The organism is Mycobacterium sp. NGS66, from assembly GCF_059812225.1.
The window spans coordinates 115,344-172,728 of sequence record NZ_JCALCG010000009.1; the positions used below are offsets into that span (position 1 = coordinate 115,344).

Here is a 57,385-nt window from a genome sequence, read left to right on the forward strand (position 1 = left end):
CTGCTGAACGGATCCTGGCTGGCTGCTGCCGGCGACGGTTGGTGGTCGCGGGGTTGGGCGCCAGACGAAGGCCTGCGTGGCGCGACCGGGATCTCGGCACCGGTTGCCCGGCTGTCCGGCCAGCGCGCCACTAGGTCCTCGTCGCTATTTGGCGTGGCCGGTCGCGACTGGGTGCGCGCGGGCCGTGCCTCGCATTCGGGGTGCCGCGCCCTGCTGTGATGGTGAGCAGCGGCGACCGCCGCGGCTACGGGAAGCACGACCTCGGGGGCGACAACGGTGCCCACGCCTTCGGCCGCGACAACAGCCTCGCTGGCTTCGCTGGCCGCGCCCGCGCGCGCGGCCAGCGTGGCCGCCTCCGCGCCGCTGGGTGGCCCGGCTGCGGCGGCCTCGTCGGCGGCGATGGACTCCGCGCGGCGAGTGGGTCGCGGTTTGACCACGTCGAGCTGCGCGGGGCTTTCAGGCGGTGCGGAATCGTCGTCACCGTTCTGCTGGTCGGATTCGTTGCGCGAACGCGACTGCTGGAAGCGGTCGCGGCCGCGGCGGGCCCTGTCTGCCCCGGCGTTGAAGTCGTCGTATTCGGCTTTGGCCGCTCCCCTTGCGGATTGCCACGCGGCGTTGATGTGGTGGCCGATGGTGCCCAAACTATCGGTGTAGAAGTGTTTGTCGATGTAGTGGAACAAGAAGGTTGCCACGATCGAGCCGAGGCTGACCATCATCAGGCGCGGCACGACGGTGAGCCCGCCGTGTCCCAATACCGGTGTCGTTAGTGCCCACCCCATCCCGACACTGGCGACTGCGAGAAACGTGGTGAAAATGATCATTTCCGCGGCATGCAAAAACACCTGGGTACCGGCGCGGATCGCGAACGTTTTGGCGCGTCCCCAGCCGGTCATGCCTAACAGGATCGCCGGGCCAACGACGATGGCGTAATAGGTCGCTTTGGCGCCGACCAGCAGGGTGGTGATGCCGACATACCAAATGAATAGCCCTATCCAAAAGCCGAGCGCGAGCAGAAGCAGGCCGAGCACAAAATCGTTGGCCCCCAACTGCTGAGCGTGGGCCAGCGCCTGCGGAGCGCCGCAGGTCGCCATGGCGTGCGCGGGGCCTGGCCCGTGGCCGTGGCCCGCCATGATGGCCTGGTTCCAGGCTTGCCGGCAGGTGCCGACGTCGTCGACGACCATGCCGAAATTCTGTAGCTGCAATGCCGGGCGCACACTGGCCGAGGCCAACTGCCCCATGAGGGCGTCGAGTTGAGCTTGCAACGACTGGCCGGGCGCATAGGACCCGTTGCGGGCTGCCTGAGCGATCTGGAACCCCGTCGCGCGTCCCATTCCGAGCACGCCGTGGTCGCTGACCAGCTCGTCGATCGGGTCTTTGAACACCGTCCAAAGCACCAGCAGCAGAACCGCTGCCGTGCCGGCAAGGTTCCAGGCCCGCGCGGGGCGCCCATTCATGTAGTGAAACCCCGCAATCGTGACGCACACCGCCAGCGCCAAGGGACCCAACCACATTTGGTTGACCAGCGTGTTGACTGCGGCGAATACCGGGCGCCCAACTTGAGCGAGCGCCATCAGCCATGCACTTGACATCGCAAAGCGCAGGAACCACAACGCTATTCCGATCAGACACACTAGGGCGGCGGCCTCGTTGGTCAGCCACCACGCCTCGGTGGCATGGGTGAGCGCGGTTTGAGTTGCTTTGGCGGTCCATGACATCCACGTGGATGGATCAATTGCGCTGACATGCTGGCCGGTGTTGGTCATTGCTTCTGAGGTGTCCACCACCGACAAAAAGTAGTACTGAAGTGGAACACCGTCAGCGTCGCGCAGGCCCGTCCAACCGATCGCGGCGGAGCCGACGTCTGCGGCAGCATTGGGCGCGGTCATCACCGCCCACGAGCACAGCAGGTACACCGAGGCCATGATCTTCACAATGCGCCGCAGGTTGGGGCGGCCTGCCAGCCATGCCGCCACGGTTTCGGTGCCCGTCATGTCGCCACCAGGGCTGTGCTGTCGAGGTCACGCGCTAGGGCATCGGTTGGCGCACCGAAGAATTGCACCCGCGCCGCGCGGCCGAACTCGTCCACCAAAAAGCCCTCTCCGCGCCGCTGCGGATCAACAGCGCCGGCTTCGGTGAGACGTGGTCCACTGGCCACGTCATCGATAAGGTCTTCGTCGCGGGAGTTACCGGGGCTGGTGTCTTCGCTGAGTGTCACCACCAGCTCGGGGTACATGTCGGGGTCGATGTGCGCCCATTTCAGGGTGAGGTAGGCCAGTTCGGGATCTTGGACTCGGAAGATCCATTTTTGCGTCACGAACTTGTCCCCCATGCGGGCCAGGTCGCGAAAATCCTGGGTGATGAACCAGATGCCGGTGGCATGCTTGCGGCCGCGGCGGGTGATGAAATGGGCGGTGCGAGCTCCCGCGGGGTAGGCCAGCAGCTGTGCGCATTCTTCGAAGATCATCACATCGAAGCGGTCTAGGCGCTCAAACATGAACTGCTGCTCGATGTCGACCAATAGCCCGTAGATGGCCATTCCCGCGCGCTGCGGCCCGCTCAATTTCAGGTAGAGCTGTTCGTTACCGAGGTCCTCGGCGTCGGGTAAGGCGAGATTGCCCGTCAGATATACCGTTGCGGGTGCGTCGTGCGGACGATACGGCGCCAGGTCCGGGTTGAACAGCCCGGGAAAGTCCTCTTCGGCGGTCTCGAGCCGCAACAGCAGTTCGTCGTTGTCGCAGTTGGGTTGGGCCCGTAGGTATTCCAACAGATCGCGATGACTGCCGATGCCGTGTTTGAAACGGTTTTCTGGGCGCAGCAGACGCCGGTAGCGCTTTGCCACCAGGCTGTCGGCCGGTAGGCCGATCCAGGGAAGGATATGGGCTGCTGCCAGGCGCGCGGCCCCGTGGGCGTCGGGGCAGATGACCAGCGGGTCAAAGCACCACTGCCCCACGGTGGGATCGATAAAACGCACTCCGGGAACCGATTTGAGGGCTTTAGCCCATTCGGCGATCGTGTCGGGCTCGAACACCACCACGCGCCCGCCCCGCAAAATCAGCTCAACGGCGGACAGTTTGGTGCGGTTGGACTTGCCCCCGCCGGGATCGCCGACCACCGCCAGCCCGGTGTTCTTATTGCGCCGGGCGCTGCCCTCGGGGTCATGCAGGATCACCGCGGGCCGCATCGTGGTCTGATCCACCGCCAACGGGCTTCCGCGCAGGTTGCCGACCCGACCGGAGATCAGCGGCAAAAACAGTGACCACTGATGCGCGGTGGTCGGGTTGCGGAAATCATCTAAGGGGCTGCTCATTTCGCCTCCGGTGCGAAAGGCCTTCCATAACAGCAGCTGAGCTCCGCGCCGGCGTTTGACGGCGATACCGGCGGTGTCGAGCTCCTGGCGGATCTGCTTGACAGCTTCGTCGAGGGCCTCGGGGCTGTGGGCGCCGACTGCAATGATCACCGTGTGGTCGAGCTCGCGTTCGGCGGGATTGGCCCCCAACTGCGAGGTATAGCGGCGGGTTTTCGCCAGCTTTTTAGGAAGTTCGTCGTCCTCGTCGGCGCGCGGGCCGCGTTGGCGTCGTTGGTCTTTGATGTTTTTGGTGTAGCGATAGTTGATCGCTTGCGCATCGGACGGAGTCCTGATGTTTAGATGCTGGGTCCACTCGATGTCGGCGTCGGTGTGCACGTTGAGCAACGCGTGCAGGTAGTGGGCGCGCGGGAAACGTAGCCCGGTGTCCGGGAAGTGTTCGATGGTAAGAAAGGTTTGAAAGCTCTCGATGCCGCCCGGTGTGTCGGGGTCATAGACGCGCAGTAGCGGCTGGAAACTTGGTCTCCACCAGGGTCGCTGAGCGTTGGCGCCCTCATCGAAGGCTGCGCCGGGGAAGTCGGTGGCGCTCAGCGCCGCCGGGCCGCTGCCGGTTGGCGGTATCGGTTCGCGGATGACCCCTAAACGGAGGCGGTGTGTGTAATACCAGCGGATCTGGGCGGGGCTTGCGGGCCGGACGTTAAATTCGTTTGGCAATGCCCCGGTTATGGTGCGCGCCGTGGCCCGATAGTGGTCAAGGGACGTCGAGGACTCTTTGTCGCGTCCACTGATCCAGTCCCAGGCACGCTTGCCTTGGCCCAGCGGTGTGCGCCCCAGTGTTCCTGAATCAACCGGCACGGTGAGCCAAAATCGCGGACGTACCGATCCCCGGGATGCGGCGGTACCGCTGCCTGCGCCGGGGTTGGCGATGATGGGATCCCAGTGGCGGCACTGGGTTACCCACGCCGGCTTGTCGGCATGGGGGCCAACCATATTGCGCAAGGTGGCGTTCTTGTCGTCGGCTACCAAAACCATTCGCAGCATCGCTCCCGACGGCAAATACCGGCCCAAGTTGCGGGTCAGCTGGGCTGCCCGCATGTGGGCGTCGTAGGAACGCATGAGGGTGGGAAGCCCGTCGAGCAGGTATTCGGCATACACCCTGCCCTCGGTGAACACGATGTTGCCTTCCACCCGCTGAGGAGGGCCGCAGCTTTCATCGACCCGCAAGCCGCCCTGGTTCTTACGATGCCCACAACGCGATGAGGTTCGCACATGCGGCGGCACAAGGGTATTGCGGACAAACACCGCCCGCGTGGCCAGACGAGGGCGGCCTTTGGGGAGCAGCAGGCGCAGCGCCACTACAGCGATCACACACAGCGCAGCCCCGGTCAGCAGTGCCGGCAGCGTGGTGCCGGCCGGGTGCGCGTCGATCCACCACAGGGTGGGCCCGCCGATCGCCACGATCGCGATCCACTCCGCGGGCCGATACGGGCCTCCGGGCCAGCGCTGGCCGGGAGCCACTTCACCGATGTGCGTGTCGACGTCGCGGATCCCGGAGAAAACTTCAGCAGTCTCACCGCCCTTCGGTGAAACAGTCGCGGCGCTCACCAGCCGCGCGTGACCGAAACGCCTGTCCGGCCAACACCGCCGGGAAGCTTTTCGAATTCCTCGTTGCCGCGTTGGTATATCCCCACGACGTGGGCCACCACCACCGCCAGCGCCACCCCTCCGGCCAGCGCGGAGGCCGCCGCACCGGTGCCTCGTTTCCAATGTTCCTTCATCCCGCGGGCCACCCCCGACCCCAAGAAATAAGTCCCGGCAACGCCAAGCAAGATATAAAGGACCTGGTGGGCCATGCTGATGATGCCGCCTCCGGAGGCGAGCACCGCGGTGGGCGCGGCGACCTGAGCCGCCGCATGCAGGGAATGGATCATCGCTGACCTTCTCTCTGTGAGGTGGGTTGTGGTGAGGCTGGTGCGCTGGTGGGCACCGGGGTCGGAGTCATATCGCCCAGAACCGGAATCGCGTCGATCTGGGCGACGAACCAGGTGCCGCCCAGCGCGCGAAGCGTCAGTGAGTAAGACAGGTCCACCGGCGTGTAGTCGGGTCTTCGGGCCGAAACATCAACGTGGACAGCAAGTTCGGTGTTGTCCGGCGGGTTGGTCACCGGCTGGGTGTTGGCCTGCGCCACGGTGATGACCGTGCTGGAATAGCACGCCACCGCGATGATGCCCGAATCGGTGGTGGTGAAGCGTTCCAACCCACCTGAGGTGGTCAGCAGCGCGGCCGCAAACCCCGAAAGCATCGTGAACACAGGCGAGCCCGCCGACAGGGGCACCGAGTAACCCAGCGGCAGATAGGCACCCGGCGGGGGTGTATCGATGCGGGCGATGCGGTCTAGGGCCTGCATGCCCGTGTGCTGATACACCGCGACGGGAATCTGGTAGAACGCAGTTGTCTTCGGCGCCAACGGGTAGGGCTGCTCATCGACGGCCAGCATCACCGCATAGACCGTAATGTCACCGGTGCTGGGGCCACGCCGAGACGCCCACGCGACGGGATTAGACACCGTCATGGTGGTGGTCGTGGGCAGGGTGTACTTACGCCCTTCGGGATAGCAGCGCGCTAAATCCGCTGCCGCTGAGGCTGTCCCGGTCAGGATTTGGGTCAGGCAGATCGTAGCGAAGGCTTTCACGGAGTCGGTTTCGTTGATCACGGTGCGACTCACCGCGGCGATTGGCGGCGGTGCGGCGGGAAACGCGAACCGCCACAGCAGCGCTATGCCATTGATCGACGCGCTGAGCACTAAAACGACGCCCACGACACGGCCCAGCCCGCGCGTCGAGATTCGCAGACGTCGCTGCCATACCCGGTTGAGTGCCATCACTGCGCCCTGTGGCCGATGATCTTGATGCCGCCCACGGCAAAAGTTGTGTCGCTGGGATCGGCTTGCTGCGGATCGCCGACGGGCAGCGTTGGCCCTGGCGTGGCGTTGGCCGGCGTGGTGCCCCACAAATCGGTGAAGGGCGTCCCGTCCTGCGGTGTGGGGGTGGCGCTTACCGCTGTGGCGGGCGGCCTGCTGGTCTCCTGGATGATGACGGTGATCTTGGATGCGTTGATACGCGGTACCGGCAACACTGCTTCGCCGTGCACGTTGCCGGTGTTTTGCGTCAGTACCGTGCTCGCGGTGTCGTTGAATTGCCATTGCAGCCGGGTCACCACGCGATGGCGCAACCACGGCGGGGTCACGGACCCTTGAGCCGGCCCGATATCGCCGGGGATGATGGTTACGGCCGTGATGACATAGGAACGCTCCATACCCGATGGACCCAACGTGATCGAAAGCGGCTGGCCGTCGGTGTGGCGGACGCAGATCCACGGCGTGGGCTTATCTGGATCAGCGAGTGACTGAGCAGGGGTGGACCCCGGTGGACAATCAGCCGAGGCGATGAACGGCAACGGCTGATCACCCGAATCACCCGGCACCGAAGAGGGTTTGGCTGCAGTGGGATGGGCAGCAAGACTGGTCCGAGCCGGTGACGGCGGTGTGACGGGATCAGGTCGCCCGGCCACATTGGCGCCGACCGCGGTCACGACGGTAGCCAGCGCGACCGCACCACCGAACACCCCGGCGACCCATGGGCTGAATCGGCGCGGCCGTGTTGGCGCAGCTGCATTGTCATCGTCGTCGGCGGCGCCACCATCGTGATCGGCGTCTGCCGCGCCAGAAGCAGTCGGCTCGACACTCTCGTCATCGAGAGTCGGCTCCCCCGCGCGGGCACCCTGACCGCCCTCGGAGCCGCCTGCCGCGCTCGGGCAGGCCACGTCGTCTGAGGTGTCGAGGTTCACCGCGGCGCCCGAGTGCGCGCCTGCACCCAGATCATCATTCGGGGCGGGGATAGCCGCGCGAGCGGCGGCTGGCGCGCCAAGCCCGATGCCGTGCAACCACTGATCATTGACGCGTGCGTTCATCCGACTCGCGGCGTGTCGCTGTTGGCAGCAGCCGGGAACGCCGCTTTCCTCCTCTCGCGCGGTTGGTGTTGCCGTGATCCGACCTCGGTGCTCCTAATAGCCCTGCCAGCGGGTGAACTCGCCGAGCTCACGGGCGCGTCTTGGTCTGGCGGGAGCGGCGCGGAAAACGCACAACATGTCCGCCCTGGTGACGCCGATACGAGCCGATCGGCCGCGCGGGCGGCAACTGCGGCGCCGAGGCTTTCACGTACCCATCCGGGCGCACGGACTCCAACCCGGTCTGATTCCCGGCCACCACGTACACACGTTGGCGGTGTCGCATCATCGGTGGAAGGCCCACCGGTGCCGTCGAGGTCGCTGTCCCGCCCGGCAGGGCCGCGCCGGTCTCGCCGTGGCGCAGGCGTGCCGGACTGACACTGGGCACCTGGCTGCGGTGACGTCGCTGGCACACGATCACCGCTAGGGCAATTGCTCCGAGAACCAGCAGCGGAGCGATCCTCACCACCAGCTCAACAACGGTGATCATCAGCACCGCCAGCATCGAAATCGCCGTGGCCGCCAGCGCCGCCAACGCGACCAAACCCTTCATGACGATCCCCTTTCCTGCCGCACAATCCCGACGGAGCCTGGGTGCATATGTGTGCCTGTAGGGGTTACCGTAGGTGTGTTTAGCGCATTGTGTCCATGCTCATAGACGATTTAGCGCGACAATAGGTAGGTTGATGCGCGTGAACGCACCTTTGCCCGCGTCCGGGCCTGCGCGGCTGGATCATTACGTTTCCGAGCGACTGGCGCTACTGCGGATGACCCGCGCCGAACTTTCGCGCCGCGGTGGACCCGACCGCTCGACGTTGCGAAAAGCACACGCCGGTGATCGCCTCTTGTCGACGTCGACGCTGACTCGTCTCGACGAAGCCCTGGGATGGGCGCCCGGGTCCTCGGCGGCCATTCTCAACGGCGGCAAGCCGGTATGCACCCACCGCCAGGACCCCCATCTGCGGGTGGTTTTAGAAGCCGTCGAAACTCTGATCACCGAATGTCATGGCGTTCTTGGCGATGTGCGAACGCTCCTGAGCGAGCTGCTCGTACCCGAGGCGGCCCACCATGCCAGCTGACATCTTCGACCCCCAGCGCCGGGCATGGATCGCCGCTCATGCCTCGGTTTTCATGTTTCAAAAGCGCCGCGCCGAACTGCTGAACAAGACAATCCGCGCCCGTGACCGCGCCCGGGTCGGGGCCCGACCCGACCCGCATGACGACCAAGTCACCCCCCAACTGATATTTCGCACGCCTTCGACGAGCACCGGATCAGCCGAGTCCGCCCTGGTCATCGCCTGCGCATGTATCGCTCCGGTGGGCTGGGCATGCGGCAAAGCGTTTTACCACCTCCTGGTGAGGTTGATTCCGGAGCGCCTGCGTGCATACCCCATCGCGGCGCTGCTGTGGGCGGCAGCAGCATGCGGTCTGCCGCTCCTCGTGTTCTATGACCCTTCCCCCGACTTGGTCCACACCCTGGTGCTGCCGTGGGTCCTGGCGCAACTGCCGGCCACGTTCGTCGCGGCCGGCGTCTACGGAGTGCTCGAGGGCTGGCTGGCCGTGGATGGTTCCAGCGATTGGTGGCCGCTCACACCGCAAGCCGGCGACGTCGATGACGACCTATTACTCGATCCGGGCCTGCTGCCGATGTCGACCGTGCTCGACCCTGCGCCACCACCCTTGCCGAGTCGCCGTATCCCTGCCTCCATCGGAACCCGCCGCCGCACCCCACCGGCCATCAACTGGCTGCCCATCATCGGCGGCGCGGCGGTGGCTGCGGTCGTCGCCATCTGGTACGCGTGCGCCGTCATCGGTAGCACCCTCAGCGGCCCCACCACGCCACCTGCTGGACCAGAGGTCGCCGAGTACCCGCCCGACTGACCATCAGGCCACCAACCCGGGCCGTGCCGCGCTTAGCGCCCACGCTTTTGGATTCGCCGTTGAACAGCCCGTTCGAAGATCGTCAGAAATTCGGCCCAGTCAGGGATTTGCACACGTTCGCCCGCGGTGCCGCGCTGCAACAGTTGCGCTTCCTCTCGGCTTTGGGGCAACAGTTCTTGCCAGCCGATCATCTGGCCGAACTGCGAGGAAAGCGTTCGGCTACCGCTGCTGGGCTCGTAACTTTCGGTGCGCCGTGTGGTTTCACCTAGCCAATGCGATGCCTGCTCAAGCAAGTGGCGCTCGTGGGCGCCATACATGATCAGTGTTCCAGGAAACATATCTCGCAGCGCGTCAGCGTATTTCGAGCCGTAGACGACGTCGAAGTGTGATGACGCCTGCACCGTGGCGAGCAGGTTGACACCAAGCCCCGCCGATTCTCCCACGTAGGTGAGCAGGAAGGGCAGCGGACAGGAGTTACAGACTTCGTCAAGCTCAAGCAGCAGCCGGTGCGTGAGTTGATGATTGGCCGTCTTGCGGCGAAACCGCCGGATGATCGAGTCGATCAGAGCCACTGCAGCACCGGCGACACTGCCGGTATTGGGGGCGATGACGAACAGTGTCGCATCGGGTTCGTCGAGCATGGCCGGATCGAAGGATTCAATCGCGAGCTGCTCGACTGCGCTAAGCCCTCCGATATTGGCATCGGCGCGTAATCCTAAACGCAGCCAAGGGGTTACGGCCTTGGATACCGTGACCTTGATGCTGTCGCGCAAGCGAGAATCCATGCCCAAAATCACCGAATGCAGCGGATTGGCCAGCTTGGGGTGCGGGCACAGACCATACGCGGTCAGCCAAGACGGCCGCCCAAGTTCGACGAGGGAATCATCAGCCTCCGGATCGGGGATGCCGAAGTCTTGCACCGCATCTAAAACCCAGGCCATGCCCTTGCGATTGCCTTGCGGGCTGGCCGCATACAGCAGACACGCCAGCGGCGGGGCCGCCTGGGACTCCCACAGTCCACCCGCCGTGACAGTCATGCCGCTGGATGCGCCTCCGAACCCGACTCCGGAAGTGGCCAACATGGTTTCGGCGACCGTCAGCGCTTCATCAGGGTCATGGATCGTCAGCGTGGGGTCAGTGACCATGCGGCGCATGGTCTGCGGCCACACCTCGGTCTGCTCAGGCCGCAGATCAATGACGCCGGTGATGCCCACGCAGCGCTTGGTTAAAACCAGTTCTGCCAGATCAGGTTTGGAAGACACGCATACCACAGGACCTGGATGTAGCACGGCGGCAGGTGCCAGAATGCGGCGAGTCTTGCCCGTGCGCGTCGGCGCACTGATCAAAATGTGAGGGGCGCTTGCGGCCCGAACCGGCTGATTGGCCCGGTTATAGATCAGGCCGCAATAGGGGCTGTAAGGCTCGGCATCTGGCATGCCTGAATGATCGACTCCCGGAATAGTCGTCGTCTACCTTCACGGGCGAATCCGCTTGGCGTTGAGTATGTCTGGCGCCGCGTCACGCGGGGGCGGGTGCCGCGTTGGCGATGATGCGGCTGACGGTGGAGTGATGCAAATCCAACTCCACGCCGATCTCGGCCACCTTCTGCCCGGCCGCGTGGCGCTCGAGCACTGCTGCCACGACCTCGGGGGGCTGCTTGGTGCGCCTGGATGCGACCACTCGCTGCGCCTGAACCTGATGTTGCTGCTGGGCTGGCACTGGACTGGACATTCTGATCGGTTCGCCGGCGGTCGGGTCTTCGCTGACACGCCCGGAAAATCTCCGCTCCCTGACGTCCTGGGTTGTTGCTGCGACACCACAATCGAGGCTGCCGGGGTCTGCCAGCATGGGGGGCTGCGCAAGGATCGGCAGCGAACGGGTGCGTGTCAGGGCCAGCAGCGACACTGTGGCCTGCGTCATGGTCACGTCCACGGCAACCGGCCACAACCAGGCCAAACTGCAGCGGATTCCGCACCGGGTGGCCAGGTCCCGCAACGCGTCGAAAGAGAGCCGAAAGGCCGCGGCGGCCAACACAATCGTCATGATCAGCGCAACCCAATAGGTCACCGAGGGCCGGCGGCGAACCTTGATCAACAGTGAAAGCCCCTCGGTGGAGGCCAGCAGCACCAGCGGTGGCGCAGTAGCGACCGCGGCGGCCAGCGCCGTGGGCACCGCGGCGGCGTTGACCGCCGCATGCACAGCGTTGCCGGTGATCGACGCCGCGCTGGCCGCGATCAGCACTATCCAGAAGAACCGAACAGCGCGCCGGCGTGTGGCGTCATCAGTCGACAACTCGGCGATATGGTTTGCACGGGTGTCCATCGTTTAATCATGCTGGCTTCCAACACGATCCGTCTATCGTGACGCCTACAATCGCCGAGCCGGCTTATCAGCGCAGGTAGGCTTCCTCGTTGCGGAAGGTGACGGCATTCAACTGAGTGCGAAAACGGCTGGTTTGCAGGCTGATTCGCCCCTCGGATTGTTCGATGACGATATCAGGATTGCCGCCGCAGTCCTTCGTGCCGACCGCCACACAACTGCGCGCTCCCGGATACGGGTTGACTAGGCCGTTATGGACCACCAGCGTGGGCGGGTCCGGCGGCGTCGCCTCGAGATCGTCGGTGGTCCAGATCCGCGGTGAGCCCGCGGCCATAGTCCAGCGCCCGGAACTGTCATATACCGCAATCTGTTCGCCCGCGGCCGCGGCGCGTCGGATCAACTGGCGTACCGCTTTGTCGTCATCGGCGCGCAGCGCGATCCGTGTCGGGCCGCCTGGATCAGACAGCGGCATCAGCAGCATCGCATCGTCGAACGTCCCGCCGGCAACCTTGCCCAACAAGACCCCCGACGATCCCACCGCAACCGCGCCATCCAGATCGGTGTCGACGGGCACCCCAGGCAAGGCGAGCCTGCGGCTGCCCGGCAGCGTCAACGCGATCGCGTCCCACTGCCGCCCAGTCAACCTGTTCAAGATCACGGCGGGCGAACTGGCCAAAGGCTGCACCGTACGCAGCCGCACCATCGCCCCAGCCCGCACACCCTGGTTGCCGTGGCGGCGCAACGTGACCACCAAGGTGGTGTGGTCGGCCGGATAGGACCACACCTCATTCAGCGCATCGGCGTTCACGTCTTGCCCGCTGAAGAAGTAGCTGGTTACGAAACCTTTGCCGGTGCGCAGCCGGGTCCACTGATCGCGGTAGGTGCAAGCAACGCCGTCTCGCCCGCCCAGTCCAGCGATCGTGGCTTCGCGGATCTGGGCGCTGGTTAACACCTGCGCGCGGCAACCGGCTTGGTTCAATGCGCGCGCGATGCGCCGAGTGGCCGCAACCGCGCCCGCTACGCTATCGCGGCGCCACATCAGGCCCGACACGGTGTCGCGGGCGCGGGCATCCATGCGCACCAGCAATGTGGTGCTGCGCTGGCCCGCTGCCGGTCGTCCTCCCAAAAACGTTTGATACAAGTCCGCGTAATTGTCGCGGGCGGTGCGGCGCCCCTCGCAGATGACATCCACGTCCACGCCTAAGCCGTGCCGCTGCATTTGCGATGCAATCACCGAGATAGGCAACGTATTCAAGGTCTGTGCACGGCTCGCGTGCAGCACAGTCGGCACATACGCGATGCCCCACACCGAGATCATCGTGGCCACCGTGTGCCGTTCAACCACCACCCCGGCCGTAGTGCCGTCCACCGACACATCCGACGGTGTGCGCAACACCACCTCACCGGATCGGCCAGTGCCACGCCAGCCAGCCGAGCCCCGGTGTTCACTCTTCAACATCGGCATCCCTGCGGTCTTGAGCCTGGTTTCGTTTCTCCACGACAGCGAGCCGATGCTCGCGCTGGCCCACCCAGCGCACCCCCAATTGCGCCCATTGCCATGCCGTCAATCCCGAGGTCGTCAACACACAGCACGACACGCCCGCCGCCGCGCCGACAGCCCCAGCCACCGAAGGCGCGGCGCCGCCGAGCACCAGCAGCAGCGCCACCGCGACCGCGACGACCTCAGCGGCCAGCAGCGCCCCAATCTGCACCCGCGCCCGGATAAGTGGCTGTTTCACGGTGCGCTCCTGCGCCGCCGTACCGCCAGCACCGTTGCGGTGCCTACCACGGCCGCCGCCGCGACACCGGCAATCGACCCTGCGACCCAGCCGGGCAACGGATCGCGTTGCGGCGGGGGCGCAGGCAGCACCAGTGGTGCGCGTACCACTCCTGGGGCCAGCACCGGCCCGGGCGCAACATCCCACGTCAGCGCCGCAGTCGGATCGATCACGCCATAGCCGACCACCGTGTCACGCCCGCCAGCGGGCGGATGGGCGGTGGCCTGCAACCGGTGGATGACCTGATAAGCAGTCAGGTTAGGGAATTTCGCGCGCACCAGTGCGGCGGTCCCGGCAACGAAGGCCGAGGCGAACGAGCTGCCGGCAAGAGCGTGCAGCTTGTCATCGTCCACCGAGCCGTTGATCACCTCAGCGTTGGTGCCCAACCCGACGATGTCGGTTCCAGGAGCGGCCAAACCCACCCACGGCCCGTGCACCGAGGCGCCCTGTCCGGTCAGCGGCACGCCGCTGGCGTCGGTGGCTGAGACCGTCAACACGTAATCGGCGAACCAGCCGGGGGTAACGATGGTGTTCACCAGGTCCCAGCCCAGCGGATCGGCACGGTTCGCCGGTACCGGGCTGGGGTTTTGCACATTGCAGCCCTGCGCGGAGAGGTTGCCGGCCGCAGAGACGATGACGACGTCGCGCTCGACGGCGGCATACCGCAGCGCCGCCCCCAGCGCGCTTTGATCCTGCGGCTTGGCCGCCGCAATACAGGACACCACGCTGATGTTGATCACTTTGACGCCCAAGTTGGCCGCGTGCACCACCGCGCGTGCCAGCGAATTGATATCACCGGCGCGCCGGATGTCTTCAGGGTGTTCGGAATACCCCGGGTCGACGAGGCCGAAGGTTTGCGCGGTCTGGCGAATCGACACCAACACCGCATCGGGGGCCACCCCGATCAGCCCGTCACTGCCGCCGCCGGGCGGGGGCGCCGAGGGCGCCCTGCCGGGGCCTGCGACCACAGGGCCGCCCGATCCCCACGCGGGTTCATCTGGTGGGGCCGGCGGCGGTGCTGGTGGCGGGCTCACCGTCTGGGTTATCGTTACCGTCGGCGGCGGCGCCGGGGGCGGGATTGGTTGGGGGGCCGGTGCTGCCGGCGGAGGCGGCGCTGGCAGCGCCCCGCCCGGTTCGATCGGCAACGGCGCACCGGAGGGCGCCGCCCCGATCAGCGACGCGATGACGGTGCCATGACCGTCGCAGTCCGACAGGCCATCGCCGTAGCGTCCCATCACGTAGTCACCGCCAGCCACCAGATGCGGCAGCCGCGGCTGGGCGGCCACACCGGTGTCGATGATGCCGACCACCACCCCTGCGCCCGTGGATTCCTTCCACGCCGCCGGCATATTCATCAGCTGCAGCGCGGCGGGCAGCTCACGCAGATCGGTACCGGGTAACACGCCGGTCAGCGTGCAGGCGGCGATCTGACGCATCGGCTGATCCGGACCCGGAGGCGGATCAGGTGGAGCCGGACCCGGGGGAACTTCCGGGGGATGCACCGCCGCGGCGAGCCCCCCGGAGCCGCACACCATCACTGTGGCCACCAGCACGGCGCCAGCTGCGCGCAGCCACTTCGGCATGCTCAAGATCCGTGCACCAGGTTGCGGACCAGCGACAAAACGTTGAGCAGCCACAGCAGCCACGGAAAAACAAAGACCAGCACGAAATATTCGCTGACCTCCACAGCACGGTTCACCGGGGCGCTGATACGGGCCCCTGGAATCACCAGTGCGGCAACGAAACCCGCGACAACCAAACCTGCTAGCGCCGCCACACCCACCAGCGCGGCGCTCACCGAGGCGGGATTGGGCGCCATCGCGTAGCGCCCAATCACCATCGCCGCAGCCAACACCGCCGAAACCACCAGCGCCGCCGCCTGGTAGCGATCAACAAACGAACGGGCCCGCAACACAAAAATCAGGCAAATCGCAGCGGTGAAAACCAAGAACCGCCATCCTCCTGGGCGCCCCGGAATCACCGCAAAACCGGCGGCCACCACCGTCACCACGCCGCACCCGCCCAGCAGGCCGGTCACAATCTGCGTACCCCGACGTGCCCAGGCGGCAATCTGTTCGGCGGACTCCGCCTCGGCAGGCACCGGAGAAACGGTGTCACGCGCCGCGCCTTGACGATGCTCAAACACCCTGCGGTTAGTTCTCGACGGAAACCAGGGGCCAGGAATGCCGGCGCCGACCACCGCGATGTTGGTGGCCAACGTGACTACCACCAGCATGACGGCCAACACGGTGACCGCGATGTGCTCAGGACGCACCTGCCATCCGCTGGCATGAATGGCCGCCACTGGCCCGGCACCGCCCAGCACCACGACCAGCGCCGACAGGATCGTCACATACCGGCCGGTCGCCATCGTGAGCAGCGCGGCGCCACACAACAACGTGACGATCCCCGCGAAGAGATGCCAGCTGCCGGGATGCCCCGGAACGCTCATCGCCGCTGCGAATGTGGCGCCGATCAGCGCCGAGCACGCCAATCCGTCTGCCGCACGCCGGCGTTGCTCGCCGCGCGCCCGCGACGCCAGCCACGCCCCCACCGCTAACGCGCCCGCCAGCCCCCACGACACCGCCGCCGGCGCCCAGCCGCCAACCTGCCACCACAGCCGCGCCAGGATCGCTTCGGCCGCGACCAGCAGAGCCGCACACAAACCCCCAGCTACCCTGCGGGCCGTGGCCTCATCGACCTGGCTGAACTGGGCGCGCGCCGATACCGCCAGCGCCGTGGACACCTCCTCAACAACCGGTTCGAACCGTTCGGTGGCCTCCCTGGGCACCAGCCACAGCAAATCACCATCAAGGACGCCGGCGTCGTCGAGGGACACCTGCGGATCCAGCGGCCGCGCATCCGAGCGACACAGGTCATAACTCAGGCTGTCATCCAACGCAGCGACACCGCGGCTACCCAAAATGTCGTTGACCCGCGGAATCAAGTCCTCAATGACCGCAATCAACGGCACCGCGGCCGGCAACGCATAATCGATCAGCGTGTCGGGTCCGGCCAGCAGCGCCACCCGACACACCCGCGGAGCGCTGGCTCGCAATTCACCGAGGGCAGTTCCCATCAGCGTTTGTCCGCGGTCGCTGAAAAACCCGACGCTAACGACGCGGCCACTTCCAAAATCCGGCGATGCGTGACCGGTTTGAGCGCATCAAGTTCCACAATCCCCGCTGTAGCGATATGCGGGTCATAGGGCATCACAAAGATCCGCTCCGGAGCAACCCAACGGCCGAAATGCTCAACCAACGTCTCCACGAGCTGACGAGTGGCCCTGCGCTCTCTGCGGCTAGTCGAGCCGCGAATATGGTTGATCACCAAAACCATTCGTGAGAGCAGCTGCTGATAACCCGCTTGCTGAAGCCATTCGAAATTGGTGTTGGCGCCCACAGCCCCATCGGGCACCGCCGAAGCCACCATCACGATGGCATCCGCGCGGCCCAAAACCTCCGGCATCACCGGATCTTCCAAATTCACACCGCAATCCACCAGCAGCACACTGTAAAAGCGTTGCAGCACCGTGTGTGCGTGCGCGAATTCCTCGGCACTGATCGACGCCCCACCACCGGAATGACGGGGTGAGGCCACCACATCCAGACCGGCTTTGTTCTGCCCGGCGTAGGAGCGAACATCGCTGTAACGCAGCAACTGCGTGTCGGCGTTAATCTCGCGCACCGACGCCGATTTCGGATCGACGCGCGCCGCCAGGTTAGCCGCCTGGGCAGGGTCGGCGTCGATGGCAACCACAGGATCGGGACGATGCACCTTAAACATCGACCCCACCGCCGCGGTCATCACTGTCTTACCCGCCCCGCCTTTACCGCCGAGGACCGCGATCGTATAGGTGCCGCGCAGATTTGTCCCGACACCGCTAATGAGGTCAAAGACCTGGCGCTCGTCGGCTGATCGCCCGACGTTGATCTTCTTGAACGATAACTGATACAACGCTTTTCGCCAGCCGCGCGAGGGGGCCGGCTTGGGAGGGGCCACAAGATCCGAGGGTCGCAGCGCTTCGCGTAGCAACTGAGGACTTGAGGTGTGCGCATCCCCGCGTGCCGAGTCCCGTTGGCGCGGCTGGCCTGTGGCAGCTGCGGTGCCGGACTGCTCGCCCCGCGGGGCGGGCTGTGCGCTGCTCGGGCCACCCCATACGGGGGGGTGCTGCCCGGGAACGGGCTCGCGCACGGGTTCGGGTGGGCGCAGCCCGGTATCGCGCTGCGCGGGGCGCTCGGCGTCTCGAGGTGCTGGCGGCGGTGTCGACAGTGCTGCACTGCCCGCCGCAGGGGCCGCGCTGCCCGGATAATCGGCTGGTCTCGACGGGGCACCCACATCCGCTGGCCACGGTCCCGCCGGTCGAACGGTCGCAGATTCCGCGTTGTTTTCTTGCGCTGCAACGGAATCCGCCGCCGCGCGGGCCGGCGGGCGCCGCGGGTGAACTTCGCGGGACGGCTGCTGTGGTGGCTGCGGCGAGGGCGCGGCCGGGTTGGCCTGCTGGATCGGGCCGGCCAGGTCATCGAAAAAGTCGCGCTCTCGATGCGAACTCATTGCGGCACACCTGTATTTGAATTGCCGTCAACACCATATTGTTTCATCACACGCGCGAGCGTAACAACGTCCATTTTTGTCCGTCTACCGGCGAGTCCACATTAGTTTGCGGAGAAATCTGCGACGCGCTGATGTGTGTGCCAACCACTGCCGCAGGGCAGGCTTTCCAGCACTTCCTCCACGGCGGCCACCACAGCACTGTCGGCGCCCTGCAGAATTGTCGTCCACTGCCGCCCGTCAGGTCCTTCGGTGTTGCTCAACACAACCCGGCCCAGCAGCGTGTCCACCACGGTGACAGCCAGCGGCGCCCAACAGGGTCCGTCGACGCTGAACTGTACGGCCCTCACCACGGCGCGCGTGGCGCTGGCATCGCCGATGGCCTGCACCACCTTAGCCTGCGGAACCGACAATCCCGCCGAACTCAGCGCCGCGACGATGTCGGTGTTGGTGTTGGCCTGCCAGGCCAACACCAACGGCTCTAGCACGGCGGCTTCCACGTTGATGCCGTGAAAACGTGCGGGCGGGCTGGCGCCGAGCACCTGGCATACCGCGTCGGTGATCGACGTGGCCCCCAACGGGCCAATGACGACCTCGTCAATGGCGTCCCGTCCTGCCCGCCAGATCCGCGCCGCGCTTACCCACATCCCGGCGCGCCGGCACAGCGCGACCGCCCGCTGCGGCGGGCGCTGCGCATGCCAGCCGGCCAGCGCTTCGGCGGCCTCGATGGCGTCGGCAGGTGCCTCAAAGGGCCGCGGGGGCCCGCACAAGGCGGTAGCGGCTGTTTCGGGCCGATGTATCAGCACGTCGACTTCCGTGTCGGGGCGGCCCAGCACTGCTAGCCAGCGCGCCACATCCGGATCCGCGGCCCCGTCGCTGCACACACCGGCCGCCTCAAGAACCGCTACTCCCGGGTGATCGGTCACGGTGTCTGTCGCCGCACCGATCGGGCGGACCTTGAGCACGGGGGGCAGCTGGTCCACGCCGGCAAGCGCGGCCGCCAACCACAGCCCCTCTGAGGTGGTTGACAGCCGCGCCGATGCTGCCAGGGTGGTCACAGACCCCGGAATTTTGCCGCTACCCCACCGTCGGTGATACCAGCGTTGACCGAGGCATGCCCGACCGCCGCGCCGTGGCGCTCAATGGTGGCGAACACTGCCTGAAATGCTTGGTCGATCTCGTGGTAGCACTGCTGGGCGGCATTGGAACCGTGAGCGGTCCAGATGCCTGACACATGCTGAACCACGTTGAGTGCCTGGGTGCGCAGGTCATTCATGTGGCCCACCAAATTGGCCTGAGCGGCCACGTGATCAGACATCATGGCATGGTCATAACGCATATTGTCCATAAGAAAATCTCCTTGTACGTCGCAGTTACGGTGGCGCTGGCTACACCGACTGAATGTTGCCCAGCGCCGCGCGGTTCTGGTTGTTCATTTCCTGATACTGATGCGCGGAAGCCTCCATGGTTTCAATGACGCTTTCGAAACGCTGCGAGACCTGCCGGCCGGTGTTGTGGATGTCCTCAGTGGTGGCCATCGACGCCATCGCCGCATCACCGATGAACCCTGTGCCAGTGAGGTTTTGGTTCATCATGGAGTAGCGTCCCAACGCGCTAAGAACGTCGCCGGCGATGGTTCTCATCTGGCTGGCCGCCGACAAGAGCTGCGTCCAATCAGCATTCAACGCCTGAGTCATTGCTTGAATCTCCTTATCAATAGTTGATTTTCACGTGTTCTAGGTTCGGGTCCGCTCCGATCTCCCGTCGGGGCCTACCCTCCCTGCCCGCCGGTGTAGACCACACCTTCTGCGGTAAGAACGGGCACCCGGTGGGTAGTCGGTGCCACCGTGATCGATTTGTCGGCTTCACCGACGTCGGCATACTCGCTGCCGCGCCGGGCGCCCGATGCGGCACCCAGCGGCCCGTACATGCCCGGCCCCATCACCGCTGGCCCGCCGGCACCCCCGCTACGCAACCCCGCCATCGGCGCTTCACTCGCCGCATGGTCGCCTTGCTGCGCCCACCAGCCCGCCGGTAACTGCACCGGCCCCCCCATCACGGCGCCCGCCGAGGGTTTAGTCAACGACGCCGACACCGCCGAACCACCGCCGGCGAACCCGCCGTTTGCCCCAGAAAGCCCCGACCAGGGGGAGCCGGCGGCACTGAGTCCAGGGGCGGCCCCCAACCCAGGCGTCCCCCCGCTCATCCCGCCAGCCAGCGAGGTCAGCGGCCCCATCAGCCCACCCAGCTGACCGCCCAACGCTGACGGAATCTGCTCCAGCTGCGACACCGAGGAGCTCAGCGCGCTCGAAACCATCTGGGGGCCCTGACTGAGCATCCCCATCATCGGCTGCGCGGACTCCATCAGCGAGCCCTGGACTGGCGCAGGCCCCGCCTGGCCCGCGCCCATGGGTTGACGTACGCCGCCCAACGAATGCTGCGCAGGCACTGCAGGCTGCGGCGATACACCTGGTGCCGGCTCGGACGCCGGCGGGGCAGGACCGCTGGTCGGCGCCGGCGCCGCCGACACACCCGACCCGGCGCCCAATGCGGCCGGGACCGCCGCAACACCGGCACTGGCCCCGCTCACCCCGGCGTTGAACCCGGCATTCACCACTTGAAAACCCAGCCCCACGGCCTGACCAGCCAAGCCTGCCACCGTCGTGAGAGCGGGAAGGGCCCCCACCGGATCACTCACCTGCGGCAACACAGGCAGCGGGGTAGCCATGGGCCCCATCAGTCCGGTGGCCACCCCTAGGTAGGTCATCATCGCCAACGCGTTTTGCGACCAATATTCGGCGTACTCGGCGTTCGCCTCGGCAATCGCCGGAGTGTTTTGGCCCAGAATGTTGGTGGCCTCCAGCGCTGCCTCACGCACCCGGTTGGCCACCACCACCTCGTGCGAAATCGTGGCCGACACCGCAGCCACATAGGCATCCACACCGGCCTGGATCGTCGCTGCCGCCGTAGTCGCGTGCGCGGCCGCCGCGGCCATCCACGCCGCCGCCGGTAGCGCCGAAGCCAGCATCGACGTACCCCCGCTGCCCTGGAAAACGCCGCTGGTCGCCACGGCCGTCACCGCCTGCTGGGTGCCTTGCTGCAAATGGGTCGTCGCCGCCGTGGTGAACCCCGCGATCTGCGCGACATGCGCGGTCGGGCCCGCCCCCATCCGGGTCAGCCGAAACGCATTGATCTCTGGCGGTATCCCCCAATACATCAATGGCCCTACAGGGTCAGCGAAGCCTGACTGAACGCATTCATCGCGATGTAGCCTGCCGCTGACGTCGCGGCGGTGGCGGCAAAGAGCTCCCGCTGAGCCACCCCAACGCCGGTAGCCGCCAGGAACTGTGCAGCATGCGCGGCGGCGGCTTGCGCCAGCATGAACGACACTTCCTCACCACCCATGGGCAACGGCGTGGCGAGCGCCGGAGTTACACCCGCAAGAGTGGCCGCGGTGACCGCAGCCCCCGCCGCCTCGCCAGCGCCCTGTGCCGCAACAACCGCCGTGTCAACCAACAACATCAGTAGACCCTCCCAGCGTTTTCAACACTCGCCGACTCGCCTGGCAGCCTAGATCCGCCCAGAAACGCTGGGCAACACGGCAACCCAAGATTCCCCCAAAGTCACCATGCCCTGCGGACACGGCGTGAGCTGGGACAGCGCCGACCATGCGGATATTTATAGCCGTATCGGCCGGATTCCGCAACGTGTACTGATATAAACGACTGGTGCGTTTCGTGACTGAAACGTCCTGGGTGAACTGCGAAAAGGGGCCGCCACCCCGTAGTAACATCAGTACACGTCCGCTGGCTAGATACGAAACGAGAGTGCATTGACGGCGAGTGGTTCAACCGAGGATGCGGAGAAATCCGAGCTGTCCCAGAAGCTGAACAAGCTGTTCGAGATCATGCGCAATCCCAACGCGCCGGCACTATCCAACGCCGCCGCGGCGGAGGCAATCACCCAGAAAACCGGCGTATCGATCAGCCCGGCCTATCTGTGGCAGCTGCGCAGCGGCATCAAGACCAATCCCACTGTGCAGCACCTACGCGCAATCGCGACGTTCTTCGGAGTCCCCGCTTCCTACCTCATCGATTCGGGTATCGACCCCGAGATCGACGCGCAGCTCAACCTATTGCAAGCACTACGCGACAGCGGGGTCCGCGACTTGGCTATGCGCGCCTCGGGCCTAACCCCGCAAGCCCTCACCAGCTTGGCAGCCATGGTCGATCACGCGCGGCAGCTCGAACAGCTGCCTCCGGTCGCCCCAGAAAGCGAGCAGCAATAATGTCGATGTCCAACCAAGACATGATCGCAATGGCACGCGAGTTGCCGATCCCGGTGCCTTGGAATCGCGAAACCTTCGTCGCAAACCTGGCCGAAACGCGGGGTCGCGCAATCAAACTCATCCCGACCGACACAGCGGCCCTAGCCGAAAGCCCCTGCGGTCTATGGTTAGCTCGCGACGACGAGGACCTGATTTTGCATGAAATCGGCACCTCCGACTACCACATTGACCAGATCGTGTGTCACGAGATCGGGCACATGCTGCTACATCACGGCCGGACCCAGTCCGCCAGCACCGATAAGGCACGCCAAGATGAACTGTGCCGACAACTACTGCCGAACATTGATCCTGAAACCGTGCACGCCGTGCTGGGACGCAGCGACTACGCCAACGACCAGGAGCGTGAGGCCGAGTTGTTCGCCAGCATTCTGATGATCGCAGCATCAGAAGCCGCCGATCAGAAGTCCATGATGCGCACCGCCTTCTTCCGCCGTTGATCCGGTGAGCGCTTCCACTGTCCCGGGCTTCATCGCCTGGCCCTTAATCGCATTCATGACGCTGGTGCTGCTCGGGCGCTACCGATGGTGCAACAACAACCTCTATGAGAAGTACTTCAACAACACGCTGGCATTCCTGCTGGCTGCGCAGGTCCTGCGTGAGCACCTCGTGCAGCAGATGCTGGTCAGAACATCCTTCATGACTACACCCGGCGCGTGGCAACTGGGAACCGCGGTGTTGGGTTACAGCTTCACCGAGTTCATTGGGTTCAGCCTGTTGTGGTCGGGCTTCTCCGAAGCCGAAACCCGCCGCACGCACCGGTACTACCGCCTAGCAGCCGTGCTGCTCATGGCCGGATTCCTCATCTGCGGTAGCCGCGCTCGAATCACCCACACACCCCTTGAGTTGCTGACCGGCTGGGACTCGGTGACAACCTTGAGCTGCTTGACCACCATGCTGATGGTCCTGGCGACGCGCATGATATGGAATTCCCTGCGGGAGCTGCGGAGCGCCAGCAGCCGGCGGGAACGATTAATCGCGTTCAGCACGCTGCTGATGGGCTTCGTGGGCGTCTGGGCGGTGCTTCAAGAGGCCGCCCTGCAGATCTTCGACCAGCTTGGCTGGACACACACCGCTGACTACCGGCAGCAGTCTCATGCCGCCGGCCTGTTCTTCGGAATATTGGCCCCGTTCGTGATCGCTGCTGTCCCATTGGCGATGAAGCTGCTGAGCTCACTTGGACTGGATCCTGTCACCCGCAGCTGGCGCAAACTGCAGCCGCTGCGACAGGCCATGAGAACCGTTGTGCCAGAATGCGTCTTCGACCTTGACGTCGACGAACCCGGACGCCGAAAGTCAGAGCTACAACTCCACCACACCGTCGTCGAGATCCGCGACGCCATCTTGCGACTGCGGCCCTACTACCGCGAAATACCCAACCTTGATTTGATCCGCTCTCTCGACGAGCTCAACGCGGTACCGGCGCGCGAGCACGAGGCAGCTCTGGCAGCCCTTCGCCTGGCTCACGCCGCCAGAGCCAAAGCGGCCGGCGTGACGCTAGAACCCCTCGACGTCGACTCGGGGCGGATAGTTGCCTCGCGAGCGGCAACCCTTGAACAGGAAGCAGCCGAATTAGTAGCACTGGCGAAGTGGTGGCCTGCGGCCCACAGTGTCACTGAGGACAGCCCGGCATCTGCGGCCCGCAGGGAAGCGACCCCGACAGCATGAGCCCGGCAACTGCTACGCCGATCCCGCACCCCCCCTTTCGGCTCCCTATCTTCGGGGATCTCCTCACGATCGACTTCGCGAGCCCCGTACTGGGAACGACCGAGAAGTTGAACAGATCCGAAGGCGGAATCTTTGAGCAACGCATCTTCGCTATCTCGGCTGTCACGCTGGCCGACGCCGCTCTGATCGAGGAGGTGAATGACGAAACCCTATGGCAAAAACATGTCGGACCACTCGTGGACAAGTTGCGCCTCACGCTCGGCGACGGCCTGTTTACCGCCTACAACGACGAATCCAACTGGCACAAGGCCCACAACATCTTGATGCCAGCGTTCACCAAAGCAGCCATGAAGAATTATCACGACACCATGACTGGCACCGTGCGAGAACTACTCGAGGCATGGAATATTCAGAGCGCCAAAGAATCTTGGATCGACATTCCCGACCAAGCCCACCTGCTCACCGTCGAAATAATCGCGCGTGCCGGACTGGGCCACTGTTTTGGCAACCTCAGCAACCCCAGCGAAAATGCGCGCTTCAGTGCGGCCATCACACGTGAACTCGGCTACGCCCGACGCGCTATGCGCGTCGATCCCATACCGTTCTACGACAAACTCTTCGGAAAAAAGCGCTTGCGACAGCACTTGGCAGACAAGCAATTCATCCGCGGCCTGGTCGACGATATTGTCGCGGGCCGCCGCAGCAATCCCGCCACAGGGCAGCCCCAGGACATGCTCGACATCATGCTCCACAACGCCGACCCCGACACTGGCGAACAACTCGACCCCGAGAACGTCGTTAACCAGATCCTCACGCTGATGGCCGCCGGCAGCGAAACCTCGGCGAACACCATTTCATTCGCGCTGCACTACCTGTCCACCACCCCGGATGTGGCTGCTAAAGCCCAAGCTGAGGTCGACCAACGGTGGCCCGATTCCGACTTTCCCACCATCGAATACGACGACATCGCCAAGCTGAGATACCTGCGACGAGTCGTCGACGAAACCCTGCGCCTGTGGCCCGTAGCCCCCGGCTACTACCGTCAGGCCCGACACGACACCACCCTCGGCAACGGCAAATACAGCTTCCGGCAAGGAGATTGGGTGGCGGTTGTCCTCCTGGCCGCCCACCGCTCCCCCGCATGGGGTTCAGACGCCGGTAGCTTCAACCCCGACCGGTTCCTGCCTGAGAACATACGCGCACTGCCCCCACACACCTACAAACCCTTCGGCACCGGCCCCCGAGCCTGCATAGGTCGCCAATTCGCCCTGCACGAAATCGTGTTGACACTGGCCGCGATCCTGCACCAATACGACCTAGAGCCCAAACCCGGATATCGCCTCAAGATCGCTGAAACCCTGACCCTCAAACCCGCCGACTTCCAGTTACGCTTACACCCGCGGCGCTGACCCGAGGCGGTCAAGCTGAAATTGCTCGAAACGAGGGTAGATAGAGCCTTGTGGATTGCGCTGATCAAGGGTTGGACGACAACCAGCGGGCAGCTTCGTCTGCCGCTGTGCGGCGGCGGTCTTGTTGATATCCACTTCGCCTCGGCGGACCAGCGTGGAGCTCTGAGCTGCGGTGGCGTGGCTGACCTGCTTGATCGTCGTGGGGATCGGCGGTAGGCCTCCCGATGCGCTTGCCGTTCCCGCCAGTGCCTTTGTCGGTCGCGCGCACCATCTTCGGTGCTCGCCGCCGCCTGCTGGATGTCGCCGATGCCGCGGTGCCAGGACAGGTCGCGCTGTTCTTAGACGTCGTGTCCGGGCTGCAGAAGACCAAGATCGCGGGCGTGCTCGTCTCATCGGGGCTAGCCGACGCCTTCGGCGCCGATTCACATAACCCGCTCGAACTGGCCCGCCAGCTGGGGTTGGACCCCGACGTGACGACCAGGATCGTCAACGCCGCGACCGCAGCGCGGCTGGTGCAGTTCGACCGTAAGGGCCGGGCCCGCCTGACCAGGGTTGGTGCGCCGCTGTGCCGGGCCCACCCCAAATCGATCGCTTCCTGGGTTACCTACTATGCGGATCCCGACACCGCAGCCGCCTATGGGCACCTTGATGCGCAGCTGCGCAAGGGTCCTGAGCCGTCCGGCTACCAAAGGGCATTCGGCAAGTCGATGTGGGATTACTTCGGCGATCGACCAGATATGGGAGCCGCATTCGCCGACGCGATGCGCCAGCTCACCGATTTCGACATCGCGGGCGTCGTGCGGGCGTACCCCTGGCCAAGGCGCGGGGTCATCTGCGATATCGCCGGCGGGGTCGGGCACCTGCTCGCCGCCATCCTCGAACATCGGCCCAATGCGCGCGGCATCCTGCTCGATTCCGGCGAGGTCATCGACCAGGCTGGTGAATTTTTGCGCGAGCGGGGGCTGGCCGACCGGATCGAGCGCCGCACAGGCGACCTGTTTGGTCAACTGGACGCTCGCGCTGACGTCTACACGATGAAGTGGATCCTGCACGATTGGAGCGACGATGCGTGTCGCGACATCCTCAAGCGGGTCCGCTCCACGATGCCATCCGGGTCGAAGCTGGTCACCATCGACCTGCACCACGAACCAGGCCTGCCGAATGCGTTAACAGCGATGCTTGATGTGCTCATGCTCATCCAATGCGAGGGCGGGCGGGAACGCTCACCACAACAGGTGCACGCTCTGATGCGCGACGCCGGACTCATGCCCGGACGACTCCGTCACTTCGGGCCGACCATGCTTGTCGAGGCGGTCGCCCCGTAGGTCCTCGGCATGCGCGGAAAAATGTAAGAGAGCAACCGGCCACCATAGGGCTCCCGATCCCAAACTATTCGCTATCGCGCAACCACCTCCTCTTCCTGGCAGCTCGGCGGGCGGGGAAAGGAAGGAAGTCAAAATTTGACAGTGCATAGAGCGATGCCTACGCACTGGGAACCGCGATCTGCGCCGGAGCCACCAGCGTGTCGGTGACATAAATGCCACGGCCCGGGTTGAACTGTTCGGCCTTGGTATCGCCGATGATCGGGCCCTCGCCGCGGTCACCATCCATCACAATGCCGGCGGTGCCGCCCCGCAGCAGCTGACCTACCAGCGGAGAGTTGATCGCGCGCTGCCATTGCGTAAGCCGACGCGCGACAACCAAATGCAAGCCGACCTCTTTGCCGCGAGCCACGAACGGCACCAGCGGCGCCAGCGGGTAGCCCGTGCCTGGCTGATACCCGCCCCGGTCGTAGCGCTGAATCTCCTCTTCACGGTCAACGAAAACGAAGATTTCAGGTCCCGTCCACCGGCGGCGCCCGCCGGCCAACTCGGCGGCCAACTCCGCCTGACTGAGATCACCGGACGGCTTACGCAATTCCAATTCGCTGCCTAACCTGTCGGCCAACGCCCGAATACGGTCCTCGTGAAAGACGTACTCCCCGAGGTGATCCCCCTCGACCACCTGTAACAGGTCGTTAAACGGGTCCACAACATAGATTTGAGCCTGCTCGGGTGTGTAGACCCGCATCACCGAGTGCGCCAACGTCGCCAACGCAGTCGACATGCCGCACTCCGGGCGCCCGGCCAACAGCAGATGCGGGCTAGCGGCGAAATCGGCCACCGCCGGCACCAGCTGCACCTCAGAGATACCGAACGGGACCTGCCCGCGCGGACCTGCACCACGCGCCTCCCACTTTGCGAACACCTCATCCAAGCTGATCAGCCGCGGCAACATCCGCACCTGCGTTGCCGCCGAGCCGCGTCCGGCCGCCGCGACGATCAGCCCCACCCCCGCAGCCACGTCGACGACGTGTCCGTCCATGCTCATCTGCGGAAGCCCAGTCTGGAAGTGAAAGCCCTCCATCGACGTGCCGCGGCCACGCACCTTGACCGTCTCCTGGCGCTCCTCATCGCCGGATTCGTCCTCATCGTCCTCATCGAGATACACACTGGTGTCACCCCAGGGAACCTTCTTGGCAACGCTTGCAGCGTTTTTCGTCATGTCATCGACCGAACTGAGCTTCAACTCCACATTGCTAGTCAGCAGGTTTTGCATCCCTGAAACGAACTTGCCCGCGATCCACCCATTGGCAGAGATGATCGCGTGCACCCCATAGCGCGGGCCCTTCTCCAAGATCCGCACCACATCAGCGACCAGCTTCTCAAAGCGCTCCTGAAACGGCGCCCACCCGTCAATGACCAAAAAGACGTCGCCGAACGTGTCGCCCGCCGGTAACGCACCGGCTTCCCCAGCGAATTTGCGGGACCGAAATGACTGTAGCGTCAACCCCAACTCACCAAACGTCTGCTCGCGTTCCTCAATCAATAGCAGCGTCTCGGCGACGATCCGTTTGACACGCTCAGGGTCGGTTTCGCGGGCGAACCCGCCCACGTGGGGCAACCTTTCCACCACATTAAGATCCGGGCCGCTAAACGCCAGCACGTAAAACTGAACCCGCGCCGGGCGATACATCAGCGCAGCCCCCGCAATCATCGTGGCGATCGCCACCGTCTTACCGGCATTGCCTTGCCCCACGACCGCGCAGTTGGTGTCGGCCAAATTCGGCGCATACACCACCTGACGGTGGAAAAACGGCCTGTCCTCCAATCCCACCGGGAACCGCAGCACCGACACATCCTCATTAGCGCCGTAATCGCTATCCCACGGCTTACCCCGTAACCGCCGCACCAACTCGTCGACAGGCAGCGGCGTCAACGGCGGCAGCCACATCGGTCGCACAGACCCAAACCGGTGACGCGCCAACGACATTCGCGCAGCATCAACCTGCTTGACGGCGCGGCCATCGGCCCCGATGACCAGCCGCGAGGCCTCAGGGGCCGCCTCCTGTGCCGCCGTCACCGCCACGTCGGGCACCCGATCCATCCCGGTCACCGAAAACACTTGGGGCGCCGAATAGTCCGCACCGGCACGCACCCTTGAAGCAACCGCCGGCTGCGGGCGAACATAGCTCTTAGACACATAAGCTGTCTGAAACCGCGTCAACCGCTCCCGCCCCGGCGCCTTCAGCAATCCAGCCCCAGCAGGTTTGACCGGCAGATGGTTACCCTCATTACTGCCGATCAACATCCGCGAGTCCATATCCCCCACCGTGCGCAGCACCACACGGATCGGGATATTGCCCAAAGTGCCTTCCGACATCTCATGGCCTAGCCGTTGCGAGCCCATCACCAGCCGCACCCCCAGCGAGCGCCCCTGCCGACCGACTTCATCCACCACGGCCTTCGACTCAGGATGCTGCACAAACATCTGCGTGAACTCATCGACAATGAGCAGCAAATGCGGGATAGGCCGAAGCTTCTTGCCCTTATGTATGCGCAGATACTCATACTCGGCGACGTCGCCCACCGCCGCACGGTCCAGCATCTGTTTGCGCCGCTCGAGCTCGCCGTAAATGACATCACCCATGCGCTCCAGCCACAACAAGTCATTGCGCAGGTTGTTCATCGCCGCGACCACATGCGGGAAACCGGCGATCGCGTGAGCGGTGCTGGTGCCCTTGAAGTCAAAGAACGCGATGTTCAGCGCCTCAGGAGAATGCGTCAGACAGGCCGAAGTGACAAGGGTTTTCAAAAACTCCGACTTACCACTTCCCGTCGTCCCGACAATCACCATGTGATGACCCATGCCCTCAAACTCATGGGTCTCCTTGAAGTCCAACTCGACGGGCTTGCCGGTCTGCATGTCACGTCCCACCGGGAAACGCAAAAACCGTTCACCCCAGTGATACATCCCATCCTCGTCCTGAAACGGAGGTCCCGAACGTGTCGACGCCCACGCGCGATCCACATCGATGTCGCCCGCATCAGGGTGGCCCAGCTGCTCAAACAAATCCACCAGCTTGCTGGCCTGCTCGCTGAGCACCGCCGGCGTCGATTCGGCGTGATACCGGGCCATTTTGCGCGCAAACGCTTCGGCCGTCGCCTCATCCATCATGTCGGGCACCGCGAACAGGCCCGCGTCATCACGCACCTCATCCCGGGCCACATACAACGTGTACTCAGTTGGCATCGGCCTCAAGCCCTCCCGCAATAATGCGTACAAAAGTCACGCCCGTCACCCCACCAGACCCCTTGCGCGTCAACGCATCCCACTCGCTATCGACCCGTCGCTGGTCGTTGAAAACCAGCCAATGCGGCAATTCCGTGCCCCCGCTGGTCCCAAAATTCCTCCGCTCCTGATGCAGTGCCGCTCCCCCCACAGCGGCCTCCATGTCCTGCGGCGAGGTCCACACCATCCTGGCTGCACCACCACTGTCGACCAGCTCCTCATGCTGACAATGCGGTAACCACTTCACCCACTCCCACCGACTGGTGTCATCGGTGACAACCATGATCTTCAAATCACTCGGCGAATGAAAACACGCGGCCTGACAAATCATCGCCCGCACCAGCCCGTACAGCGCCTCCGGCCCGTCTTGAGCCACCAACCGCAGCGAGGGAATCGCCTTCAACGACAACGGTTTAGCGACACCACTTACCCTGGACTGCGCCAGAACGAACTTGCTCAACGCCTGATAGGTCACCGGCTCGTAATCAGACGCCCGTCCCAGCGGCGAGGTGGCCAACTTCTTCGCCAAATCCGTTGCCCCGGTCCCCACCCGCACATACCCGAAATGCAATCCCAATTCCCGGTCCGCCGGACTGCGTTCCCACATCCGTGATGAGGCCACCAGACCGCGCAGCAGCGCCGGCTCCGGGTGAAAAAACCTGAAATTCTCAAACTGGCGTTGCGCATCCTGCTGAATCAGTTCGCGCACCTCATCGAGTTCAGCCAAATACTCTCGCCGCTCCTCAGCCAGCGCCGCCGGCGACAACGCCCTGTTATCACCCGCCCCCGCGAAGCGGCCCTGCATGAAAATGCCCGCGAACGAACCGATCATCATCACCGGCACAAACAGCGAGAAAAACCCCATTGGCCCTGACCGCAGCCCCGGCTGCGTCACAATCATGGCGATCATCCCTAAAAACCCCGCGCCCATCACCGCCGGCAAAATGATCTGCGTCTTGGTCAGCGGCAATCGCTGAGGAGCGGTTGGGCAATCGCGGATCGCCTCCTTGCCCCCCTCAACCTTCGGCGGCGTGGCCCGCGTAGCAGGCTCAAAACGCTTGGTAGACACTGCTATCCCCCCGCCGCCGTCGTAGAAGTCACTATGGCGGCACCGGTATCCAACGAGTCATGCACCGTCAGTGCGGCCGTCCGCGACAATTCCGGCCCCGAGGCCCACACCTGCAGCATCGACCACGGCACCGGACGCACCCGCGACGCCTGCAACCCCAACGCCTGCATCGTGTTCTGATCAAAAGCCACCCCGTACCGCGTCCCGGTCGCCGCGATCAACCACATCGTCTCGCGCGCAGGAGAATCCACCGCAGACCCCGTCGTCGTGACGAAAGTCGACGCGCCATCGCCTAACAACACCTGATTGGCCACAATGCCCTGCCTGCCGCCACCCACCAAACTCACCAAATGCCCCTGCTGCGAGGCCTTGATAGGCAAACCCGCGCCCGTAATCACCGACCAACGCGCCTGACGTTCATTCACTCCCCAACGCCACGCCACACACGTCACCGGCTGAGCGCCCGTATCTGCCAGCCGCACAGGCGATTTCGGATAATGATCCACATCAAGAACACGACGGATCGGCACGCGGGCCAAACGATCCGGCGACACCGCCAAAGGGGTGGCCAGACCATAGGAATTCTGGTGACGCAGCATCGCGGCAACCACCGGCGAAACCGGCTGCACACCATCGCCGAGCACCACGTAAAACTGGTCGGCACCGGTAGCAACGTCGCGGCTGGCCACCACCGTCCCGACAACCAGATTCGCGCCCAAGTCCACGCGCGTCGGTGCGCCCGCCTCCGGTACCACCGGCACCACCAGCGGCCGCCCAGCAGGCAAAGCATCAAACAGCGCCCGCGACATCGGCGCGGCCGCCGCCGCGTGAAGACCCAACGCCGTGGTCACCGCCGCGTCACCCAAATCCAGCGGCATCCGCACACCGCTGACCACCAGATAGGCCCTCTGCTGGTAGGACAGCACCGCTGCGGCGTCACCACCCAGCTCCGTGGCCTGCTGACCCAAAGCCAACTCCCCGTCGATACCCGTGACCACCGGCGCGCCGCCCACCGAACTTGGCGCGGTATCACAGACCGCCCACCGCGCTACTTCCGGGGACTGCACCGCCGGCACCTCCACCGGCGCACCGATGATCCCCACCGACGCACCTTTAGGAGCCTTGGCAATCTCGGCGCCCGACACAAACGTCGGCGCATCCGGCTCACCTGCAATCAATTGAGCCGACACAAGATTCAACGCCGGATGCAGCCGCCCATTCACCGACACATACAACGCGCCCGAACGGCGGTCGGCCACGATTTTCGAGTTCCCCACCACGCCGGCCGGTCGAAACCACCCGTACACAAAGGCACCGACCACCAACACCACGCCCAGCACCGCCGACAACATCAACAACGTGCGCTGCCAACGAACCGGATCCACCTCCATGCTGACCGAGCGGCGCAACAACGCGAACCCCAACCGACGCCGCACAAAAAAATGGCCACTCACCTGCGTCTTCGACGCCAACTTCAACGGCACACCCGCACCGTACCGAAACCGCCCGCACCCCCGCTAGCCTGGGCATACCCTTTGCACGAAACTCAATTCCAGCACCGTGCCGACCACTACCTCTCGCAGTTGTCATGCGCGCGACCCAAGCCGCGGACCGCGACAATACTGCTCTATCCCGACGAGGGCGGCCGCCGATCCACGCCCTCTGCTTGCCTTTCCAGGAGGTCCAGCATTGGTTCAAGCTTTTCCCGGAAATCACCCGGGTAGCCGGCTGCTGCGGCGTACACCATGTCGGCCACCGGTACAGGCCGTCGCGCCCAGCCCCGTACCACCTCCATAGTCCGCGCAACCAGCCACTGGTCGCGGTACAGGTCACGGCCGGACGTGTCCAGCAGCCCACCATCGCCAGCAAAACCCGGTCGTCCCGAGCTTGCACCCGACGTCACGTAGTACAGGTCGGCGGCCTGTTCAAACTCCCGCCAGGCATCCTCAGCTATCTCATCGCCGCAACCGAGCGCATCCCACATTTCCCGTAGCTGGCGGGGGCAATCCACGCCCGCCGACCCGCATTTAATGGCATCTACCATCTGCATGGCCAGCGGCACGACCACCTGGTTCACCACTACGCTTTCACTGTGCGTGGCGAGTCGTACGATCCTCGCGTACAAGTCAGGGAATTGCACCTCGAGGCGGTGCAGGTGCATATCGCCTGGTTGCGTGGTGTTAACTGTCGAATCCGAAGTGTCCCTTGGGCAAACGGCCCATTCGAACTTAGCACCACGTAGCGCCGCACTGCGTTCAGTCACCGCGAGCGCCACCAGCCGAGAGCCGCGCTGTGCACGTAAACCCGCGTACGCCAAAAACATTGGCGCCGGATCATGCCAGCCGAACCAGTGCTGTCGAAAAGCCGTGTCGGCCAACGGATCAGCGGTGAGCAGTCGCGCCGAGCGTGGCACGAACACACCCCACGGGATGTAGCCGTAGCCCTCGTTCGAAGTGAACACCACCTCGGTGGAACCATCGGCCTCCGAACGCAACACCCCGACCGCCCAGTCGATACAGGGGTACCCGGCGGCGTCGCAGTCGCGGCGCAGCTGCCGCACCAACTTCTTGGCCGCGGTCAATTCGGGGGACTCACCGCGCCCCCGCGCAACCGGCGCACCGGCGCCTTGGCTGCTGACCATGCTGGCTGGAACCAGCGCCGCACCACCACCACTACTACCAGCGGCCGCCGTCCCCGGGTTGGCACTACCGCCAGATCCGCCGCTGCCCGCGGCGCTAGTTAGTGCTCCGGCTGTTGGCCCGCCCCCCGCAACCGGTGCGGCTGGCGGGGCGCCCATGCCCGGAGGTGGAAGCATCATCGGCGCCGCAGCAGCAGTGCCCCCGGCCGCTCCCCCGCCGCCCACAGATTCCACATGTGCGCCAGGCCCCGCGATACCGGGTGACGCCGCTGCCGCAGAGGAGACACCCGCCGCAGGAACACCGCTGGCAGGTGTCCCGCCGACCGCCCCAGCCGCAGGTCCCCCAGTAGTTGTCGCCGGCGGCAATGGCGGCACAGCCACACCCGACCCACCGCCCGCCGCTAGACCCTGCGAAAAGGCCGCCGACGGATTGGCGAAACCGGCCGCGCCCGGTGCACCGCCAACAGCACTGGACATCCCCGCCAAACCGCCCCCCGCGGCGCCGGGTGAACCTGCCCCGGACGGCAACCCCGACAACGGATTACTTACTCCGAAGCCACCCATGCCGCCACCTGCTGGCAGACCGCCCAATCCCCCGCCACTCGGCATGCCACCACCCACACCCGCCGAACGAAAGCCTCCCGACGCTGGCATCCCAGGCATAAGGCCGCCTGGGAAGGGCGTTTCTGCGGGCGTGCCTGCCGGTAATTGGTCGACGGGCGATGGGCTGTTGGGGTCCGTCTGCGTCGCCCAGGGCTTGGGCTTGCCATGGGCGCTGGCCGGATTGCTCCCGGCGGCTGGTGTTTCGTCGCCTCCGTCGTCGTCAGATTTGGGCTTTCCATTGCGCACAGGCCGGGCAATGCCGCGGCGGGGGTCGGGCTGAGGGAGCACGGGGTCGTCGGGGAAGCCGTGGCCCCCTGCGACCAGGGCGGTGTAGTCCTGACCGTGTTCTCGCTGGAAGTGGGTGTGATGGGCCACGGCCGCCTCGACGCCGCTGGCCGTGACGCTGCGCGCGAAGGCGTGATGCTCGGCAATGATCGCCTGCAGCTGCACCGCGTTCTTGGCGGCTGCGGCTTGTTGTTCTGCGTCGTGAATGATCGACTGGTGGTGGGTAGCGATGTTACGGAACACGGTGGCCATCCCGCCATACATCTTGGCGGCACCGCTGTTCATGTCCCGCAGCCGTAACAAATCCACGGCCAACCGGCGGTTGACTTCGTGGCCTTCGTTGAAGCCGACGGATTGTGCCGATTGCTCGCGCAGCGTGTTGGCCGCCCGGACACGCTGATAGATCTCCTCGATGCGTGCTGCCTCGGCGGTATAGGCCGCAGCTTTCGCCTCGTAGGGCTCCGGTGCCGGGGGCACCATGTCGGGTGTGACAACCAGGTGCCCGATCGGGCCGCCCGCCACCGTTGCTTGATTACCCACCACCGTGTCCCCGCCTCACATCATGCGCAGATGCTCAGCTGATCCCGCAGACGACGTTCGCCCGCTCGGTCGCGTCGTTTACCCGGTCTATCGCATCGTTTCGGGCGTGTCCGCGCATGTGCGTTGTGGCGTCCTCCTGGTCGGAGGTCGCGACCAGGTAGTCATCCAGCGGCTTACGGAGCTCGGCCGGCGTCTCCGGTCTGATATTGCTGCGTAAGTATGCAGTCTCGACGAGTGTGCTCCTCGCTTCGGCCGCCAGCGCTTGCTGCTTGACTGGGTCCGTCCAGCCGCGAGGTGCGTCGGCGACCGCGGTAGCCGCTTGCGCCAACACTTCGGAGGCGATCGCCCAGGCGTCGCATGCCTGTTTCTTCGCTGCGCCGATCTGTTCGGCGGTGAACGTCGCCGACACGATCACCGTGTGCACGGGCACTTTGGCCGGTGTCGCCAGAGCGGCAGCGCTGACGGCGGCGGCGATAGCGGACACGATCACCGCGCCAGCCGCCGCCAGCAGCGTCCCGCGACCCTTACGGCGGCGGTGGGCCCGTGGCGGCGGCTGCGGTGGGGATCCCGTAGGAACAGTGGTCGGTCGCGCCGGAGGCGCGTAGATGCTCATACCGAAAACCACCCCGGCGCCGGTTGGAGCGTGAGCTCTTCGCGGTTTTGCTCGTCGGTGGCCGCCGTGGCGGCCAGCGCTTGATCGTTGGTGTGGGCGATTGTGGTGCCGTGTTGGGCCACGGCGGCACCGGCGTGCGTCAACTGCTGGTCGGTGCCGGCGCTGAGCGGCGCGAGCGGCGCCCACATCGAGGCGACCGCACCAGCATGTGCCCCCGCACCGGCCAGCGAGCCGGCCGTGGTGGCTGGGGCGCCGATCGCCAGCTCGCCGACTGCGGCGGTTGAATTGGTGTTAGCAGCCGCAGCCGGTGCCGGGAAGAGCTGGATCACATTGTTGGTGTTCATGGCTATTCGCACACCTCGCCCATGCGGTCTCCGGTCTGGTGGACGCGAGCAACAAAGGGGCTGATCTGCTCGTTGGGTAGTTCGCGGGTATTGGCCTCCACCAGCGCGATCAAGGCATTGATGCCATCGTTGATCGCGTCGGCAACGTTTTTGGGAGTCGCCGGCCGAATGTGGGAGCGGATGTAGTCCGTTTCAGTTATTGCGACGAGCTGAAAATTCGCCAGCGCCAAGCGATATGCCTCGGAGCCACGATCGTGCAGCGTGCTGACAAGCCGTTGCTCCGCACCGCTTATCGCCGCGTCTGTCGTCATTACGGCGTCGCAGGCTTCCTTTTTGGCCGCAGCTGCCTCTTGAGCGGTGTAACTGGGTGGGGGTGCGGTCATCGTGATGGTGGTTGGTGTGGGGGCCGGTGCGGTGAGTTTGATGGTGGCCATGATGATCGCCGCGCTGCCTAGCGTCAGGGCGAGCGCGGTGAGGATCAGGGTTGCACCGCGGCGCCGCCCACCGCTCGGCACCGGTACACCAGGCGTGGGTACCGGTGGCGGCGGGGCTGGCTGGATCGTCGGGGCGGGTGGGGGTTGCAGCGTCGCCGTGCCCGGGCGTGCCCATACCTGCTGCTGCGCGGCCACCGCTGCGGGGTCGATGCCCTGCTCAGGTGCCTCGGAGGTCATGGCTTAACTGTAAGTTGCTGATCCGACATTGGGCTACGCTTCGGGGTGTCTTCACGAGGACCAGATATGACTGTCGGGGTCGGCGAAGGCGTCGATGGCCGCACTGAGCTCCTCCTCGCCGTCTGCGCCGGTGACAGCCTGCGCTTGTTCGTTGGCCTGGTTGACCGCTTCGCGCAGTGTGGTGTTGATCAAGTGTTCCAGCGCGAAGTTGGTGTAGCGGACCGTGCAGCCCTCGGCCAGTGAGAATGTGGTGAGCTGGCCCGCGTGGTTGACGGATAGCACAACATCGCCGTCGGCGCCCTCGGCGCTGACCTGGATCTTGTCAAGTTCATCCATGACTTTGCTCAACAGAGTCTGGACACGTTCCAGCCGCGTAATGACGCTCGCCGTCAAATCGGCGTCGGCCTGATATCCCGGATACTCATACACCGTCACTGTGTTCCTCCGTCCTCGGGAACCTCAATCTGGCGGCGGCGAGAAGTGACCTTCACCGCTACCGGCCTTCCAGCAGGCCCAGATGGTGGTGCGTCGTCGGCCACAGCGGTATGCCGGCGCACAGCCTCACCTTTCACGGGCTCGGAATTGGGTTGCGGGGGAATTTCGATGGTCTTGTCGGGCTCTTTGAGCGCTCGTGTCCCCGCGGCGGCGCCGCCGCCGCCCATCCCTGCGCCCATCGGCATCATCATGGGCGCACCCATGCCTCCTGCCATTTCCGGCGGCACGGCTGCGGCCGCGCCGCCTGCCGCGGCGCCCGACGGTAGCCCCGTTGTGGGTGCAGCGCTCATCGCGAACATGCTGTTTGCCGCGGGAGGCAACTGACCGGGCGCCGCGGCCGGCGTGGTCTCCCCACCACCTCCCGCACCCGCGGGCGCAATGTCACCCGGCCCGCTCGTGGGGTCGGTGCGGCCGTCGACTTCGCCTGCGGGATCGCCCAGCGCCGAGGTCAGCCCGCCCAATCCCTGCATCGCTTGCGATGCCAGCCCCTGTACCTGCTGGCCGATGCTTTGCGGGATGTGGCTTGCCGCCCCGATCGCCCCGCCCAGCGCGCCGGTCAGCATGCTCGGCAGCACCGAAGCCATTGCCGGGAAGGCCTGCGCGCCCGGGTTGAGTGCGGGGTCCCCAGTCAGGCCCAGTTCACCGTCGTCAAGACCATCTTCGCCCCCGCCGCCGCCATCATCGTCGCCGCCACGACTGTCTCGTGGGCTGCCTTGGGGCCGTGTCGGCGATGACGGCGGCTGCCCTGGCGGGCCTGGGGCGGCCACGATCGGCGGCGCGGGCGGTGGGTGTCCCGGTGGAGTGAGAGGAGCAGGCGCGGCGTGGTATCCGGCGGCCACGACCAGCGTGCGCTGGTTTAACGAGTTCAGCGCCGACTGCGCCCGACTGACCGCTGCCGCGGTCGAAGGCCCAGGATGACTGGCAAACAACGCGGCGGCGTGCGCCAGTTCGCGATGACTGGTGGTGAACTCAATCGTTTTCGGTGTCTGCTGCTGGGTGTTCGCGAATCGCGTCCCGTGGCCGGCGGCCCAGCGCGCCAAGGCATCGGCGTGATCAGCCATCGTGTGGGCCCAATCGGCGAAACCGCTCAAGGCGGCGGTGATGCGGGGACTGGCTTGTCCCTGCAGATTCGCACCGACCTCCGCGGCGGCCTGGCGCACCACGGCGCCGCTGCTGCGGAATTGCTGCGACACGGCCGCGCACGCGGCGATGAATCCGGCCCCGGCCTCGGGGCTGCCGGCCTCCATGATCGCTGCGGTGACTTCCCCGGGACGCGGTAGCGGCGGGAGCATCGGCACCTCGGCCGCCACTGCATCGGCGGTGACCGCCGGTGGGGCCGATGGCAGGGGCGGGGTACCCGGATCGCCGCTGAGAGCTACCACGGTCTGGTTGGCCGCATCCATCGCCGTATAGGCCAGCGCAGCCTGGGCAATGGCGCCGGCGGCGCTGCTGAGCACCGCCGCCGCGTCGGCGGCCCGTGAGGCCAGGACCGTACCGTGCTCACTGAGGCGCGCCGCGACGCTGCCGGAGGTTTCATCGGAAGCCAGCGGCGGGTGGAACATCGGATTGGCCGCCAGGGCGGCCAGGTCATCGGCGGCTGCGGTCAGCTGTGCGGCCACCGCGGGCAGGGCACCTGTGTTGGCGGTCAAGGCCGCTGCGCTGCCCTGAGCTGCCGTCGTTGCTGCCAAAACCGTTGTCCCCCTTTTCTTGCCGTCTAGAAGTCAATCCAGGCTTCGTAGCGTTGGACGTCTTCTTCGGTGGGCAACGGTGTGCACAGCTGGGCGCGGTTGTTTTCCATCTCCACGCGCAGCGCCAGCTGCGAGCGCAAATGGGCCAGAGTGTTCAAGTGCATGATGCGAGTAGCCAGCTCGGCGTCGCTGAGCTCCATAGCCGCCGCTTCTAGTTGAACCTTCACGGTGTTGCCACGCCGACCCACGCTGACCACGATCGCCGAGTCCCGGCTTACCGCTGCAAACACCGCGGTCTCGCAGTCGGAGTCGGCAGCCTCGAACATCCTCGCTCAAGCCTTCTAATCGCTCGTTATCGTCAAATTGGCCCGGTTTGCGGCGTTCATCGCCTCGAATTCGGCCCCACTGCGCCGCAGCTCGTCGGCCATCGCTCGGTGGCGCTGCTCGGCGGCCAAAAGTGCAGCCTCGCGGGCATTGACCGCCTCCACCGTGGCACGTCGGGCTTCATGAAACAGTGGCCCCCACGACTGCGCAGCGGCCACGGTGCGTGGATGCTCGGCCCGGGCGGCCGCGCATGCGTCAGCGGCCTGCTCATGGGCAATCGCCCACTGGATGAGCTGAGTCGGATCGACCTGTAATGCCTGCTCATTCACGGCCACAACGGTACCCCCTTCCTAAATTCGGCGCTGGAATGTTCGGGACGGACCAGGTTGCTTGCGCCCTGTCGTACGTGCATGTCTGACATAACAGTTGCCCTCCACTTAGTGCGGTGCGCCATTGACGCCTGCCAAGGCCGCCGGTGGGGCCGGGGCCGGTGGCGGCCCCGCCGGTGCTGGCAGGCGTTGCCACCCTAGAAAGTTGGGTCCGGTCTGCAGCTGCTCGAGCGGGGTCACTTGCCCGTTGACCCACACCTCGTTGTCGCCCAACGCCATCACCCGGTGGTCGCTGTATTCGCCGATGTCGCCGAATTGCAGACGGCCCGGGCTGATAGCTGCGGTGACCGGTGAGCCCAGCGGCGGCAGTTGGATACCCGCGGTGGGAAAGGCATCGTCGATGCTGGCGCCCTCGAGCACCTGTCGGCCCGCCTTGGCCAGCGCCACGTTGCTCGCGATCCGTGTGCGGCCGTCAGGCAACTTCACCGACGTGTCTGCTGGTTGCCCCGCGGGCGGGGTTTGTCCCGCAGCGGCCACCGGAGTAGTCCCTGAGCCGCCGGCCCCGGCCGCCGGCTCAGTGGTGGGATCGCCTTGATGGGTGCCATCGCCCTTGCTCGCGGTACCCTCGCCGGCGGGCTTGGTGCCCGGCGCGGGATGATCTCTGAGCGGGTCGGCGTCGTCGTGGTCGTGGTCGCGGTCATGATAGGCGCCGTCGCGCAGGGCGCCGCCGATGCCGGATCCCAGGTCGCCCAACGGCAGACCACCTCCCCCGCCCCCACCGAAAGGCATCATCGAGCCGAGCGCGCCTGGTAACCCGCCCAACGCGCCCATCGCAGGTGCCAAGCCCCCCAAGCCCGACATCATCGGATCCGCTCCTAACCCGTTGGTCAAGGGGTCGCCTCCATCCCCGCCCCCGGCGGCTGCTGCTGGGGAGGCGGGCGGGGCTTCGGCCGCTGGCGGGACGGGAGTGCCGTTGCCGGTCTGTTTGGGTGAGGGATCGCCATCAGGGTGCTCGCCGGCGCCAGCCAGCGCGGTGTAGCGCGCAGCCAAACCATCCAGAATCTGCGCTTGTGACCCAGAATCGAGGCCGGCATTCTTTACCACGTTCAAGATTTCGGCGTTCTTGCCCTGCAGAAATTCGGCGAGTTCTCGCTGCCCGGCCGGTGTGTCCAGCGTCGGGCCGAGCTCCTTTACCCGATCAATGATCGATTGCTGCAGGCCCTGCAACGTCGCTTTGCCCTCATCGCTTTTGGTTTTGGCGCGCAAAATCGCGTCTGCCAGTTGGTCGTCAGCAGCGTTTAACGCGTTGCGGTTGCGAGCCAATGCAGCATCAAGTCGCTTGACCGCATCTGCTGCCGCACCGCTGATGTCGTCGGTGGGCGGAGCACCCGGCGGCCGTGTTTCACCGGGTGGTGAAACCGCCGGCGGCTGCCCAGGCGGCGGTGCGGGAGGTGCCGGCGCCGGCTTGGGGGGATCAACCAGGGTGGGCCCGTTGAACAGGTCGGGCCACTGATTGCGCAGTACCCCGATCAGCGTGTCGGGCACGTAGTGGTCAATGCGGTTGGGCCAATGCCCCGGATCAACCTCGGAGGCGCGCAGGATCTCGTTTAACCGTTGGTAGTCCTCATCGTTGAGGTGCCCTCGCCAATCGCCGTGGTACTGCTGGATGTGGCGGATCGCTTCCACCACCTGACCCTCAGTGGCCACCCTGCGCCCCCCTCGCGCCGGCCCCCTGCGCGTCGCGGCCCCCTGCAGGTTCACCCGGGACCGCGACCTCGAGCGCGGGAGGCGATTGGCCCAGCAGTTCGGCGATGCCCCCGACCAGCTCTTCGACCACAAGGTGCGCCCAACGGCTCATAGCCCGCGACAATAGGGCTGCAGTGCCGATCCCCGCCAGGATCACTGGCACATTCGCGCCGAACAATTTCCTGACCAGCGTCGCGCGCTGGCAAGCAGCCGTTAGGCCAGGATGGCTCGGGAGCGACCAAAGATGTGGGGATACTTCGCGGCCAGGGCCTCATAGACGAGTTCGGTCATGTCGTCGCCCTGCCCGTCGGCGAAATCTTTGAAGGCGACGTGTTCATCGGGGAACAGCCGGATGCCGAGCAGCTTGGTGCGCTGGGCCTTTTGAGAGTGCCGTTTGCTGGAAGCACCCACCGGATCTGTCTCCTCAAAGCTGGGCTGATGATGTGACGTGATGATCAAAGTGTACAAAAGGCTTAGGCATTCGCGGTAGCACATACGAGGCTGTGTCGAGCGGTCCGGGGTAGACTTTGCCTAGTCACTTTGGTCATTTTGGTCATTCGTGGCGAAGGAGAGGACCGGTGACACCTTTCGCGGGTTGGAAACAGCCGCCGGCTGGCGTACCTATCGAGCCGGATCCCGATCGCTCGTACGTGTCGCTCAGCGACGCCGCACAGCGGCTTGGTGTGGACCGTCGCACCCTTCTGCGAGCCGTAAAACGCGGCGACACACCTGGCTGGGCCAGGCCAGGACCTGACAATCTGCGCTGGTACGTCTACGCCGACGTCTTTGATCGCGACCACCACTCCTCGCCCAGCGCTGTGCCCGCGGGCGGGCCGGACGAAGACATACAGCCCCCCGAGCGTGTTGAAAATGCCGAGTTGCGTGCCCGGTTGGCTGCTGCCGAGGACGATAAGGCACGGCTAGACGCTGAGAACGCCGACTTGCGTGCGCGGCTGGTCGCCGCCGAAGAAAGCAACCTACTGCTCATCGCCGCCCATGCGGATCTCGCGGCGGCGGCCGAGAAATATCGCCAAGCCCTGAGCCTCTATATGACCCCTGGTCACATCGGCACACTCACGAGCTGATCCCCTCCCCCTTGAAGCCCGTAGAACTCGGCGGTCACCGAGCATTCACCCGATCTTCGCGTCCCGCCAGCTGTAGGGCTTTGGCCGGGTGAAGGCCGCCGGCCCACCGGGAACCCCCGGCCCGGCTGGCCTGTCACAGGCGTTGTTCCCAGTGACAAAACGCATGGACGGGTTCGCGGCCCATCCAGTACGGAGTTACCGAATCAACTTGGTCCGCAGGCATCCGGCTCCGGCGCACACATCCGAACCGGGTCTAGCAATTTGCAGCCCGCCCCCAGAGAAGGTCGCTGAATCGCCGGCCGCCGGTTAAGCGCCACGTGTGTTCGGACTTGAAAACTCAGCCCCGGGGTAAAGGCCGCCGACTGCACATCCCAAGTCCACTGCGACCATCATTTTCAACCCCCACGCTCAGGGCCATCTGCCCAGGTAACCAGGCTGCACCTCGCCGATAACCTCGCGCAATACCGCGCCATTTACCTCGCCATCAGCATCGCGGCGAACCGCGCTACATGCCACGCTATAACACGCGTGAATGACCACGCTCGTAGCAACGCTTTATACCGCGCCCACTAGATCGCCCCAAAACGCGCGGAAAACCTCGCTTGTCAAATCGCTCTTACCCACGCGTTGGACTCGCGTGGTCTAGCGCGGCGTTGCTCGCGTTTCTCACCGCTTGTCATCTAGCGTGGTTCCGCGCGTTGAACACGCGGGCTGAGCCGCGGCACATATAGCGAATTACCTCGGGTGCTCACACGCGATGAGTCTCGCGATCCCATCGCGTGCACCGACGCACTGCAACACGCGATGTCGGGCGCTTGTTTACTCGCGATCTGGTTCGCTGCGTAGCCCGCGATGACAATCGCGGGCGTGTCGCGCTCGACACGCGCTCACCCCGCGAATACGCTGCGTGCGACGAGCGCGCTCAGGGCGCGGGGGATCAACGTGTTGTGTTTGTTCAGCTAGGCCGCCGATTGGGAGGTTGCGTCAATGTCAATAGCCACGGACGACCTGGCTGCGCGGATGGTCGACGTTGTGCCGTCGCCATATCACGTGATCGCCTTCGCGAATGGGAAAGGGGGAGTGGGCAAAACGAGTTTGGCCGCCAACGAGGCGGCTTTGTTCGGCTCCGCCGGCTACAGGGTGCTGCTGGTTGAGCTCGACATGCAAGGTAACTGCGCACGAGATTTCGGACTACCAGTCGGGGAGTGGGAAACCGTTGAGGATCTCATAGCCGGCAACGGTGAAGCGCACGCCGCTGCCCTGATGCTGCCCGGCGCGCCAAGCGCCAGGCCCCCGTTCTACGAGAACGTTCGGCCTGGCGTCGACCTCATCGCAGGGGGATACGCACTTGAGCGCATCTACAAATATTTCGCGTCCAACGCCGCGACCCAAAGCCTGCACGCCGCCCTCATCGCAGAGATCACGAGTTTGAAACAAAGCTATGACTTGATCCTCATCGACGCACCCCCGGTGGACATGACCGCGATGGACGCCGTCTTGCGTGTGGCCGGAACAGTCATCATCCCCATCCGCGCCGACGACGCCAGCATCGACGGCCTATCCGTGGTAGCCCGCCGATTCGAACTGGCCCGCGCCGACAACCCGCACCTGATGCTCGGGGGGGTAGTGCGGTTCGGGCTCGGAAGCTCCTCGACTCGAATCGCCCATCGCGTGCAAGAAACCGTCAACCAGATCCTTGGCGGCACCGCTCCCGTTTTCCGAAACATCATCCGCCACTCGGACGCGGCTACCTTCGACGGCCGCCGCCATGGACTGATGGCCTACGAACTGGAATCCGCCAGCAAGGTCGCCCAACGACGCCGGCTGGACGCATTGCGCTCGGGCGCCACACCAGAAACGGCCGGGGTATCCACCGGGGCGGCGAGCAGCGCCGGCCTAGCCGACGACTACGAGGGCCTCGGCATGGAAATACTGCAACGCGTCAACGACCTCTCAACGCAGTACGCGGAGCTCTGACATGACCCAGCAGACACACAAGAGCCTGCAAAGCACCTTCGCGCCGCCGCCGCGCGGCAACAAATTGCAGGGGCTACTCAAATCAGCACCGCCGCGAGGACCGCACAGCGCCCCCACAACCGCTGAAACCGACGCACCCTCGGAAAACCCGCCTGCGCCCGCCGACCAGGAACGGCCTGCTGCACCAGAACAGCCCGCACCAGCGGCCGTCGCGACCACAGCTGTGCGAGCAGATCGCCCCGCCCCGGTATCACCGCGACCCGCTAAACCCACTACCGAAACCGGTGCGACGTCGGTTTATCTACGAACCAGGGCATACCGTGAACTCGTCGACAGGCGCCAAAAGAAGTTTCGCAGCTACGCGCAAACCGTCTACGACGCCTTTGCATTCATCCGCGACAAAGCCAAAGACGAACACCAAGACCCGGCCCAAGCCCTTGCCAAACTATTCGAGATGAGCGATCCCGAAGACCCCTGGCTGATGCCAGAACCACGCTCAGCACGCAACAGCGCCGAACCAACAGTCGAAGCGAAAATCGCCCTCAAACCCCAAGAGCGCCAATGGGTTAAAGATCGCATGGCTGAAATCGGCGCGACTCATCTATCACCTTTTCTCGCCACCGTCCTCGAGCACTATCTCCTTCACGCGAAGAACTGAGCGCTCGGACAGACCGGGGGAGCAGTGTCAGCCGGTGGTCTGTCTCTGATTTGTGTCGTCGAGCGGCAGCAGTTGGCCGCTCAGATACACCCAGTGCTTTTGTCGCCACAGAAATTTGGTGAAGACGGGGTCATAAGGCGGATCGACGACGATGCCCATGTGGCGCACAAACTGCGGCTCGGCGGCGGCGATTGCTGCAGCGCACGGACGGCACACCGCATAAATTTCGCCCGCGCGCTGCGATGTCCATGGGTCCTTGTCAGGGATACGGCTGCCCAGTGTGTCGAAAGTGAGCCGGCAATGCTGAGTCATGATCTCGCAATGGCCGCTGGATCTCGCCGTTAGGGCCGCCAAGACAGCGTTATTCCGTGCGGCTGTCGAAGGACTGGTCTTCTGCCCACCGGGCGGGGTGGGGACTCGTAGGGGCCGCGGCCCCAAATATTCCGGCGACGCGGGCAATTTGGCCACCGCGGCTAAAAGGTCGGCCACTTGGTGGAAGTTGTCACGGATGAAGATGCCGCCCCACATTCCATATGTCGCGTGAACGCGGAGGGCTTGTCTGGCGCACCACGAGCGTGCCGGACACTGCAGGCACAGCTCAAGGGCGTGACGTTTGTCGGCCGGGTCGAACCAACGGTCGGGGTCGCTTTGACAGGCAAGCTGGCGGGGGAGGGGCGCACTCATGGGTAAGACCGCCGCTGATGTTTACGTTGGCAAATCGCGTCGAGGACTTTGCGCGCCGCAGCGTGCCCGGGGCCATCGAGAGCGGCCTTGGCGGCCGCGCGGGCGCGCTGATGGTGCTCGTGGTCGCGGCGTTGCTGCGCAATTCGTGCGCGGTCTTTGGCGAGTTGTTCTGCCTCGCGTGCCTCGTCGGCTGCTGCCGGGCGTTCCTGCAGGTCGCCGTACCACCGCAGCATCGCCCCGAGCAGCCCGGCCGGTTTATAGGGAGCATCTGGGATCCAGTTACCCGTTCCGATGTAGTCGCTGATCAGCTGATTGATGTCCCGCGGTGTCCACCCATGCTCGGCGGGGCCGCTCAAAATCGCCGCCCACGGGGCGCTGGTCCGGTATCGGCGGGCCCACGGTGGGCTATGGGGATCGATAACCCACCGCTGGGCCAGTCGGCGACCCGCCTCCGGGCAGATGCGCCGCGTAGCGGCGCGGCTACCGCCGCCGTGGCGGCGGCTGACGGTAGTGAGTTCTTTCTCCAGGCGAGGATTATGTGGAGATAAGTGAGACCCTCCGGGGTGGGATGACAGCGGGGTAAACCGGTCGTCATGCAGCGCCCATACCGATGCCCAGCCACGGCCGCGGTCTCCCACCCGCCAACTGGCCATACGCTCGTGGCGGGTCCGTTGGCGCCCGCGCAGAACCTCGGTCGACACGCCCAACAGGCGCAGCGCCGTCGATGCCCGCTGCACCGTCCGCACGCAGTAGCCTGTGCGGGCGGCCAACGCCTCGTTGGTGGGACGGCAGTTACGGCCGGTGCGGTGATCCGCGTACACGGCGCGCGCCTCAGCCACCCGCACCATGGCCTTTAGGCTGACCGGATTGCCGGGCATAGCGGGCCGTACGTGGGTGTGGTAGCGCGCCGCGTAGGCCACCGGCACGGTGAAGGTGGCCCACTGTTGAGGACCTCCGCTCCAGCACGGCACACCGGCCCACGCGCGGTCACCCAGGTCGAGGCGAATCGGCGTGACCGACCCGCGCGTCAGGTGCGTTGCCGCCCGCAGGATCGACGTCGGTGCAGTTCTGGCGGTACCTTTGCGGGGCGTGAGAGGGGTGCAACCGCGGTAGGGACGGGCCTGCTGGGAGGGTAAATGAGGACGGTCGGCGCGTAGCTCTAGTACCGAGCCCGGGCATGCGCTACCGTTGAATCTGTCAGTCACGACAAATCCCTTCGGGGTAGGTGCGCGAGCACCAGAGCCGAGCGCCAACTCGGCTCAAGCTGTTCGGCCCTCGGCGCCAGCCGGGGGCCGAATGCATGTCAAATCGGTGGTGTTCGCGCGCTATTCAGTTGCACTGTCGCGCCGCGAACTCGGCGCGCGGATTTAGGCTGGCCCAGCTACCTCCTTCCGGGGTTTCGTCCCCACGTGGGCTGTGTGCGCAATCAACCGAGCCGACCGTTTAACGGTCGGGTAGAAGTGGCGCAACTCAGCATCAGTGACGGCACACCGACAGCATGCCGGTACGGAAGTGAAAGTTGTGATTGACACGCCGCGCAACCGTTAAACGGTTGCGCGGCGATAGTGCGGACACGCGCCGCGGCAGTCGCGGGGAGCGCCGAGCGCCTCACCCGAACCCAAGACCTTGACGGACTCCTGGACCGGATGCTGCACATGCGGGCACCCTAGAACCCATAGCACCCGCGTGGCTACCGCCGCTGCCAACTTTGCCGCCCACTACCAACACACCGGCAACCTCGCCGCGCGTGCGGGGTCGCCCGTGAATCCCGCCGCCGCGATAGACCGCTCGCGCGGGCATGGGTGATACTGCCGGCTATGTCGTTGACTGCGGCAATCGCCGAAGCCGGGCGAGCTTTGAGCGCGGCTCGAGGGCTATACGGAGCTAACCCAACATCGGGGGAGTGGACGTCGACTCCCGCTCTGACCGTTGGCCGCGACGGCGTCTACAAGACACAAAGGGGGGCCCAGCAATCCTGGCACGGCGACGGTGCAGGAGGCTACGCGCACGCCGCAGGACACGGTGTACAAGCGCTGGATCGGGTCACTAGCGGCGATGCCGGAACAGGACACGGGTACAAGATGGGCGCGGCTCAGGCTGTCGCAGGCCGCAGGGCAGTGGACGCCGTCATCACCAAGACGCGAGACGACCTGACCGCCCTGGCGCCCAGCGCCGGCACGCCAGCGGGACGGCGCGAGCTGATCACCTATCTGCAGGGCCAACTCCACCGAGCCAACGCCTTATTGCGTCTCTCCCAGCACCGCGATACTCAACTCGCCGCACTGATCCGCACCGCAGCCGCCGGCTACGCCCGCGCGGCCGCGCCCGCCTTTCCCGGCGCCACCGGTTTCCGTGGCCCTCAGTCGGCGGCTCAGCCGCCTGACTTGGCAGCACTGTCGAGGCTGTTCAAAGCCGTCGGCGGCCGGCCGGCACGGCGCAGTCGACAAGCGCGATCCGGGCTACATCTTGCCGCCCCTGAGGGTGCAGGTCCCGAGCACATACGCGCGGTCATCCGCAAGGCATTAGATCTCAAAGGCATCACCGATCCCGCGGCGCGGGCCCGCTGGGAAAGGGGAATGCTGCTGGTCGCCCAGCGTGAATCCGGGTTCAACGCCGGCGCCGTCAATCTCCACGACAGCAACGCCGTCCACGGTGATGCCAGCGCCGGTACCTGGCAGTTCACCAGTTCGACCTTCCGCGCCTACCACGAGCCAGGAACCTCCACGAATCACACCGACGATTTGGCCCAAGCCTGCGCCTTCATCAACTACGCCCAACGCCGCTATCACGTCCACATCGACGGATCCAACCTGGCCGCCAACATCCAGCAGGCCGACCCGACCCGTCCGCCGCACGGCTACTGAGCCGACTTCCGGGCAAAGTCGGGCTGCGTAGTGGCCTATCTGCGCCGCGATAGTCCATACTGCGGCTGTGTCGCTGCAGGAGTTGGTCGCCGAAGCAGGCCACGCGCTGGGGCAGGCTCGCCAACTGTTTGGCAACTCACCCAACGGCGGCCCCTGGTCGAGCACACCCACCCTGTCCGAAGGGCGCGCCGGCGTCGCCCAAGCTGTGAATGCCGCCGGCCCGTACTGGAAAGGCAACGGCGCAAGCACCTACCGCCAAACCGGCGGCGGCCACGTCAAGGCTTTCGACAGGTTCATCACCGCCGACAATAAAGGCGCGCCCGCACTCGGGGGGGCGGTGCGCGTCGCTTCTAGCGGTGGACAGGGGGTCGAGGGCATCATCGGAGACACCCGTGCCGGCATCGCCGCGATCGCACCCAGCACCGGCACTCCGGCAGGTCAAGCCGAATTGATCACCCATTTGCGCAGTCAGCTCGCTCGGGCCAAAGCGTTGCTGCAAATCGCCAATCAACGCAACGTCGAATTGGCGGGCATCATTCGGGCCGCCTCCGCAGGATATGGGGCGGCCCCGTTTGGCATCTCGCCGCAGATGGGGGGGCCCGCGGCTTTGCCAGCCAGTGGGGGAGTAGGGGGATCATCCCTACTGCCTAACTTGTCCGGTCTGGTCAGGCTCGCCAGTTCGCATCGTCGCGGCCAGCAGCTGGGCGAAGACCCACTCGTGCCCCACCACGACATTCGAGGCGCGGGCCCGGCGGCCCAGATGGCGGTCAAGGCCGCGCTCACCCGACTCGGACGCCCCTACGTCTGGGGAGCCAAAGGACCCAATGCCTTCGACTGCTCAGGCCTGGTGCACTGGGCATACGCTCAGGCGGGTGTGACGCTGGGAAACGACACCTACAGCATGTTTCGCCAAGGCGCTGTGGTGGCTCCCGGCGAGGTTCAAGCCGGGGACGCGATCTTCCCCCGAAGTTCGTTCGACAGCAGAGGGCCGGGGCACGTGATGCTGGCCATTAGCCCCACACAGTGCATCGAGGCCCAGCAATCCGGCGTGCCGGTCAAGATTTCGCCGATGCCGTCCTCGTTTGTAGCCCGCCGGGTTGCGCTGTAAGAGGCTGCCGGGCGGCTTCGGCGATCGCAGCGCGGTGCTGATGCAGCACGACCAGCGCCGACAACGTTTCGTTGAATGCCTCGCCCGCGTGAGGCAAGCTCGCCGAGATCAGCGACTCCAGGGTGAGCAACTGGCCATCCAACTCCCGCAACGCGGCCTGCGCTTCGGCCTGGACCCCATAACGCACCAAGATCGTGGCGCACGTCGCGGCGACATCAGACAAGCCCTTGGTCAGCGCCAGCACCTGAGCGCGGTTGCCCGCCGACCCACCGTTGGAGACCGGCGCTCCCACATTGGCCTCACCTAGCGGTGCGGGCACCTGCTCTTGGGGAACGGGCTGGCCGCGCCGCAACGCCTCCAGGGTGCCGCGCGGCCAGCGCAGGGCATCTTCGATGGCGGCGCGGTTGCCGGGCCGGGGAAACGTCTTACCCCGTTCCAGCAGGGCCGCGGTACTCAACGCCACCCCTGCGGTATCAGCGAGCTGGCGCTGGGTGTGAAGGCCCACATCGACACGCCGATCGGCGACGGCTCGACCGACGCGCGCAAGCGCGTCCCCGGTATCGCTCACCACATCCCTTGCGTGTGTCAGTCACTGCACCCTCATACGGCGCAAGCTCGGCACCAACTATAGGCGTCTGCGATGCCCCGTACACCTAAACCACGCCCTTGGAGCAGCATTTTAGGGCGCCGGATAGATGGTTTTAAGTGGCTATAGACGCCCGGTAGCCCCGCCAATCCCCTCGTATTCGCGTCAACGCGGGACAGATCGCGACGGCCACCCACGTATAAGGCTGTGCGCGGCGGGTGTCCCCCCAATTCACCACAACAGTGGACATGAGTGGCTTTGAGTGTCATAGTACGTCTATAGCGCGTAAATAGACGTTTACCGGCCGGGAACACATTCCGAGGAGCGCAAGATGACACGCAACGCCACGCACGTCACCCCGCTACTGCAGGCCCACACCGGGCTTTGCGAATACGACGACCCAGAACTGTGGTTCACCCAGACTCGTGACACTCGCGCCGCGGCCATCTGCGCGAACTGCCCAGTGATCACCGCCTGCGCGCAGGCCGCACTCGACTTGGACGTGAGCGACGGCATCTGGGCCGGGGTAGCGCTGCCCGGACCCAATGCACCCGGACTGAGCGAGGCCCGGCAACGGCTGCGGGAAGTAATCGAGCGCTACCGCCATCAACCGCGGGCGGCGCGCCGGCGCGCGATACTGCTCCGCGAAGCCATCCACTACGCCGCCACCCGCGAACATGCCCGTGAACTCATCGGCCGAGCCATCCAGTACGCGACCCTCGAACAGGCCCAAGCCCTTGAGGGCCTCCGCAGCGCCATCGACGACAACCGATGCAAGCCCCCACCGCCGCAGCGCGGCACGGCTCTGCTGATCCGCGACGCGACCCATTACGCGACCACCCACAGTCACAGCAGCGCAACCCGCCCGCGCAGCCACCGCACAGTTCGCAACGAACGGGCATTCACGCCCCCCGCCGCCCCACAAACCTTCGTGTACTGCGACGACCGGCGCGGGCTGCCATGAGCGCCACTCTGAGCCTGCCAACCCAGCAGAAGTGGTTTACCCGACTACGCAGCGGCAAGCCGCATCAAATCATCGCCGGTCAAACCCCCTACCTGCATCGCTGGTTTCTCATCCCGCCCAACCGCCGGCTCAATTGCTACCTGCACCACTTCATCGGCTCCGACCAGCCCAGCGTGCTGCACGACCACCCGTGGTGGTTCCTGTCGGTATGCCTGCACGGCGGATACCTCGAAATATCCCGCAACCGCACCCGCCGTCGGCGGGCAGGAACAATCGCGCTACGCGGCGCCCAACACCGCCACCGCATTGAGCTTCTGCGCGACGCCAACGGCGCCGAACGGCACTGCTGGACCCTCCTGTTGACCGGGCCGCACCTTCGCCAATGGGGATTTTGGTGCTCGAGCCCCGCTGGTGAACCCGATCGATTCGTGCCCTGGCAACAATTCGGCTCCGCCGGCTGCGGTCCCCAGCTGCCCTTACCGGGGGGCAGCGATGAGTGAAGCGCGCACCATCATGGCGGCGGCCCTAGCCGAACGCGTCCCAGAAGTTGCCGAAGGTCTCGTTGAAATCGTCGGGGCAGCACGCGAACCGGGACGATGGGCCAAAGTCGCCGTGCACACCAGCCTGCCCGGCATCAATCCTGCCAGCATCTGCATCGGGTGGGCCGGTGTACGGGTGGCTGACGTCGAAAAGCGCCTCGGCGGCGAACGAATCAGCATCGTGCGCTTCGACTCCGAGCCCACCCGCTACGTCCTCAACGCGCTGAACATCCCCGGCGCGCGCGCCGAAATCACCCATTCTGACCATCCCCGCATCCGGGTCATCGTGTCCGAAACCGACTACCCCCGCGCGCTTGGCCGCGCCGGGCACAACGTGCGGTTGGCCCGCGAGCTGACCGGCTGCGCCATCCAAATCTGCACCACCGACTGCCAAGGCACCGACCATCGCCATCCCAGCGCGGGCATCACCCCACCACGTAGTGACGGTGTGCGCCACACCCAGGCACCGGGGTCGACATGACGACCGCAACGCCGGCCGCACCACCCATGACGCTGGCCGCACCGGCAAGAACTTCGACCCAAATGTGTGCGGCCCTTGACAATCCATGGCAGGGCGCACCGGGCACGACCGAGCCCGAGCGCAGATCTTCAACCCGGCGAGGCGATTTCGGCCGGTTGCCACCGCCTCGCACCGTGCACGCATTGGCCGCTGACGGTGTGCGCCTGAACGGGACCGAATACGGTAACCCCGCGGCAGCCCACACGGTAGTGTTCCTGCACGGCTTCTGCTTATCGGAAATGGCCTGGGCCAGCCAGATTCGGGCCCTCATCGCGAGCTACGGCCCCGCGATCCGCGTCATTAGTTACGACCACCGCGGCCACGGCCAATCCCAGGGCGCCCCGCAAAGCACCTACCGAATCCGTCAGCTCGCCGACGATCTCGCCGCAGTACTGACCCAGCTACACGTCGCTGGGCGCCTCACGCTGGTCGGTCACTCGATGGGGGCGATGGTGGCCCTGTCCTACGCTTGCCGCCCACAGCAGCCGGTGCGCCCCGACGGATTGGTTCTCATTGGCGCAGCCGCGGGCCGCATCACCCAACGAGGTGTCGGCCGATTGCTGAGCAGCCCCGGGGTGACCCTGGTGTGCCGACTGGGCCGGCGCACACCGTCGCCCGCCCTGCGTGGTCTGATCGCACCCATCTGTGCGGCGGTGGGGCATCGCCTCGCTGGTCGGTCCGCGCAGGGCACGCTCATCGACGTGATCGCTTCAGCTTTAGCAACCACCCCCGCGGCCACCGTCTTTGGTTTCCTGCCCGCATTTCGTGATCACGACGAATACCCCAACCTAGGCCTGGTACGTGCCCGCACGGTGGTGATCAGCGGCCAGGCCGACGTGTTGACCCCGGTCGCCCACGGCCTGGATCTCGCGGCCGGCGTCCCCGCCGCCGAGCACATCTGCATCACCGGTGCCGGACACATGTTGGCGCAGCAGGCATTTGAGACCGTCCACCGCGCGATCACCCGCGTTGTCGGGGTCGACGGCGCGCTCACCACGCTGGCGGTACGCGAAAAGAACTCACCCGCGCAGCAGGGCACGACAGACTGCGCGCGGTCAGGCCAAGCGCGGATCCGGTGATCAATCTATGCGCTAGACAACGAGATTGCTCATGACGCCACAACAATTCATCGCCGCCATCGAAGCCGCCGCCGTGCAATGCACGCCCGAATCTGCGGCATCGATCATCCAGTGGCTGACACTGCCCGACCGGTGTTGTCCTCGCGCCGAGGGTGATCCGGACACCGATGCCACCCACCGGGCCTTCTTGATCATCGCCACACCGCTAAGTGCAGGCCCGCACCTCCGGGCGACTGGATTGTGCGCCTGTCCGGCGGTGCGATGCGGCCCTGTCGGCCAGACCTTTTCGAACACGTCGATGGGCCGCCCCGGTGACATCCCAACCACAACACTTCGCCACCCACACAACATTCCCGGCTAGGAAAGGACCCCCATGCCATCGACGGGCAGCGTCGACACCAGCACCCCGCCAGCCCACCCGGGCTGGCTAGTAGTCGATCCCACACAGCACCCCTATGCCTGGTACAGCCTCGCCCGCGCATGCGACGCGGCGACCGCGCTGAGCATCCTCGAACCCGACGCCGCCCTGCGCGGACACATGCTCGGCCGCGGTTGGTCGGTCCGCGCCGGTGCTGGCACCGAATTACTCGCCCCAGGCAAGCATCCCGAGAGGCAGCGTTCCCATGGCCTCTAGCGGCGCATCCGCGCACCCACTCCGCCTACCTCATCAGCCCCCATGTCGCTGTTCCACCAGCCAGGCCAGTGTCGCCACAGCGTCGGGGAACGTCGCACACAACAGTAACCCGACCCTGCGCCGAGCCCTTACCGCTGGGCTCCGCTGGCTCTACAGCACCGTGCAACCCGATACCGCACTGGTCGAGCGCCGTGGTGCACAACTCACCGTGAACCCGCGCATCCTGCGCTTTATCCCCATCAGCGTTTGCGGCAACCCGCTCATCGTTGTCGACCTCGCCCGCGACATCCGATGGGGCCTAGGCCAACTCAGCCCGCCGCTGAACACCCTTCCTCCCGACGAACTACCTGCGCTGCTCGCCGAACTCAACCAACTCGACATCCCCACCAACGCCACCGGCTATCACGGCATCACCGGCACCGTCAGTCTCGGCCAGCCGGCTCACCCGTCGCTGGTGGCCGCGGTGCACCGCTTCGACCGCGGCTGCCCCTACCACCGCAGCCAAGTCTGCGAAGCGCCGTTACGCGACGGCGGGCAAGCCTGCAGTTGGCACAGTGACGGTCACCGCGCCGCCATCTGGCCCGACGCCATCACCGAAGGCGGCACGTGATCGCGCCGCCCATGCCCTATTTTGGCGGCAAAACCCGTGTCGCCGCGCAGATCTCGTCTCTCCTTCCTGCCCATCAACATTATGTTGAGCCGTTTGCGGGCAGCCTTGCCGTGCTCCTGGCAAAAGGCCCGAGCCGCATGGAAACGGTCAACGACCTCGACGGCGACCTCATGGCCTTCTGGCGGGTGCTACGCGACCAGCCCGCCGAGCTTGCGCGAGTCTGTGCGCTCACCCCCCACTCGCGAGCTGAGCACCAATTCAGTTACACCGCAGCACTGGAAAGCCTCGACGATCTGGAGCGCGCTCGCAGGACCTGGGTGCGGTTGACCCAAGGCCGCAGCGCCACCCTGCGCAAGACGGGCTGGCGGTATCACATCGACCCTGCCGGCGCCTCAACACCGATGCCCGGCTACCTCGATGCCTACGTCGACCGCATACTCGCCGCTGCGCGGCGACTGCACCGAGTCAGTCTGGAATGCCGTCCCGCGATAGACGTCATCACAGCCTATGGCGCATACGACACGGTCTGCCTCTACGTCGACCCCCCGTACCTGGGTACCACTCGCTGCCGCAACTACCGCACCGAGATGGCCGGCGACAACGAACACGCCCAACTGCTGGACTGCGTTTTAGCCGCCCAGGCAGCTGTGCTCATCAGCGGCTACGCCAACGACCTCTACGACACCGCCCTACACAGCTGGGATCGGATCGAAATCCCTTCTGCCACAACCCAAGGCGGCGCCTACGCCGCGCGGACCGAGGTGCTGTGGTCAAACCGGGCGATTTGCCCCCCGGCCCTGTTCGACGCCCGGAGAACGCAATGACCTCCCACGATGCCCACGCCGCGACGGGTCAATGGGTGGCTGAGCGTGGACTGCGCGCCTTTATGTCCGCCCACGGCTACCCCGACCCTGCGAGCATGCGATCGGAGCGCACAATATGGCACGGAGCAACCGACCAGATCCCGACCAGCCGGGTCTGTTCGACATCTTCGGCAGGGACGGTGGTGGTGACCAGCCCAGAGATACGTCAGATCGTCGACGAGGCCTATGCGGGCCCGCTGCCGCTGCCCCAACAGTGGAGCCCGGCCCAGCGCGAGGAGTTCCTGGAATCGGTGGCGGCGCGCATCGGCCGCCAGGTCGCGCAGCTCGCGGCCGAGATGGGGGCCCAGGCGGTGGGGGAGTGGACCCAAACTCACGGGGCACATCCGGATTACCTGACCAAGGTGGGATTGCTCAACACCGCGCGCAGTCAGGCGATGGAGATCGTGTTGACCAACGAGCTCTACGAGAAGATCCCGGCCCCACCCGAGGAGCCGAACGAGCTGTGGGGCTCATCGGCTCACCCGCCGATCGACCGCAGTCAGCTGCCGTGGGATCAGCGCTGGACCAACCCGCAGTACCGCAGCGACCCCAACGAGGACATCGAGGCCCTGACCGCGCAGCTGTGGCCGGCACCGGCCTATTCGGCGCTGTTTCGGATCAAGGCCGGATACCTGCTGGCGGCCCGAGCCGAGGACGGCCTGGAGCTGCCGAGCATCCGGGGCGGGCCACTGACCGAGCAGTTGACCGCGATGGTCTATCAGGATCTGCGCGACGACGGACTGCCCGAGCGGTAACTGCCCAGCCCTCGCTGTTCGACGAACCCGACCAGCCCACCGACCCGCGGGCGATCGACCCCGGCGGCGCGCCGCTGCCCCCGCCCACACCAATCCCGGCGGCTGACGAACCCGCCGCCGAGCTCGCCGCAGACCAGGTGTCCAGTGTCGAATCCGTCGCCGACCGCGATCTGACGCCGGCAGAGGGGCAGTGGGGCAGCCCTACCGACTTCCCGGCCCACCTCGATCCCCTGGTGCCCTCGGGGGCCAAGGCCCGCGCCCGCGCCAACATTGCCGCCCTGCGGCTGCTGCGCACCCTGCAAAGCGCGCAGCGCCCGGCCACCCACCCAGAGCAGCGCATCCTTGCCGCGTGGTCGGGGTGGGGGGCGGTGCCGCAAGTATTCGACCCGCGCGACCCTGACCTGGCTGCCGAACGCGCCGCCCTGGCCGCCCTGCTGGACCGCGACCAGTATCGGCAAGCTGAGGCCTCCATCCTCAACGCCCACTACACCGACCCCGCGATCGCCGCGACCGTGTGGCACGCACTAGGTCGGGCCCGCTTCAGCGGGGGCAGGGTACTGGAACCGGGCTGCGGCAGCGGCACCTTCATCGGTCATGCCCCCGATAACGCTGTCATGGTCGGTGTCGAAACCGACGCCACCACCGCGGCGATCGCCGCCGCGCTGTACCCATCAGCACAGATCCGCCATGAGGGCTTTGAAACCACTCGCGTGCCCGAAAACAGCTTCACCGCCACCGTCGGCAATGTGCCGTTCGGCCGCTACGCCGTCACCGACCCCGCACACAACGCTGCCCGGCACTCCATCCACAACCACTTCATCATCAAAGCGTTGGCCCTGACCGCACCCGGCGGCTACGTGGCGGTGCTGACCAGCCGCTACACCCTGGACTCCGCCAAATCGGCCGCTCGGCGCGACATCGCCACCAAAGCCGACCTCATCGCAGCGATCCGTCTCCCGTCTCGAGCGTTTAGTCGCGTGGCGGGCACCGACGTCGTCACCGACCTGCTGATTTTGCGGCGCCGCGACCCCGCCCAGCCCGCACCCGAGCCGCCGGCCTGGATCGACGCCGCGCCCACCGACCTCGTCGACCCCGCCACCGGCGAGACCCACAGCCTGCACATCAACACCTACTTCCTCGACAACCCCGACCACGTGCTCGGCCAGCTTCGCCTAGGTCACGGGGTGCACGGATCCGCCCAACTCGTCGTCGCCGGGGACAGCGGAGCCGAACTGGCCGAGCA

Annotated in this window: 57 protein-coding genes and 1 pseudogene (2 of these 58 only partly in view); 22 read left to right on the forward strand and 36 right to left on the reverse strand. The window is 65.5% G+C overall.

The features are described 5' to 3' along the window. The 6 genes from AC5Y2L_RS17450 to AC5Y2L_RS17475 form a co-directional block, all read right to left on the reverse strand. Positions 1 to 1,991, reverse strand: the 5' portion of a protein-coding gene (locus AC5Y2L_RS17450; RefSeq protein WP_499936997.1) for a hypothetical protein. Its footprint begins 121 nt before the window's first position; only the first 1,991 of its 2,112 coding nucleotides appear in the window; it begins with the start codon at positions 1,989 to 1,991; the stop codon falls past the left edge of the window. Beyond that, entirely contained in the window at positions 1,988 to 4,909 is a 2,922-nt protein-coding gene (locus AC5Y2L_RS17455) for an ATP-binding protein (RefSeq protein ID WP_499936996.1), read from the reverse strand. Before AC5Y2L_RS17455 ends, AC5Y2L_RS17450 begins: the two co-directional genes overlap by 4 nt. Then, complete coding sequence (locus tag AC5Y2L_RS17460) at positions 4,906 to 5,235, reverse strand: hypothetical protein (RefSeq protein ID WP_499936994.1); 330 nt, start codon at positions 5,233 to 5,235, stop codon at positions 4,906 to 4,908. Before AC5Y2L_RS17460 ends, AC5Y2L_RS17455 begins: the two co-directional genes overlap by 4 nt. Continuing rightward, a complete protein-coding gene (locus AC5Y2L_RS17465; RefSeq protein WP_499936993.1) occupies positions 5,232 to 6,185 on the reverse strand; it encodes a conjugal transfer protein in 954 nt (317 codons plus the stop codon). The genes AC5Y2L_RS17460 and AC5Y2L_RS17465 overlap by 4 nt, the downstream gene beginning before the upstream one ends. Next, on the reverse strand, positions 6,185 to 7,273 hold the full coding sequence (locus AC5Y2L_RS17470) for a hypothetical protein (protein ID WP_499936991.1): 1,089 nt from the start codon (positions 7,271 to 7,273) through the stop codon (positions 6,185 to 6,187). The genes AC5Y2L_RS17465 and AC5Y2L_RS17470 overlap by 1 nt, the downstream gene beginning before the upstream one ends. A gap of 127 nt (positions 7,274 to 7,400) precedes the next feature. Continuing rightward, on the reverse strand, positions 7,401 to 7,862 hold the full coding sequence (locus tag AC5Y2L_RS17475; RefSeq protein ID WP_499936990.1) for a hypothetical protein: 462 nt from the start codon (positions 7,860 to 7,862) through the stop codon (positions 7,401 to 7,403). A 139-nt stretch (positions 7,863 to 8,001) separates the two neighbouring features. Here AC5Y2L_RS17475 and AC5Y2L_RS17480 point away from each other — a divergent pair, with 139 nt between their 5' ends. Then, positions 8,002 to 8,388 (forward strand): helix-turn-helix domain-containing protein, encoded by a 387-nt coding sequence (locus AC5Y2L_RS17480; protein ID WP_499936989.1) that lies wholly within the window; start codon positions 8,002 to 8,004, stop codon positions 8,386 to 8,388. Next, entirely contained in the window at positions 8,378 to 9,190 is an 813-nt protein-coding gene (locus AC5Y2L_RS17485; RefSeq protein ID WP_499936987.1) for a hypothetical protein, read from the forward strand. The genes AC5Y2L_RS17480 and AC5Y2L_RS17485 overlap by 11 nt, the downstream gene beginning before the upstream one ends. Before the next feature lie 32 nt (positions 9,191 to 9,222). Here the strand turns inward: AC5Y2L_RS17485 and AC5Y2L_RS17490 are convergent, their stop codons facing one another. The 12 genes from AC5Y2L_RS17490 to AC5Y2L_RS17545 all read right to left on the reverse strand — a co-directional run bounded on the left by AC5Y2L_RS17490 (position 9,223) and on the right by AC5Y2L_RS17545 (position 21,360). Continuing rightward, positions 9,223 to 10,626 carry a type IV secretory system conjugative DNA transfer family protein gene (locus AC5Y2L_RS17490; protein ID WP_499936986.1) on the reverse strand — a complete coding sequence of 468 codons (1,404 nt, stop codon included), beginning with the start codon at positions 10,624 to 10,626 and terminating at the stop codon, positions 9,223 to 9,225. Between the two features lie 82 nt (positions 10,627 to 10,708). Next, on the reverse strand, positions 10,709 to 11,512 hold the full coding sequence (locus AC5Y2L_RS17495; protein ID WP_499936985.1) for a DUF2637 domain-containing protein: 804 nt from the start codon (positions 11,510 to 11,512) through the stop codon (positions 10,709 to 10,711). Positions 11,513 to 11,579: 67 nt separating this feature from the next. Beyond that, complete coding sequence (gene eccE, locus AC5Y2L_RS17500; RefSeq protein ID WP_499936983.1) at positions 11,580 to 12,968, reverse strand: type VII secretion protein EccE; 1,389 nt, start codon at positions 12,966 to 12,968, stop codon at positions 11,580 to 11,582. After that, positions 12,955 to 13,248, reverse strand: a complete 294-nt coding sequence (locus AC5Y2L_RS17505) for a hypothetical protein (RefSeq protein WP_499936982.1) — start codon at positions 13,246 to 13,248, stop codon at positions 12,955 to 12,957. The genes eccE and AC5Y2L_RS17505 overlap by 14 nt, the downstream gene beginning before the upstream one ends. Further along, positions 13,245 to 14,870 (reverse strand): S8 family serine peptidase, encoded by a 1,626-nt coding sequence (locus AC5Y2L_RS17510; protein WP_499936980.1) that lies wholly within the window; start codon positions 14,868 to 14,870, stop codon positions 13,245 to 13,247. Before AC5Y2L_RS17510 ends, AC5Y2L_RS17505 begins: the two co-directional genes overlap by 4 nt. Positions 14,871 to 14,872: 2 nt before the next feature. After that, entirely contained in the window at positions 14,873 to 16,366 is a 1,494-nt protein-coding gene (gene eccD, locus AC5Y2L_RS17515; RefSeq protein ID WP_499936978.1) for a type VII secretion integral membrane protein EccD, read from the reverse strand. After that, positions 16,366 to 17,289, reverse strand: coding sequence for a MinD/ParA family ATP-binding protein (locus AC5Y2L_RS17520; protein ID WP_499936977.1), 924 nt, complete (start codon positions 17,287 to 17,289; stop codon positions 16,366 to 16,368). Before AC5Y2L_RS17520 ends, eccD begins: the two co-directional genes overlap by 1 nt. A gap of 653 nt (positions 17,290 to 17,942) precedes the next feature. Beyond that, a complete protein-coding gene (locus tag AC5Y2L_RS17525) occupies positions 17,943 to 18,896 on the reverse strand; it encodes an ESX secretion-associated protein EspG (RefSeq protein WP_499936976.1) in 954 nt (317 codons plus the stop codon). After that, a complete protein-coding gene (locus tag AC5Y2L_RS17530) occupies positions 18,893 to 19,186 on the reverse strand; it encodes a WXG100 family type VII secretion target (protein ID WP_499944213.1) in 294 nt (97 codons plus the stop codon). The genes AC5Y2L_RS17525 and AC5Y2L_RS17530 overlap by 4 nt, the downstream gene beginning before the upstream one ends. A gap of 40 nt (positions 19,187 to 19,226) precedes the next feature. Continuing rightward, positions 19,227 to 19,535: a hypothetical protein gene (locus AC5Y2L_RS17535; protein WP_499936973.1), complete on the reverse strand. Its 309-nt coding sequence runs from the start codon at positions 19,533 to 19,535 to the stop codon at positions 19,227 to 19,229. A gap of 74 nt (positions 19,536 to 19,609) precedes the next feature. Further along, positions 19,610 to 21,055: a PPE domain-containing protein gene (locus AC5Y2L_RS17540; RefSeq protein ID WP_499936972.1), complete on the reverse strand. Its 1,446-nt coding sequence runs from the start codon at positions 21,053 to 21,055 to the stop codon at positions 19,610 to 19,612. An 8-nt stretch (positions 21,056 to 21,063) separates the two neighbouring features. Next, positions 21,064 to 21,360 (reverse strand): PE domain-containing protein, encoded by a 297-nt coding sequence (locus tag AC5Y2L_RS17545; RefSeq protein ID WP_499936970.1) that lies wholly within the window; start codon positions 21,358 to 21,360, stop codon positions 21,064 to 21,066. A 385-nt stretch (positions 21,361 to 21,745) separates the two neighbouring features. On the opposite strand from AC5Y2L_RS17545, the gene AC5Y2L_RS17550 reads away from it, so the two are divergent. The 5 genes from AC5Y2L_RS17550 (at position 21,746) to AC5Y2L_RS17570 (ending at position 26,585) form a co-directional block, all read left to right on the forward strand. Beyond that, positions 21,746 to 22,126, forward strand: a complete 381-nt coding sequence (locus tag AC5Y2L_RS17550) for an XRE family transcriptional regulator (protein ID WP_499937154.1) — start codon at positions 21,746 to 21,748, stop codon at positions 22,124 to 22,126. Between the two features lie 41 nt (positions 22,127 to 22,167). Further along, positions 22,168 to 22,623 (forward strand): hypothetical protein, encoded by a 456-nt coding sequence (locus AC5Y2L_RS17555; protein ID WP_499936968.1) that lies wholly within the window; start codon positions 22,168 to 22,170, stop codon positions 22,621 to 22,623. A 4-nt stretch (positions 22,624 to 22,627) separates the two neighbouring features. After that, positions 22,628 to 23,851: a DUF6545 domain-containing protein gene (locus AC5Y2L_RS17560; RefSeq protein WP_499936967.1), complete on the forward strand. Its 1,224-nt coding sequence runs from the start codon at positions 22,628 to 22,630 to the stop codon at positions 23,849 to 23,851. Continuing rightward, positions 23,848 to 25,260, forward strand: coding sequence for a cytochrome P450 (locus tag AC5Y2L_RS17565; protein ID WP_499936966.1), 1,413 nt, complete (start codon positions 23,848 to 23,850; stop codon positions 25,258 to 25,260). The genes AC5Y2L_RS17560 and AC5Y2L_RS17565 overlap by 4 nt, the downstream gene beginning before the upstream one ends. Positions 25,261 to 25,505: 245 nt before the next feature. Beyond that, on the forward strand, positions 25,506 to 26,585 hold the full coding sequence (locus AC5Y2L_RS17570) for a methyltransferase (RefSeq protein WP_499936964.1): 1,080 nt from the start codon (positions 25,506 to 25,508) through the stop codon (positions 26,583 to 26,585). A gap of 157 nt (positions 26,586 to 26,742) precedes the next feature. Here AC5Y2L_RS17570 and eccCb read toward each other — a convergent pair whose 3' ends face one another. The 14 genes from eccCb to AC5Y2L_RS17640 all read right to left on the reverse strand — a co-directional run bounded on the left by eccCb (position 26,743) and on the right by AC5Y2L_RS17640 (position 41,627). Next, positions 26,743 to 29,832, reverse strand: coding sequence for a type VII secretion protein EccCb (eccCb, locus tag AC5Y2L_RS17575; RefSeq protein WP_499936963.1), 3,090 nt, complete (start codon positions 29,830 to 29,832; stop codon positions 26,743 to 26,745). After that, positions 29,822 to 30,940, reverse strand: a complete 1,119-nt coding sequence (locus tag AC5Y2L_RS17580) for a hypothetical protein (protein ID WP_499936962.1) — start codon at positions 30,938 to 30,940, stop codon at positions 29,822 to 29,824. The genes eccCb and AC5Y2L_RS17580 overlap by 11 nt, the downstream gene beginning before the upstream one ends. Before the next feature lie 2 nt (positions 30,941 to 30,942). Beyond that, entirely contained in the window at positions 30,943 to 32,424 is a 1,482-nt protein-coding gene (gene eccB / locus AC5Y2L_RS17585) for a type VII secretion protein EccB (protein ID WP_499936960.1), read from the reverse strand. A 143-nt stretch (positions 32,425 to 32,567) separates the two neighbouring features. After that, positions 32,568 to 35,006, reverse strand: a complete 2,439-nt coding sequence (locus AC5Y2L_RS17590) for an EspK C-terminal domain-containing protein (protein WP_499936958.1) — start codon at positions 35,004 to 35,006, stop codon at positions 32,568 to 32,570. Between the two features lie 34 nt (positions 35,007 to 35,040). Continuing rightward, a complete protein-coding gene (locus AC5Y2L_RS17595; RefSeq protein WP_499936956.1) occupies positions 35,041 to 35,619 on the reverse strand; it encodes an Rv2240c family protein in 579 nt (192 codons plus the stop codon). Beyond that, a complete protein-coding gene (locus tag AC5Y2L_RS17600) occupies positions 35,616 to 35,963 on the reverse strand; it encodes a hypothetical protein (RefSeq protein WP_499936954.1) in 348 nt (115 codons plus the stop codon). Before AC5Y2L_RS17600 ends, AC5Y2L_RS17595 begins: the two co-directional genes overlap by 4 nt. Positions 35,964 to 35,965: 2 nt before the next feature. Continuing rightward, complete coding sequence (locus tag AC5Y2L_RS17605; protein WP_499936953.1) at positions 35,966 to 36,634, reverse strand: hypothetical protein; 669 nt, start codon at positions 36,632 to 36,634, stop codon at positions 35,966 to 35,968. 51 nt (positions 36,635 to 36,685) lie between these two features. Then, positions 36,686 to 37,069, reverse strand: coding sequence for a YbaB/EbfC family nucleoid-associated protein (locus tag AC5Y2L_RS17610; protein WP_499936951.1), 384 nt, complete (start codon positions 37,067 to 37,069; stop codon positions 36,686 to 36,688). Then, entirely contained in the window at positions 37,066 to 38,778 is a 1,713-nt protein-coding gene (locus AC5Y2L_RS17615) for a hypothetical protein (protein ID WP_499936950.1), read from the reverse strand. The genes AC5Y2L_RS17610 and AC5Y2L_RS17615 overlap by 4 nt, the downstream gene beginning before the upstream one ends. Before the next feature lie 65 nt (positions 38,779 to 38,843). Continuing rightward, positions 38,844 to 39,143 (reverse strand): DUF2694 domain-containing protein, encoded by a 300-nt coding sequence (locus AC5Y2L_RS17620; RefSeq protein WP_499936949.1) that lies wholly within the window; start codon positions 39,141 to 39,143, stop codon positions 38,844 to 38,846. 15 nt (positions 39,144 to 39,158) lie between these two features. After that, positions 39,159 to 39,470 carry a type VII secretion target gene (locus tag AC5Y2L_RS17625; RefSeq protein WP_499936947.1) on the reverse strand — a complete coding sequence of 104 codons (312 nt, stop codon included), beginning with the start codon at positions 39,468 to 39,470 and terminating at the stop codon, positions 39,159 to 39,161. Positions 39,471 to 39,578: 108 nt separating this feature from the next. Beyond that, positions 39,579 to 41,177, reverse strand: a complete 1,599-nt coding sequence (locus tag AC5Y2L_RS17630; RefSeq protein WP_499936946.1) for a DUF4226 domain-containing protein — start codon at positions 41,175 to 41,177, stop codon at positions 39,579 to 39,581. Further along, positions 41,167 to 41,328, reverse strand: a complete 162-nt coding sequence (locus AC5Y2L_RS17635; protein ID WP_499936944.1) for a hypothetical protein — start codon at positions 41,326 to 41,328, stop codon at positions 41,167 to 41,169. The genes AC5Y2L_RS17630 and AC5Y2L_RS17635 overlap by 11 nt, the downstream gene beginning before the upstream one ends. A gap of 101 nt (positions 41,329 to 41,429) precedes the next feature. Continuing rightward, the gene (locus AC5Y2L_RS17640; RefSeq protein WP_499936943.1) at positions 41,430 to 41,627 is read right to left on the reverse strand and encodes a hypothetical protein; all 198 of its coding nucleotides are present in this window, start codon (positions 41,625 to 41,627) and stop codon (positions 41,430 to 41,432) included. Between the two features lie 167 nt (positions 41,628 to 41,794). Between AC5Y2L_RS17640 and AC5Y2L_RS17645 the strand changes: the two genes are divergently transcribed. From AC5Y2L_RS17645 to AC5Y2L_RS17655, 3 genes are all read left to right on the forward strand, one after another. Continuing rightward, complete coding sequence (locus AC5Y2L_RS17645; protein WP_499936941.1) at positions 41,795 to 42,301, forward strand: hypothetical protein; 507 nt, start codon at positions 41,795 to 41,797, stop codon at positions 42,299 to 42,301. A gap of 987 nt (positions 42,302 to 43,288) precedes the next feature. Then, a complete protein-coding gene (locus AC5Y2L_RS17650; protein ID WP_499936940.1) occupies positions 43,289 to 44,278 on the forward strand; it encodes a ParA family protein in 990 nt (329 codons plus the stop codon). A 1-nt stretch (position 44,279) separates the two neighbouring features. After that, entirely contained in the window at positions 44,280 to 44,936 is a 657-nt protein-coding gene (locus tag AC5Y2L_RS17655; protein WP_499936938.1) for a hypothetical protein, read from the forward strand. Positions 44,937 to 44,963: 27 nt separating this feature from the next. Here AC5Y2L_RS17655 and AC5Y2L_RS17660 read toward each other — a convergent pair whose 3' ends face one another. From AC5Y2L_RS17660 to AC5Y2L_RS17670, 3 genes and pseudogenes are all read right to left on the reverse strand, one after another. Next, complete coding sequence (locus AC5Y2L_RS17660) at positions 44,964 to 45,290, reverse strand: hypothetical protein (protein WP_499937176.1); 327 nt, start codon at positions 45,288 to 45,290, stop codon at positions 44,964 to 44,966. A gap of 171 nt (positions 45,291 to 45,461) precedes the next feature. Further along, positions 45,462 to 45,620, reverse strand: a pseudogene (locus AC5Y2L_RS17665) (WhiB family transcriptional regulator); the annotation flags it as partial. Further along, the gene (locus tag AC5Y2L_RS17670; RefSeq protein WP_499936937.1) at positions 45,617 to 46,825 is read right to left on the reverse strand and encodes a helix-turn-helix domain-containing protein; all 1,209 of its coding nucleotides are present in this window, start codon (positions 46,823 to 46,825) and stop codon (positions 45,617 to 45,619) included. The pseudogene AC5Y2L_RS17665 and the gene AC5Y2L_RS17670, both read right to left, overlap by 4 nt. Before the next feature lie 876 nt (positions 46,826 to 47,701). Between AC5Y2L_RS17670 and AC5Y2L_RS17675 the strand changes: the two genes are divergently transcribed. Together AC5Y2L_RS17675 and AC5Y2L_RS17680 are read left to right on the forward strand one after the other, a co-directional pair. Beyond that, the gene (locus AC5Y2L_RS17675) at positions 47,702 to 48,484 is read left to right on the forward strand and encodes a DUF4226 domain-containing protein (RefSeq protein WP_499936935.1); all 783 of its coding nucleotides are present in this window, start codon (positions 47,702 to 47,704) and stop codon (positions 48,482 to 48,484) included. A gap of 67 nt (positions 48,485 to 48,551) precedes the next feature. Further along, positions 48,552 to 49,592, forward strand: coding sequence for a C40 family peptidase (locus AC5Y2L_RS17680; RefSeq protein WP_499936934.1), 1,041 nt, complete (start codon positions 48,552 to 48,554; stop codon positions 49,590 to 49,592). Here AC5Y2L_RS17680 and AC5Y2L_RS17685 read toward each other — a convergent pair. Then, on the reverse strand, positions 49,540 to 50,160 hold the full coding sequence (locus AC5Y2L_RS17685) for a helix-turn-helix domain-containing protein (RefSeq protein WP_499936933.1): 621 nt from the start codon (positions 50,158 to 50,160) through the stop codon (positions 49,540 to 49,542). The genes AC5Y2L_RS17680 and AC5Y2L_RS17685 overlap by 53 nt on opposite strands. A gap of 349 nt (positions 50,161 to 50,509) precedes the next feature. On the opposite strand from AC5Y2L_RS17685, the gene AC5Y2L_RS17690 reads away from it, so the two are divergent. The 10 genes from AC5Y2L_RS17690 to AC5Y2L_RS17735 form a co-directional block, all read left to right on the forward strand. Then, a complete protein-coding gene (locus tag AC5Y2L_RS17690; protein WP_499936931.1) occupies positions 50,510 to 51,142 on the forward strand; it encodes a WhiB family transcriptional regulator in 633 nt (210 codons plus the stop codon). Further along, positions 51,139 to 51,642 carry a hypothetical protein gene (locus AC5Y2L_RS17695; protein WP_499936930.1) on the forward strand — a complete coding sequence of 168 codons (504 nt, stop codon included), beginning with the start codon at positions 51,139 to 51,141 and terminating at the stop codon, positions 51,640 to 51,642. The genes AC5Y2L_RS17690 and AC5Y2L_RS17695 overlap by 4 nt, the downstream gene beginning before the upstream one ends. Then, positions 51,635 to 52,162, forward strand: a complete 528-nt coding sequence (locus AC5Y2L_RS17700) for a nucleic acid-binding protein (protein ID WP_499936928.1) — start codon at positions 51,635 to 51,637, stop codon at positions 52,160 to 52,162. The genes AC5Y2L_RS17695 and AC5Y2L_RS17700 overlap by 8 nt, the downstream gene beginning before the upstream one ends. Continuing rightward, positions 52,159 to 53,280: an alpha/beta fold hydrolase gene (locus AC5Y2L_RS17705; protein ID WP_499936927.1), complete on the forward strand. Its 1,122-nt coding sequence runs from the start codon at positions 52,159 to 52,161 to the stop codon at positions 53,278 to 53,280. The genes AC5Y2L_RS17700 and AC5Y2L_RS17705 overlap by 4 nt, the downstream gene beginning before the upstream one ends. Before the next feature lie 31 nt (positions 53,281 to 53,311). After that, positions 53,312 to 53,641: a hypothetical protein gene (locus AC5Y2L_RS17710; RefSeq protein WP_499936926.1), complete on the forward strand. Its 330-nt coding sequence runs from the start codon at positions 53,312 to 53,314 to the stop codon at positions 53,639 to 53,641. Positions 53,642 to 53,653: 12 nt separating this feature from the next. After that, positions 53,654 to 53,914: a hypothetical protein gene (locus AC5Y2L_RS17715; RefSeq protein WP_499936924.1), complete on the forward strand. Its 261-nt coding sequence runs from the start codon at positions 53,654 to 53,656 to the stop codon at positions 53,912 to 53,914. Between the two features lie 208 nt (positions 53,915 to 54,122). Further along, a complete protein-coding gene (locus tag AC5Y2L_RS17720; protein ID WP_499936923.1) occupies positions 54,123 to 54,524 on the forward strand; it encodes a hypothetical protein in 402 nt (133 codons plus the stop codon). Between the two features lie 11 nt (positions 54,525 to 54,535). Next, complete coding sequence (locus AC5Y2L_RS17725; protein WP_499937152.1) at positions 54,536 to 55,348, forward strand: DNA adenine methylase; 813 nt, start codon at positions 54,536 to 54,538, stop codon at positions 55,346 to 55,348. After that, positions 55,345 to 56,142 (forward strand): hypothetical protein, encoded by a 798-nt coding sequence (locus AC5Y2L_RS17730; RefSeq protein ID WP_499936922.1) that lies wholly within the window; start codon positions 55,345 to 55,347, stop codon positions 56,140 to 56,142. Before AC5Y2L_RS17725 ends, AC5Y2L_RS17730 begins: the two co-directional genes overlap by 4 nt. Positions 56,143 to 56,279: 137 nt before the next feature. Continuing rightward, positions 56,280 to 57,385: the beginning of a helicase-like domain-containing protein gene (locus AC5Y2L_RS17735; protein ID WP_499936920.1), read on the forward strand. It continues 4,234 nt past the right edge of the window; the window shows 1,106 of its 5,340 coding nt (coding positions 1-1,106); the start codon lies at positions 56,280 to 56,282; its stop codon lies beyond the right edge, outside the window.

Coding starts and splice junctions, on each gene's coding strand:
- AC5Y2L_RS17460 (WP_499936994.1), bottom strand. CDS start 5,235: ATGATCCATTCCCTGCATGCGGCGGCTCAGGTCGCCGCGCCCACCGCG.
- AC5Y2L_RS17465 (WP_499936993.1), bottom strand. CDS start 6,185: ATGGCACTCAACCGGGTATGGCAGCGACGTCTGCGAATCTCGACGCGC.
- AC5Y2L_RS17470 (WP_499936991.1), bottom strand. CDS start 7,273: ATGAACGCACGCGTCAATGATCAGTGGTTGCACGGCATCGGGCTTGGC.
- AC5Y2L_RS17475 (WP_499936990.1), bottom strand. CDS start 7,862: ATGAAGGGTTTGGTCGCGTTGGCGGCGCTGGCGGCCACGGCGATTTCG.
- AC5Y2L_RS17485 (WP_499936987.1), top strand. CDS start 8,378: ATGCCAGCTGACATCTTCGACCCCCAGCGCCGGGCATGGATCGCCGCT.
- AC5Y2L_RS17490 (WP_499936986.1), bottom strand. CDS start 10,626: ATGCCAGATGCCGAGCCTTACAGCCCCTATTGCGGCCTGATCTATAAC.
- AC5Y2L_RS17495 (WP_499936985.1), bottom strand. CDS start 11,512: ATGGACACCCGTGCAAACCATATCGCCGAGTTGTCGACTGATGACGCC.
- eccE (WP_499936983.1), bottom strand. CDS start 12,968: ATGTTGAAGAGTGAACACCGGGGCTCGGCTGGCTGGCGTGGCACTGGC.
- AC5Y2L_RS17510 (WP_499936980.1), bottom strand. CDS start 14,870: ATGCCGAAGTGGCTGCGCGCAGCTGGCGCCGTGCTGGTGGCCACAGTG.
- eccD (WP_499936978.1), bottom strand. CDS start 16,366: ATGGGAACTGCCCTCGGTGAATTGCGAGCCAGCGCTCCGCGGGTGTGT.
- AC5Y2L_RS17530 (WP_499944213.1), bottom strand. CDS start 19,186: ATGGACAATATGCGTTATGACCATGCCATGATGTCTGATCACGTGGCC.
- AC5Y2L_RS17535 (WP_499936973.1), bottom strand. CDS start 19,535: ATGACTCAGGCGTTGAATGCTGATTGGACGCAGCTCTTGTCGGCGGCC.
- AC5Y2L_RS17540 (WP_499936972.1), bottom strand. CDS start 21,055: ATGTATTGGGGGATACCGCCAGAGATCAATGCGTTTCGGCTGACCCGG.
- AC5Y2L_RS17545 (WP_499936970.1), bottom strand. CDS start 21,360: ATGTTGTTGGTTGACACGGCGGTTGTTGCGGCACAGGGCGCTGGCGAG.
- AC5Y2L_RS17550 (WP_499937154.1), top strand. CDS start 21,746: ATGCGCAATCCCAACGCGCCGGCACTATCCAACGCCGCCGCGGCGGAG.
- AC5Y2L_RS17565 (WP_499936966.1), top strand. CDS start 23,848: ATGAGCCCGGCAACTGCTACGCCGATCCCGCACCCCCCCTTTCGGCTC.
- eccCb (WP_499936963.1), bottom strand. CDS start 29,832: ATGCCAACTGAGTACACGTTGTATGTGGCCCGGGATGAGGTGCGTGAT.
- AC5Y2L_RS17595 (WP_499936956.1), bottom strand. CDS start 35,619: ATGAGCATCTACGCGCCTCCGGCGCGACCGACCACTGTTCCTACGGGA.
- AC5Y2L_RS17600 (WP_499936954.1), bottom strand. CDS start 35,963: ATGAACACCAACAATGTGATCCAGCTCTTCCCGGCACCGGCTGCGGCT.
- AC5Y2L_RS17605 (WP_499936953.1), bottom strand. CDS start 36,634: ATGACCTCCGAGGCACCTGAGCAGGGCATCGACCCCGCAGCGGTGGCC.
- AC5Y2L_RS17620 (WP_499936949.1), bottom strand. CDS start 39,143: ATGTTCGAGGCTGCCGACTCCGACTGCGAGACCGCGGTGTTTGCAGCG.
- AC5Y2L_RS17635 (WP_499936944.1), bottom strand. CDS start 41,328: ATGAGCCGTTGGGCGCACCTTGTGGTCGAAGAGCTGGTCGGGGGCATC.
- AC5Y2L_RS17650 (WP_499936940.1), top strand. CDS start 43,289: ATGTCAATAGCCACGGACGACCTGGCTGCGCGGATGGTCGACGTTGTG.
- AC5Y2L_RS17655 (WP_499936938.1), top strand. CDS start 44,280: ATGACCCAGCAGACACACAAGAGCCTGCAAAGCACCTTCGCGCCGCCG.
- AC5Y2L_RS17675 (WP_499936935.1), top strand. CDS start 47,702: ATGGGCGCGGCTCAGGCTGTCGCAGGCCGCAGGGCAGTGGACGCCGTC.
- AC5Y2L_RS17690 (WP_499936931.1), top strand. CDS start 50,510: ATGACACGCAACGCCACGCACGTCACCCCGCTACTGCAGGCCCACACC.
- AC5Y2L_RS17695 (WP_499936930.1), top strand. CDS start 51,139: ATGAGCGCCACTCTGAGCCTGCCAACCCAGCAGAAGTGGTTTACCCGA.
- AC5Y2L_RS17700 (WP_499936928.1), top strand. CDS start 51,635: ATGAGTGAAGCGCGCACCATCATGGCGGCGGCCCTAGCCGAACGCGTC.
- AC5Y2L_RS17705 (WP_499936927.1), top strand. CDS start 52,159: ATGACGACCGCAACGCCGGCCGCACCACCCATGACGCTGGCCGCACCG.
- AC5Y2L_RS17710 (WP_499936926.1), top strand. CDS start 53,312: ATGACGCCACAACAATTCATCGCCGCCATCGAAGCCGCCGCCGTGCAA.
- AC5Y2L_RS17715 (WP_499936924.1), top strand. CDS start 53,654: ATGCCATCGACGGGCAGCGTCGACACCAGCACCCCGCCAGCCCACCCG.
- AC5Y2L_RS17725 (WP_499937152.1), top strand. CDS start 54,536: ATGCCCTATTTTGGCGGCAAAACCCGTGTCGCCGCGCAGATCTCGTCT.
- AC5Y2L_RS17730 (WP_499936922.1), top strand. CDS start 55,345: ATGACCTCCCACGATGCCCACGCCGCGACGGGTCAATGGGTGGCTGAG.